The sequence below is a fragment of the Pseudoalteromonas sp. APAL1 genome (assembly GCF_021532475.1).
GTDB classification, from domain to species: domain Bacteria; phylum Pseudomonadota; class Gammaproteobacteria; order Enterobacterales; family Alteromonadaceae; genus Pseudoalteromonas; species Pseudoalteromonas lipolytica_C.
This window is the reverse complement of sequence record NZ_JAKGAW010000031.1, coordinates 1-55,641: the sequence shown is the minus strand read 5'-3', so window position 1 is coordinate 55,641 and position 55,641 is coordinate 1. Positions and strand designations below refer to the sequence as shown.

Sequence of the window (55,641 nt, the reverse complement as noted above, 5' to 3'; positions counted from 1 at the left end):
GTCTGACTTAAGTGAACAAATGCTGATGTTGTTGTCAGCAAAAAAACGAGTAACTTTGCTTAATGTACCCGGAGTGTCGATACCCGTATATTCAAGGGTGTAACCGGCACAAAATTCACATGCAATATGACTTGCTGTGCGTTTCATCATGGTTAATAAACCAAGTTCCATTCCTTTTGTAGGCAAGGTATGCTCGATTCGGCTAATTGCAGACATATCGCCTGCCAATAACATAATAAAAGTAAATTCATTACCCAAGATAGCAATGCGACTGTCAATAATATTGCAATGACAATCACTCACTAGCTGAGTTAATTCGCTAACGATACCGGGCCTGTCTTCGCCAATCGCTGTGAGCACTATCTGATGATTTGAAAAAGCAGTCATGGAATTTTAAGTACCTAGTAATTAAATAATACCAATGGGTATAAGCCAATAAGCCTTGATTTCACGTGAGTTTAATACTGCACGGCGGCGAAGTTTACCATAATTAACATCGTTAACGGTAGCTGCGATTAATTAAGCCGTTAATAAAGTGTGCTCTTTCTTGTTTTTAGGGGCATCAGAAAGTACCATAGTTAAAATTTTGCAAGGCGATAAGTAAACATATACATGACGCGTTAACCCAAATTGCTCGGGTTATTTGCATAAAAACAATAAATGTAAAGTTATAAATGATTTTACAGTGAACCAAATCGGCATTACCCACTCATATATTTGTTAAAAAATTAAGGGTTTGCTAAGGAGAAATATCTGTGCAGTATTGGATCTCAAAGGCGCTTGCTGTAAGCGTAATGGTAAGTTTAACAGGATGCAGTGTGTTCACTGATGAAGCACACCATAAGCGTAATTATCGTGCAAATGAACCGGTCAAAGCGCCAGCAGGCCTTGCGCAACCGACTCAAGATCCGACTTACAAAATGGATGTTGCACAATACGACAACAACCCTGAAGCAAAAAATTATCGTCCGCCAGCACAGGTTATTACCATCGCGCAAGGAACTTGGGTGGAAGAAGGTGATAAATTAGCTCGGGTTTATTTTGATAAAAATGATGGTATTGAAGATCTAGATACATTCATTTGGGACTCTATAAAAGCGGTATTAGCAGAGAAAAACACTTCTGTAGAAAAAGCTGACAAAGCAACAAATAGCATCGAAACAGGCTGGTATACAATTATTAAACCTGAAGATGGTTGGTTTTGGGAAAGTGAAAAAGAAGTATCTCAACAACGCTTTTTATTTACAATTGAAGAGAAGTCGCATCAACGTACAGCTTCTTTAACCTCAAAACTTGTTGATTATAAAAGCGGTTCACAACAATTGACGCCACTTTTACAGCAACAACTAGAAGTGCGTGCTCTTAACCAGATTATTGCTGAGTTTGATTACCGCTACCGTCAGTTAGAAGTGGAAATGCGTAAGCAACAAGGCATTATTTCTCTTGAAATGGGCTTTGATAACAAAGGCAACGCTGCGCTTGTAACTGAGCAAGAATACAGCATGGTATTCGATCGTTTTTCTGGTTTCTTAGAGCGTTTATCTTTCACAATTGTTGAGATTGACCAAGAGCGTGGTTTGATCACTGCTGATTATAAAAAGCCAGAGTCAAGTGTTTGGGATTCAATTTGGGGCGAAGAAGTTGCTGAGTTACCAATTGAAGATGGCCAGTACCAAATTCTCGTTAGCCGCACTAATGATGGTGGTACAAGTTTAACTTGGATGGACTCGCAAGGTGCTACGCTAGAGCCTGGTACAATGAATGACCTACAACAAGCATTAGAAAACGCGCTGCGTCAGCGTGGAATTAATATTTAATAATTAAAAAAATTAAACCACCACAAAAAGAGCCTAGCCGCTCTTTTTGTGGTTTCTACAGGTTGAAAATATGTCTAACTTAAACGCAACAAATCGCATCGACATGCGAACCTTGTTCACCTTTTTCGTTCCTTCACTTATAGGTGTCTTCTTATTCATGACGCCGGTACCCATAGGTGAAGCAATGACCATCCCAATTGCTGTTATGGCAAAAGCAGTGCAACAATGGATTGCACCTTTTGCACTGGGTTTGATTACCAGTATTGTTTGTATCACCGGTATTTTATCTTTAGTGATAAAGCTGTTTAAACCACAGCCATTACTTAAGTACTTTATAATTAAACATTTATTTGATGTTAGTTGGCTTTGGCTGAGTGTTCGATTACTGGGGATGGTATTTATTATTCTGACCTATACAAAACAAGGGCCAGAAATGATTATTTCCGGTAATACCGGTGCATTGGTGTTAAACGACTTATTGCCCGTGTTGTTTTCTGTGTTTGTTTTAGCGGGATTATTATTACCGTTATTATTAAACTTCGGTCTACTTGAGCTAGTGGGTACCTTATTAACTAAAGTGATGCGCCCACTTTTTGGTGTGCCAGGTCGAAGTGCAGTCAACTGTGTGGCATCTTGGTTAGGTGACGGTAGTGTGGGTATTTTGATGACCGCTCGTCAGTATGAAGATAAACACTATACACAACGCGAAGCTGCCATTATTGGTACCACTTTCTCAGCTGTATCAATTACCTTTTGTTTAGTTGTTATTGGTCAAGTAAAGCTTGAGCACTTATTTGCACCGTTTTATTTAACTGTGTGTTTAGCCGGTTTAGTGGCAGCACTGATTGTGCCTCGTTTACCACCATTACGCTTTAAGAAAGATTTATATTTTGATGGTAGCGAGCCCGATAAAGATGCTGAGTTGGTACCTGAAGGTAAAACCTTAATTTCGCATTCGTTAGATGTCGCATTTGCTAAAGCGCGCACTGCACCTGGCTTTGTTGGTACAGTTAAAGAAGGTCTGCACAACGCATTTGATATGGTGTTTGCAGTATTACCTGTGGTTATGGCGGTGGGCACATTTGCTCTGATCATTGCTGAATACACGCCGATATTTGAGTATATGGGTAAACCATTTGTACCATTTTTAGAGCTTCTTCAAGTACCTGAAGCCGAAGCTGCAGCACAAACTATTATGGTTGGTTTTGCAGATATGTTTATTCCATCAATTCTTGCTGCAGGTAGTATCGAAAGTGACGTTACACGTTTTATTATTGCAGCAATGAGTGTAACCCAATTGATTTATATGTCTGAAGTCGGTGCTTTGCTTTTAGGAAGTAAAATTCCGGTAAATATTATTGAGCTATTCTTCATCTTTATTTTGAGAACCTTAGTGACATTACCGGTTATTGTCTTAATGGCGCATTGGCTAGTATAAATAAGCTAAGCCTTTTTAAAAAAGCCCTGATTATTCATCAGGGCTTTTTTTATCTTTACCAGTGTCATCTTTAGGTACCTTGAAGTCCATTTTCGCAGCATGTTTTAGCAACATAAGGTTACCAATTACTACACCAAATACTGCAACAAAAATGCCTATAATTTGCCATGTTTCCATCTTGAAATCCTGTAAATATATGCAGCACAATAGTAGCACTTAAAATCGTTTGGCATAAGACAGTGAAATAAAATCAAGTCCAGGGTTAGGGCTTTTAAATCCGGCGTTGGAATAGTGTAAATACCTGAGTGCTAAGCTTGTGTTGTTTCCTAGGTCTGCTACTAATCCTAATCTGTCCTCAAACTGGTAGTGAGTACTAACATTTTTGCCTGCAAAATGGGTGTCATCCAACAGTGAAACCCCAATACCAAACTCCACATGAACAGGTATGTTTTTCACATTAAACGCCGGGTATTGGATCACTGGAGAAACAGCTAACACGATATTCGTTTGATGTCTGTTGTCTTTGCCATACTGCCAAACATTAAAGCTTGATTCGAAGTATACCCGAGCATGTTCAAAAGGCAGTTTTTCGTTTGGTAAATGGTATTGATAGGCAAGTTTTAACCCTTTCACATCACCTTCACCTTGAATGTAATCAATGGCATAGCCATGATTTTGGGCGGCATCAATCGATGGTGCTATTAGTAATGCTGTGCTTAGTGCAAGTGCTTTTAGTGGGTGTTTTAATTTCATATCGGTAATTCTTACTATGACTTTGAGCAAGTAGATAGGGGTGGTGACATTGCTTTTTCAATGTGCGTAAACACACAGAACTTGTGCATATTCTCGCTTTTTTAAGCAATCCATTGAAAAACTTGGTAAAAACCGATTGATGCCAATTTGGCATTAAAACGTTGACGTATTGTTTCTTTTTTTGTGGTTTCAATATCGGTATATTGGCGGAAATTTTCAATCACAAGCGAATACGATGATGACCAAATTAGTTAACTCACTTTTGCTAATTGCAACGTTACTTACTACAAGCGTGTTTGCTAGCGAAGACCGTTCGCCAAAGCAATTGTTAGAGTCAGTCACAGCAGACTTATTTGTTGATATTGCTAATGTAAACTCCAAAGGTGACGCTAGCACTGAGGCAATGGCTAGTATTGTTGAAAAACGTTTGCTGCCCCATATGGATACCAAGTTCGTATCATATAAGTTGTTGGGTAAACACATAAAAGGGTTACGCCGTGAGCAAGCAATCGATTTTATCGCAGCTGTAGAGCATTACTTAACAGTAACTTATGCGGGTGCATTGATGAAATACACTGGGCAAAAAGTAGTGTTCGATCCATCACAGTTGATAGATGACGGATATGCAACGGTAAAAACTCAGATCATTGATGATAATGCGCCGACTATTGATTTACACTTTAAACTTCGCCAAGGTAAAGACAAGCAATGGAAGGTATACGATATTGTTGCTGAAGGTATTTCTTTATTAAGTGCTAAGCAAAAAGAAGTACTTCAACGTATCAGCCAAGTGGGCATTGATAAAGTGACTCAAGAGTTAGCAAGTAAGTAGCAGTCTCCAACCAAGCAGTGAGTATTACCAATGTACCACTGCTTTTCTATTTTCTTTAAAAATCACCTACTTTGCGCTAGCACCAATTGCCCTCTGTGGTAGAATCAAGCTAGTTTTTTCATCTTGAAGTATCGAATTAGATACTCGTTGTTTTGTTTCATTATTAAGCTCAGTGTCAGTTAGTTTTTGCTATAACGTAGAGCTTAATAAGTCACCTAATAATGCGTGAGCGGAGTTGTGTTGTTTTAATGGAAAATGTACTAATTTGGCCAAAGGAGTACCCGTTACTGATCAAAGGATTAGCTGAGCAAAACGGGGCTTATATTTTAGACGCTTTAGAAGCTTGGCCTGCATGTCGTTCAACCAATGAAGATGATGGTGTCTGTGCGACAGTCCTTCCGCCTATTTATTATCTTTCTTGGTTAACTCCACTAGATCCATTCGAAGAGTGCTATTTTCAACATATTTCTGAGTTTGACGAAGCTGCATTGAACTATATCAATGCGATGAAACAGCACTTTTTAGAAAATGAATATACTCCTGAGAGCTTAGTGCTGATGTTGTGCCAGCGTTTAGAAAAATACGCAAGTGCATTTGCCCAATCAGCGGTAAAAACGCCCATTACATTGATTCAACAGTTATTTAATCGCCGATACTTTACGGTGATTGAGCATGTCTTGGAGCAAGGGGCTAAAATGTCTGCAGAAGATGTGCTGACTCTTTGGACCGAAGTAGACTTTAGAGAACGTTTTAGCGGATTTATCCCTGACTCTGTGGCTGATTTAGAGCAGTTAACTGCGTTAGCCGCTGAAAAAGTTGCGCACGGTGAGGATTATTTCACGTTACTTAAGTTGATCTCTCCGGATGTTGATTCGGTGTCTCTTTTAGAACAAGCATTGCTTGCTCACTTAAGCCATGAAAGCGCCAAACAAACCATGGCTAAGCGCTTTATTGAACAAGGGGCTACTGGCACCCTAGCTGATGAGAATGGTAAAACAGCTTTTATGTGGGCAACAGAGAAAGGGTATGTCAATGTTGTTGAAACCCTGCTTGAGCACCAAGATAAAACCATTCAAGACAATAAAGGCAACACAGCTCTTCATTACGCAGTGTTCGCTGAAAATGCGCCTTTACTCGTTTTGTTACTCAAAAATGGTTTTGACTTCAGAGTACGCAATAAAGATGGTTTAAGTTGTTATCGGTTAGCTGTGAGTATTAAAGCTGATAATTTAGTCAAGGTTCTTGAACATGACTTCGGAATTAAAGAGCTTTCGCCAGAAGGGCAATTTGACCGCGTTAAAAAAGTGCACCTATTGCACGCCATAGTTACCTTGCTATTTCCTGTGCAATTGTTTTTCTTCTTTGATGACAGTATTGCCATTAAAAGTGAGTTAACACTTAGCTTTACGCTGGTTTCTATTCTGTGCTTTTTCTTTGCTACCAGTTTGAAGCGATGCGCACTTTACCCGCATATACGCCATCCATGGGGACTTTTCTTATTAAGAATGTTCTCGTTACTTAGCTTAATCGGGCAAGTTGGTCTGGCAAGTATCGTCGCTTTAGCCACCTTAGCTGAGTTAGTGTGATTAGTTAACGATTAGCAAATATGACATAAAAAAACGGCAACCTTAGTTGCCGCTTTTTGTTTCATCTTTAGATAAAAGAATCGGTATTATTTATCGTGCTCGTGAGCGGCTTTTTCTTCAGCCAGCTCTTCTTTTAATTTACGTATCTTAAGACCAAGCTCTTGTCCACGGTGGCGTGCATAGTAGGTACAGCCTATAAACATCAAACTAGCAAAGATTAACTCAAGTAACACCCAAATCAGCTGCTCTTGTGCCACCCACAGTAATGTAAAACCATGGATAAAATAGAACATTACGATAAAGTTGGCCCATGCATAGGTATAAGGTTTATCTTGAATAATGCCTTTAAGTGGTAGCAGCAGGGGAAGTATATAAACTACAAAGATAAAGGCATTGCTATGTCCTTCTCTTGGGGCAATTAAAAACAACCAAATCGGCATCAAAACTAATAAGCCAACATAACCTATTAACGCAAAACGTTGAAATCGTTTAGTGATAGGCTTTTTGGCTACGGGCTGTTTTAATTCAGTTTCCACGCTCATTGTAATTTACTCGCAATTTGCGCCAAACGTTTTCCAACACTTTGGCATATTTTAATTTCGTCTTTACTTAATACATTGCTGTTGTTGCTACCAGCAACATGACTGGCCCCGTAAGGCGTTCCACCAGTTTCAGTTGCGAGTAATTCAGGCACCTCATAAGGCACACCGAGCAACATCATGCCGTGGTGTAATAATGGCAGCGATAGATTTAATAAGGTGGCTTCATTACCACCATGCATACTACTGGATGACGAAAACACACAAGCTGGTTTGTCGATTAATTGACCTTTTAACCATAAGTCGCTGGTGGTTTCCCAGAAGCTCTTTGCTTGTGAGGCCATCATGCCAAATCGTGTCGGGGTGCCAAATGCCAAACCATCGCAATTAATTAGATCATCTTTGCTGATCACAATATCGTGCGGCTGACGCTGCACAAATGTGCGTAGTAGGGCAGTAGCACCTTGCTGCTCAATTGACTCGGCTATCTCATGTGCCATAGCTTCCAAAGAGCCATGGCTTGAGTGGTATAGCACAACAATGTTTATAGCCATTAAAGTACGCTTAATACGTTTTCTGGTGGACGACCTAGAGCAGCTTTGCCATTGTTTTCAACAATAGGACGCTCGATTAGTTTTGGATTGGCCGCCATCGCAGCAATTAACTTGTTCTCGTCTTGCTCGTTTTTCAGTTCAAGCTCTTTGTAGATATCTTCCTTTGTGCGCATTAACTCACGCGCTGAGGTAAAGCCTAGCTGTGTCACAAGCGTTGCAATTTGTTGTTCATTAAGTGGTGTTTTTAGGTATTCAACAACACTTGGCTGCACATTATTGCTTTCTAATAGGGCAAGGGTTTCACGTGATTTAGAACAACGAGGGTTGTGGTAAATAGTTACAGACATAGCGTGGTCTCTGATTTTAATAATTTGGCTTATTTTAGGGCAAGCAGTGCAAGACTTAAAGTCTCGCAAGCTCTTTTTGTAACTGTCGGTATTGCGTGAGTAGGGCTTTTAAGCGCTGCTGTTTTACTAACTCTTCGGGTTCAACAAAATTGAGCGCTTTTTGAATTTCATCGGCCGCTTTTAGATAAGCGCCATATTGGGCCAGTACATCTGCATGGGCTTCATGGTAGGAGGCCATGTTTTCTTGTTTTTTGTACACATCAGCAATGAGCTCTTTAGCAAGGTTGTGATCAGGCTTTGCGAGTAAGTAAGACTTTAAAATACGCTCAGCAACATCAAATTGTTTTGCTTCAATGGCGGCATTAGCGTAGTTAAGGGCGATAACCTGATTGTTAGGTCTGTCGATATCTAACTTAGCTAAAAACTCAACCGCTTCATCGGCTTTACCTTGGGCAATTAATAAGTCGGTGTGGGTATCGATATAAAATAAATTCTTTGGATCTTGCTCAAGCAGAGGATTAAGAATGCTGGCTGCTTCATCTAGCTTTTTTTGATCCAATAAACTAATACCCAATCCATATTTCAAGGCGGTGTCGTTATGTACGCTATTATCACGCATCAGCTTACGGAAAAGATCTTCTGCCGCTTTAGGTTTTTGGTGATACCTTGCTATAACTCTGCTTTTGGCTAAGTTGAAGTCGAGACTGTCTGAGTAATGTCTCTTTGGGTATTGCTCTGCACGTAACCGCACATCTGATACCCGGCTTTCGGGTAGTGGGTGGGTAAGCAAAAATGCAGGTGGCTTATATTTATAGCGAATTTGCGCAGCGAGCTTGGTTAAAAACTCGCTTGATTGGCGCGGATCAAACCCTGCGTTGTTGAGAGTTTGCATGCCGATGCGGTCAGCTTCTTGTTCAGCTGCACGGCTATGAGTAAGTTGACTAAATGCGGCTTGAGTCTGGTTTGCTGAAATAATCGCTATCCCAGCATCTGGAGCAACAACGGTTGCTAATATCCCCGCAATCATACCTGCAATAGTAAGTGCGCTGTTATCTTGCTGCTGCTGAATACGACGCGCTAAATGGCGCTGTGTTACGTGGGCAATTTCATGGCCGAGCACTGAGGCAAACTGACTTTCGTTGTCTGCTTGAGCGATGAGGCCTGTGTGAACACCCACATGACCCCCGTAAAATGCAAAAGCATTTATTTCTGGGTTGTTTATCCAAAAAAATGAAAAGGGAAAACGCACATCGTTTGCGTTAGCAACTAATCGACGACCTAATGTCGTTAGGTATTCATCAAGCACAGGATCATTGACGACGGGTGATGAGCCACGAATTTGCATCATCATTACTTCGCCTATTGCTTGCTCTTTTTCAATAGGCAAGGCTTGTAAAGCCGAGGTCCCTAAATCGGGCAGCTTAAAATTAGTTTGCGCCTTCAACGGCTCACTATGCAGTATCGAAAATGTTAGTAAAGCACTGCATAATGTTATAAAGGCTGATTTTAGTCGCATCTTATTCCTTGTTGATTTGCTCACCTAACATGACTTTTGCTATGTCTATTTCGTCGCTGCATGCTCGGCTATCTTTTTCACACAATTGATAGAAATCTTTTATTGTGACTCCGTCTAGCTTAACAACGTTCAACTCCCGTTGTAAAAAAGTTATGATTTTATGTACGACTTTGTGTGCGTGTAAGATTAAGGCTTTATCAGCTTTATCGCCACGTTCAAAATAAAAAGCTATAAATTTGTGTAGTTGATTAAAGCGTATCAGGTTCCTCATTGAATGCGGATCCCAGACTCTAAACTCCATAAATCGATTGTCTTTGATGTATTGGTCAACAGTGACATCTTTAGCAAAGGGGTAGGCCCATAATTCGAAACCTCGATCGGTAAAGCTCTGGTGCAATGCGATGCGTGGCTTTTGCTCACAGACAATTTCACCCATCTCGGTTTCGTAGCCTCCTAGTAGCTCAAGGTTCCAATTTCTGGGATCTATTAATCTTTTTACCGCATTGTCAAAGCCATGATCTAAAATACCTTCAGATTCACTCACTGACGATGCTACCAAATGGTAAAATGGCGGCAACTCCCCCCAGTTTATTTGTTTTTTATACCAATTAATCTCTTTAAGAGTTGGATTCGCAGGCAATTGCGCTTTATTATGCGAGCCAGGCATCGTGTTTCCTTTACTACCAGTTATTGATTAAGGATAAACTATTGTTTTGCGTGTTTTAAGAAAAAAATGAGTTCTTCTCACTATAAAGGATTATTTTTCCAAGATGCTGACATCTTATACTTATTATTCATATTAATAACGCAGTTGATTCGCTATGTTAATGGTTGATTTAAGGGACTATAAGTGTCCACAACAATTTATTCAGTTTAAATTAGGGTTAAATAAGGCACAATCTGTTAATCAACCCGTCACTTTTACATTTAATGCTGCACATTCTAGTGATGATATGCAGCGCTTTTTAGAAAAACATCATTACCATTTTGAAATTGACCTAGAATTAGGTGTGTTAACCGTGGAGCCCGTTTGTGTTTGAATATGTAAAAGCTTGGTACGAAAATAAATTTTCTGATCCCCACTCAGTAACCTTATTGTTGCTGTTAATTGCAACCTTTGCATTTTTCTATTTTTTTGGCTCCTTACTGGTACCTGTTTTAGTCGCGCTGGTAATTGCTTATTTACTTGATTGGCCTGTAGCGCATTTAGAAAGGCTAGGTTTAAAACGCTTCACTGCCACAATTATTGTCATGTTAGTGTTTAGTGGCTTAATGATCACCATTATCGTCGGCATGGGCCCTGTGCTTTGGCAGCAAACCAGTAACCTCGTGCAAGAAACCCCTTATATGATTGAAAAAGGTAAAGCGCTGCTTTTACATCTTCCTGAGGATTACCCAAGTTTGATCACTGAAGATCAGGTTAAATCAATTGTTACCAGTGTTGAAACCAAAGCTATTGAGTTTGGTCAGTTAGTACTATCAGTGTCATTAACGTCTATAAAAGATGTGGCAGCTTGGTTGATTTATTTGATTTTAGTACCGCTACTTGTGTTCTTTATGCTTAAAGATAAGTTAGAACTTACACAAAGTGCTGAACGTTTATTACCTAAGCAGCGCCGCTTAATCATTCAAGTTTGGCAAGAAATGAATCAGCAAATAATGAATTATATTCGTGGCAAGGTATTTGAAATTTTAATTGTTGGTACAGCTTCTTTTATCGCCTTTGCCGTTTTAGATCTACGTTACGCGGCCTTGTTAGGTGTTTTGGTTGGTCTATCTGTATTGATACCCTTTGTAGGGGCGGCACTGGTGACTATTCCAGTGGCTGCGGTGGCGTTGTTCCAATTTGGTTTAGAAACGCAGTTTTGGACCATTCTAATCATCTATGGTGTAATTCAAGCACTTGATGGCAATGTGTTAGTGCCTTTACTGTTCTCTGAAGCTGTTGACTTAAATCCGGTGTTTATAATTGTTGCAGTGTTGTTTTTTGGTGGTTTATGGGGATTTTGGGGGGTGTTCTTCGCAATCCCGCTAGCTTCATTAGTAAAAGCACTTATAAATGCATGGTCATCTAAAAAAGAAGAGTTGATTGAGCGCTAGCTTAGTCTTAAAAAGTATAGAAAACGCACTTTACTGACTAATTGATTATTATAATTTAGCCGTGAAAACTGTAAAATAGGTTATAAGATATATCTTTTAGTAATATGGTGCGTTTTACATGGCAAGTTTTTTCCTTTCTGACGATGCTAATCAACAAATTTATTTAGATGCGAATGCAACGACTCCTGTACTTTCTGACATTGCCGATGTTGTTTCGCACACGATGCAAGTTTGCTTTGGTAATCCATCGAGCTCTCACATTACAGGTATTCAAGCTAAACACCTATTAGAACAAACTCGCACCAAAGCACGCGAAGTGATAGGTGCTACCGATGGCGATATTTTATTTACCTCAGGTGCGACCGAAGGTATTCAAACGGCGGTTGTTTCAACGCTTATTGCTGCTAAAAATCACCAAATCGAGAACCCTGTATTACTTTATGGGGCTACAGAACATAAAGCGGTGCCAAATACCTTAAAGCATTGGAATAATGTGCTTAATATCAACGCACGCGTTTTAGCTATTCCAGTTGATAAAAACGGTATTTTAGATCTTGAGTTTATTCGTGAACATGCTGCTAATGCATTGATGATCTGTACTATGGCAGTAAATAACGAGACCGGTGTGTTCCAAGATTTAACCGCCATTGAGCGAGTAATTCGCAGTGAGAACAATAATGTAGCCTGGATGGTAGATTGTGTTCAAGCATTAGGAAAAACCAATTTAGCACTTAGCGAAACAACGATAGATTATGCGCCATTCTCTGGTCATAAATTATATGCACCGAAAGGTATCGGTGTGCTGTATATTCGTAAAGGCAGTGCGTACACACCATTTATAGCGGGTGGCGGCCAAGAAAGCGGAATGCGCTCAGGCACCGAGAACTTACCAGGTATTGCTGGTTTAAATAAACTGTTCTCACTATTACTTGATAAACAAAACCAGACATTTAAGCCTCTTGAGCAGTTGCATGATTATCGTAAGCAGTTACATGCAGCTCTCTTAGATACGTTTGGTAGCATTACTTTTAACCATAGTTTTGAGCATTCAGTGCCTACTACATTAAACTTTGCAGTTAATGAACTAACCAGTAAAGAAGTGATGGACTTATTTGATGCTGCGGGCATCCGAGTAAGCGGTGGCTCTGCATGTAGCTCTGGTGCTAATCGTAGCTTTGTTCTTGATGCAATGGGCGCTAGTAATTGGCAAAGTGAAAATGCGATTCGTATGTCGTTTGGCCCAGCTGCAAGCCAACAAGAAATTGACTTTGCCTGTGAAAAAATCCGTTCTTTAAAACCGATTCTAGAAGCTAACTGCCTAGTTGTCTCTGATAGCACATCGCCTCAGCAAGAAGTCTGTGCGATTGGCTTAACACAACTTCGTCATCAGGCGGCATGTTGTTGGCTGTATGTTGATTGCGATAAAAACGCAGTGGTGATTGATCCTATCATTGAGCTTATCCCGCGCATGGCAAAAATTGTCGCTACACAAGGCTTAACTGTTCAAGCGATTATTGATACGCATAATCACCAAGAGCGTTTATCAGCTCGTTGTTTACTAACCAAAGAGCTAGCAGAGCGTTATGTTACCAATGAGATAGATGAACTTGGTTGGCCGAAAGGGTCAGCAACTATCGAATTAAGCGGTGTACGCTTAACCAAAATAGCGACACCGGGTCACAGTGAAGACAGTGTTAGCTATTTATTAGCAGATACGCGAAGTGGTGAGGTAAGCTATTGTTTCTGTGGTGATTTAATCTTACCAGGTGGCTTAGGTAACACGGCAATTAGCGGTGGCGATGCAGCAAAAATGGCACAATCACTAAAACAGCTTGCAATGGCAATCACAGATTCAACAGTGATTTGTTCAGGTCATGATTATCAACAATGCTTTGCAATGGATTGGCACGCACAAAAAGCAACGACGCCATTATTAGCAAAACTATTAAATGAGCAAGTATCAGATGTTCAGTTTGTTGAGTTAAAGCAACAAGCGGATGAACAAAAGCATGCAGAGAGTCACTCTTTATGTGGATATGTTGAAACACTTGAAAGTGCGCCGATGAAACAGCTAGCAGCAACCGACGCTAAAGCAATGTTAGACGATAAGACAACTTACCTAATCGATACGCGCGAACCTTATGAACATGGTGCGAATAATTTAGCTGAGTTATTCACAGTTGCAGATAGCAAAGTGATCAACATTCCATTAAGCCGTATGGCTAATGCTATAGTCCAAGGGCAGCTTAATAAAGCACATAACTACATTTTGGTGTGTCGTAGTGGTAACCGTTCAAAACAAGCCGCAAACAATTTGTCGCAGTTAGGTTTTGAAAATGTGTATAACTTAAATGGCGGTTTAGCATTGTTTTGATTGGTATCAGAACAATTCAGTCATCAAACAAAAAAGCCGCTAAATAGCGGCTTTTTTGTAACTTGAATAAATTAAGCTGAGGTTGGGCCTGAGCTTTCCCGTACCACTAATGAAGGGGTAAAGGTCGTGATGATGTCTTTATCTTGATTACGTGCACCACGGGTTTTTCTAAACAATAACCGAGCGGCATGCTGTGAAATCACATCATTCGCTTGATGGGCTGTTGTTAGTTTCGGCCAAGTTTGACGCGAGAATGGCGAGTCTTCGAAACCAGTGATAGAGAGTTGCTGTGGAATTTCAATGCCCATTAATCGTGAAGCAAATAACGCACCCGCAGCCATCTCATCGTTTCCGCCAAGTAAGGCTGTAATGTTTTTCGGGTTATTCTCACCAAGCAATGCTTTTGCACCTTCAACACCAGATTCAAAAGAATATTGGCCTTCGTAGATCAGATCATCATTCAATGGGATGTTGTGATCCCTTAGCGCAGCCTGATAACCCTCTAAGCGTTCAGTTGTTGACTTATGTTCTTTGTCGCCGCATAAAAAGCCGATATTTTTATGACCAAGCGAGAGTAGGTGAGCAGTAATTTCGTACGCTGCCGCGTAGTCATTTACATAAATACAGGTGTCTTGATCTTCCTCTGTAGGACGACCAGAAAGCACACGCACATAATGAATGCCCATTTCGTCAAGCATTTCTATGATACTGTTTTGCTCTGAAAGAGGTGGCGTTAATACAAGGCCTGCCAAACGCGAGCGCTTGATCATGGTTTTAAAGTCTTCTTGCATATTCGCATCAAGATAGCTGCATGGATGAATAACCAACTCATAGCCTTCTTCTTTGCAGCGTGATAGCACCCCATTTTGCATGTCGATAACATAGTATGCATTGGGGTTGTCATATACCAGACCAACAGTAAAAGACGATGTGCCTGCAAGGTTACGAGCTGCAAGGTTTGGCTGATAGTTCAACGTGTTTACAGCGTCCATCACTATGTCGTACGTTTTTTTTCTGACAGATGGCTCTTTATTGATCACTCGCGAAACAGTTTTCATTGAAACACCAGCGAGTTTGGCTACATCATTTATGGTTACTTTCATACAGTTACTTTATAGTTAGTTATATTTGTATTATAATAATATCGAAAAGTGTTCACCAGAGCGCTTTTTCTTAATAGGTACATTAATATTTAATATAAGTTAGTTAGTGTATCTAATGTTCTACCAAATTAGCAGTAAAATAATTGAGATAATTTTTATGATACCGGTGTCAAAAGAGAAAAATTGCGCTATTATCTCGACTATAAAATGTAAAAGTAGAGCATTGACAGCGTTGTCATTTTAACTTAGTGTTAATTTTCATCGTGTTTTTAATTGCTGTCTTTATTCAACATTAATAAAAAGATAGTTAAAAATCAGTTTGTTGCAAGTTTTGAGGGGATTATATATATGAGCAGCCGTTCGCAATTAGCTAGTTGGCAAGCACTATCTGAAAGTGCCAAGAAGATGAAACAAATTCATCTTAAAGATTTATTTGCCAAAGATAGCACGCGTTTCGAGCAATTCTCAGCTCAGATCCCAGGCGTATTATTCGATTACTCGAAGCAACAAATTGATAAAACAGTTTTTGAACAATTAATCTCTTTAGCGAAAGAGTGTGACATTAGCGCATGGCGCGAAAAAATGTTCAGTGGTGAAAAAATTAACATTACTGAAGACCGTGCTGTACTTCATACTGCACTTCGTAACCGTGCTAATACAGCTATAATGGTTGATGGTGAAAACGTAACAGACGCAGTAAACGCTGAGCTTGCTAAAATGAAAGCGTTCGTTAGCAAGGTTCGCAGTGGCGAGTGGTTAGGCTACACAGGTAAAGCGGTGAAAGATGTCGTTGCAATTGGTGTAGGCGGTTCAAATTTAGGCCCGCAAATGGCAACTGAGGCGCTTGCAGCCTACGCTGATGACACATTAAATGTTCATTACGTATCAAATGTTGATGGTGTTCAGATTGCATCAGTTTTACAAGGTTTAGACGCTGAAACGACGTTATTTGTTATTTCATCTAAAACGTTTACAACATCAGAAACCATGACTAATGCTAAATCAGCGGTTGAATGGTTTTTGCAAACAGCACAGGCTCAAGAGCACATTGCTAAGCACTTTGTTGCTGTTAGTACAAATTTAGAGAAAACAGCAGCTTTTGGCATCGCTGATGAAAACGTATTCACAATGTGGGATTGGGTAGGTGGTCGCTTTTCATTATGGAGTGCGATAGGCTTACCAATTGCCTTGTATTTAGGCTTTGAAGCATTTGAAGAAATCTTAGAGGGTGCGTTTGAAATTGATGAGCATTTTAAAAATGCTGAATTTGAAAACAACGTACCATTATTAATGGCGCTTTTAAGTGTTTGGAATACGAGTTTCTTAGGTTATACGGCGCAAGCTATTTTACCTTACGACCAAGCATTACACATGTTACCTGCATATTTACAGCAAGGTGAGATGGAAAGTAACGGTAAGCACGTTACTTTTGATGGTGAAACAGTGTCTTACACAACAGTACCTATTATTTGGGGTATGACTGGTATTAACGGCCAACACGCATTTTACCAATGTCTGCACCAAGGTAATGTAATTGTACCAGCGGACTTTATTGCCTCAATTGAGCCGCAAGTTAATGTTGGTAAGCACCATGATATCTTATTATCAAACTTCTTTGCACAAACCGAAGCAATGATGGCCGGTGTTGATGCAGAGCAAGTAACTGCTGATTTAACCGCAAAAGGTAAATCTGAAGCAGAAATTGCAGAATTATTGAATCACAAGATTCATCAGGGTAATCGCCCAACAACCTCAATGTTATTAGACAAGGTTGATGCAAAAACAGTTGGTCGCTTAATTGCACTTTATGAGCACAAGATTTTCTGCCAAGGCATCATCTTAGAAATCTGTTCTTTTGATCAGTGGGGTGTAGAGCTAGGTAAAGGACTTGCTTCTAAAATTGAAGCTGAATTATTTGATGACACAGTAAGTCATCCGCATGACAGTTCAACGAATGGACTGATCGCTTACTATAAAACGCATCGTAAGCAGTAACAGATTCGCAGCAATAGCTGCAAAACGGATACCTTTGAACGGGTAGCGCTGGAGTTCTTAGGGCCTGTATTTTTGTGAGAGGATTTACAGAGCCCCTAAGACTCATTTACTTCAGCCAATACAAGAATAATGAGTAAGCTACTCACAAAACAAATTCAACAGGTTTTGTTAATGGAACTATCAAACAAAGCCAGATCAACCAGATAACAACGAGCATTGCCAAATTTCATGAGAGTCATGGAGTTAATTTATTCGGCATTGCCAATGTAGAGAGTGATATATGCTAAATCCATTTGATATCGTAATTTTTGGGGGCGGTGGTGATCTTGCGTTACGCAAATTGCTTCCTGCAATGTATCGCGCTTATCAAGAAGGTAATTTACCTCAAGGTTCGCGCATCCTTCCTACGGTACGTGACCAAAACAAATGCAAAGAATATATCGAGACGGCTCATAAAGCTTTGCAAGAATTTTTAGGTAAAGGCGAATACAACGCAAAAGACTGGAAAGCGTTTGCATCTTACTTAGTTCCTGTTGTTTCAAACGTTACTGAAGCCGATGATGACTGGGATAAGCTAAGAGATATTTTAAATGAACACGATGCTGACAAGTCTCGTGTTTTTTACCTTTCATTACCACCTGCAGTATACGGTAGCTGCTGTGAAATTTTATCTTCAAAAGGGTTAATCACAGAAACATCACGTGTAGTGGTTGAAAAGCCAATTGGTTACTGTGGTGAGTCAGCAGAAGCAATCAATGCGAAAATTGCTGAATACTTTAATGAAGAACAGATTTTCCGTATTGACCATTACTTAGGTAAAGAAACAGTACAAAACTTAATGGCACTGCGTTTTTCAAACTCACTGTTTGAAAATCTTTGGGATGCTAAGTCAATCGATAACATCCAAATCAGCTTATCAGAAACAGTGGGCCTAGAAAGTCGTGCTGGTTTTTACGACAAAGCTGGTGCATTACGTGATATGGTGCAAAACCACTTGCTGCAGTTACTTTGCTTAGTAGCAATGGAATCACCAAATAAATTAAACGCAAACAGCATCCGTACTGAAAAATTAAAAGTGCTTGAGTCGTTACGTCCGTTAGTGGCTGAAGATGTTGATGCGAACATCGTACGTGGTCAGTACGTGCCAGGTAACTTAGACGGTAAAATCGTCCCTGGTTACTTAGAAGAATTAAACGAAGGTGCTAGTAAAACTGAAACATTCGTTGCTATTCGTGCGCATATTGATAATTGGCGTTGGGCTGGTGTGCCTTTCTATCTTCGTACTGGTAAGCGTATGAAAAAGCGTTGTGCTGAAATTGTTGTTGAATACAAAAAGGTTTCACACAATGTTTATACAGACAACGTAGGCAATATTGAGCCAAACCGTCTCGTTATTCGTCTGCAACCTGAAGAAACAATTCAATTAACATTGATGTCTAAGCGTCTTGATAACCTTGAGATGCAGTTAGAGCCAGTAACAATGAACATTGAGTTATCTCAGGCTTATAGTAATGGTTTCCATTCAGATGCTTATAAGCGCTTAATGTTAGATGCTGCGGCAAATAATCCATCACTGTTTATTCACCGTGATGAAGTGCGCCAAGCTTGGAAATGGATTGATCCAATTATTGAGCGCTGGCAAGAAAAAGGCGCCCCTTCGTTATACCGAGCAGGTACTTGGGGACCGGACGATGCTGATGAATTGTTAGAAGAAAACAATCATGTATGGTTTAACACAGGCGATAAGGCGTAATTAAGATGGCAACAATTGTTGAAAAATTCTTTGCAAACAAAGACGAATTAACAGCTGAGCTTTCTTCAAGCCTTGAACAAAGCCTTGTTGCTGGTATTAAAGAAGATGGTCGCGCGGTACTGATGGTATCGGGTGGCTCATCGCCGGCACCAGCTTATAAGCATTTATCAAACCTTGAACTTGACTGGGCAAACATTGATGTAGCTATGGTTGATGAGCGTTGGGTTGATGCTGATCATGAAAAAAGTAATGAAGCATTTATCAAAAGCACGCTGTTACAAAACCATGGCGCTGCAGCTAATTTCGTAACGATGAAAAATGACGCATTAACGGCTCAAAATGGTGTAGCAGATTGTGAAGCTGCCTATAAAGCATTAAAGCGTCCTTTTGACGTGACTATTTTAGGTATGGGTCCTGATGGTCACACAGCATCACTTTTCCCACACGCCGAAGGCCTTGAACATGGCTTAGCCACAGATGATTTAGTGTGTGCAATTAACGCCATTGAAAGTGATGTAACTGGCAAGATCACTGAGCGTATGACGCTAACGTTATCTGCAATCGCAGATTCTAAAGTTGTTAAGCTATTAATTAGCGGTGAAGAAAAACTTGCAGTATATAAACAGGCTAAAGAGGGCGGTGCAGTTGCTGACATGCCTTTGCGTGCAGTATTAAACCACCCACACATCAATATTGAAGTTTATTGGGCACCTTAATCGCCTAATCAAACCAACTTATCTAAAGCGAGCTTAGGCTCGCTTTTTTGTTGTTAAATATTCACTTTAAACAAACCATTTCGTATCAACGCACTTTCTTAAAATAGCGCCATAAAGTGTTAGACAAGTACAAAATGGCCCTATATAATCAAAAATGACAACGCTGTCATTGTTATTGATTGTTATTCTCAAACCCCTTTAGCTTACTCTGCCCAGAAAAAGTTAAAAATAAATTGTACATGACAGAGTGCTTTTAGAAACAAGCTAGTTTCTTAAGCTAATCAACTGTTAGATAACAGTTTTTATATAACTTTTAGTTATGGTTAATAGTTGTACAGTGGCAACTTAAGCTTACAAAATTACACGTTATTTTTAGCTGTTTTCAAAAACTCATCCTTTTGGTCTTTTCATCTGTAATATCACTCATGCTATATTTGCGCCGTTTATTTGTAACAATTCTTAAAAACTCAATATTAAATATTAGTTATATCAATTACTTGATTATTTCGTTGTAAATTTTTTGCACAAATTAACCAAAAAGATGTAGCACAAATGTAATTTAGAGTGTATGGTTTGTTACTAGATGACAGCGTTGTCATCATCACTGGGCAGAAGTGATATAAAAAACCAACAAAATGATTCAAGGGGAATCCTGTGTTAGCTAAAAATTTTAAGAAAAGCTTATTAGCAGTTAATATCGGCCTCGTAATGAGTGCTGGGTTCACTGGCGCTGCATACGCAGCAGAAGAAACTAAAGTTCAAGAAGATGTTGAAGTAATTGAAGTTCGCGGTATTCGCCGTTCACTTGAAGCTTCAATGAATACTAAGCGCTTTGCTGACAGCGTTGTCGACGCTGTTTCTGCAGAAGACATTGGTAAATTTCCTGATGGCGATGTAGGTGAAGCACTTGGTCGTATTTCAGGTGTTGCAGTTAACCGTCAATTCGGTCAAGGTCAGCAAGTGTCTATTCGTGGTGCTTCAAGCCAATTAACTCGCACACTTTTAAACGGTCAAACTGTTGCATCAACAGGTTGGTATGACCAACAATCAATCGACCGTAGTTTCAACTACACACTTTTACCACCTGAATTAGTTGGTGAAATCCAAGTTTATAAATCTTCTCAAGCTGACGTTGTAGAAGGTGGTGTAGGTGGTACTGTTATTGTTAACACTCGTAAGCCTCTTGATCTTGACGCTGGTACGACTTTCTTAAGTGTAAAAGGCGATTACGGCACAATCTCTGAAGAAACAGACCCTCAAGTTTCTGGCTTATTTAGCTGGAAAAATGACGAGGAAACATTCGGTGTTTTAGGTTCGGTATCTTGGGCTGAAACAAACTACCAACGTAACGGTATCGAATCACTGATTGGTTGGGGTGATATTGTTCCTACTACGTTCCAACAGGAGCGTGAGCGAACAGCATTAAATGCAACTTTCCAGTATCGTCCTACAGAAAACCTAGAGCTAGGTTTAAACATTATGAGCCTTGAGTTAGATGCAAACAATGCAAATACCTCAAACTTTGTAATGTTCCCTGACGACAAAGAAGCAGCTTGTGAGCAAACAAATGCATCAGGTACATGTACTTTCTACCGTCGTACGGGCGAAGGCGCAAACCCAGGTTGGGTTCAAACTTGGGCTCGTATTGCAAGCATGACATCTGATACAGCTGATTTTAGCCTTAAATACGAAGGTGAAAACTTCACTCTAAAAGGTCGTTTTGGTACAACTGAATCAGAAGGTGGTACAGACCTAACTGCAAACTACGGTAACTTCATCGGTGTTCCATCTGATTACGCAGGTACTTATGATGCAACGGGCGATGTGATCAAAATTGATATCAATAACAAATACTTTGAAGCATCAGACTTTGCAGGTCCATTATCTCCAGCTGGTTGGGCACTTAAAAAGCAACCTAATACAGATGAAGAAACTTACGCACAGTTAGACCTTTCTTTCCCTGTAGATTTTGGTGCTATCACAGCAATCAAAACAGGTTTCCGTTGGGCTGACCATGAAGTAAAACAAGAGACTTACTCAACTACTTTAGTTGATACATTACCAAGTGGTGATGGTGAGACTTACTACTCAGGTACTATGTCATCAGGTGCTGGTTTTACTTTACCTGAGCCAGACTTTGACAAGATGGTAACTGATGCACGTGCTGCAATTGCAAGTTTCGATAACGATTCAGCTGTATACCGTTCAGGCTACGGTACAATCGAAGAAGAAAACTTCGCAGTTTACGCAATGGCTGAGTTCTCTGCAGAATCTATCCGCGGTAACTTCGGCTTACGTTATATCTCTACAGATGCAGAATCAGATTACTACGGTTTTGCAAATGGTGAGTACGAAAGCTCACTAAGCACAGATAAAGCGAGCTACAACGACGTATTACCTAGCATAAATATCGCTTTCGATTTAGCTGAAGATGTAATTTTACGTACCTCTGCAGCACAAGTTATTGCACGTCCCAACTACACAGATATGTTCTCTGCATCATCTTTTGCAGGTTACGCTGATGGTACAGCAAATAACGAAGTACTAACTAAAGGGAACGTAGGCCTTAACCCATTCAAAGCAACTCAAGCTGATTTAGGTATCGAGTGGTACTTTGATGGTGACGGTATGGTAAGTGCAACTTACTTCTTCAAAGACATCACATCATTTGTTACTTCAAGCCAAATCTTGAATCAACAAATCGGTGTTGTAGACCCAGATACTCAAGGTGATAACTGGACGCTATCTACTAAGCTTAATGCAAGTGGTGGCCAAATCGAAGGTATCGAGCTACAAATTCAAGATGGCTTTGATAGTGGCTTTGGTTACTCAGCAAACTACACATTCGTAGATGCACCATCAGAAGCTGAAAACTATCCAGATATGATCCCATTATTCTCAGATTCGTCTAAGCATACTGTGAACTTAGTGGGTTACTATGAAACAGATACTTACTCAGCACGTTTAGCTTATAACTGGCGTTCAGAGTACATGATCCGTGAGCTTCCAGGTTTCTATGGTAACCGTGAGCACCAATCATACGGTACACTTGATTTCAGTGCTAACTACAGCGTAACTGATAACATTGACGTAACGTTTGAAGCTGTTAACTTAACTGAAGAAGATAGCGTACAAATCGGTGTTGCTCCTGCTGATGCAGAAGTAGTTCCAGAGCTTCGTAACGGCTATCCAGCATGGAGCTTTGAAGGTGAAGCACGCTACAAGCTAGGTGTATCACTACGTTTCTAATTTGATTTAGATAACGAAATTAAGAAAGTCCAGCTTGTACTGGGCTTTTTTGTGAGTGATACCAATCCGCAATAATACTTAGTCATTTTGAGGGATTAAACCTGTCGCTACCTGCGTTAAAAATTTCTGATTTACGACTGCATGGATGCAGAAGGTAGAGCAATGCAGGAGCAATTGCCGAGCACAACTAAATAACGAAATTTTTGCCTTGTTATCAACGAGGTTTTATTGCCTCAAAATAGACCATTTAATTAAGCGGATTGGTATAAAAAGTGAGCGAGTAAAAATGATAAAAAAAATCGCAATTGTTGGTGGCGGAACAGCAGGTTGGTTAGCTGCTAACCATTTGGGGCATGCGCTTTTACATAGTGGCATTGAGATCACGTTAATCGAGTCACCAAATATTGCCAGCATAGGTGTCGGTGAAGGAACTGTTCCTTCGATGCGCAACTCATTGCAAAAGTTTGGTATCAGTGAAAGTGACTTTATCAATGAATGTGATGTAACTTTTAAGCAGTCAATCAAGTTTGTAAATTGGCTAGATAAACACAAACATGGTGCTAACTTTTACCATCATTTATTTGATCATCCACATATTTTTGGTGAGCAATTAACGCAGCAGTGGCTTGCTGACGGTAACGGCAATGACTACGCTGAATTTGTTTCTAAGCAGCATGTGTGCTGTGAAACTAATCTAGCGCCAAAAACAATCGCAACACCGCAATATGCCGGTATCAACGGTTATGCTTATCATTTTGACGCTAAAAAGTTTGCTTCATTCTTAGGAAGTCATGCCACGCAACATTTTTCCGTAAAACATCTTTTTGCTGAAATTAAAGATATAACCTGTGATCAGCAAGGCTTTATTACACATCTAATTGACTCAGAAGGTAACGCCTTAGAGTTTGACTTTATTATTGATTGTTCTGGTTTTTCGGCTGCCTTTATCGGGCAAAAACTAGGGATCGGTTTTGTCGATAAATCAGATAGCTTATTAACCGACACCGCAATCACCTTGCAAGTGCCTACACAAAGTGATGATGAAATACCGCCTTATACTATCGCCACAGCACACCAAGCTGGCTGGATCTGGGATATTGCGCTTACAGAGCGAAGAGGAGTGGGGTTTGTTTATTCATCTAAGTATATGAGCGATGAGCAAGCTCACGAAAAATTACATCGTTACTTAGGTAATAAATTTGAGCATTTAACGCCAAGAAAAATCCCGATGAAAGTAGGGCACAGAGAAAAAATGTGGCACAAAAACTGTGTTGCTATAGGGTTATCGCAAGGCTTTGTTGAGCCACTCGAAGCCACAGCTATTTTAATTGCGGACTTTTCTGCAGGGTTATTAGCTAAACGTTTTCCGCGCAGCCGCGATGACATTAAATTAGTTGCTGATGATTACAATCAGCACGTGAATTATGTATGGCAGCAAACCTTTGATTTTATAAAGATGCATTACTGTATTTCGGATAGAACAGATTCGGCCTTTTGGCGTGATAACAAGAAAACCGACCAGCTATCAGAAAAACTAAAAAATAACCTAGCACGTTGGCAGCGCTTTACACCGGTACGAGAAGACTTTGCCAGTAAGTTCGATTTATTCGACTTAGAAAACTACTTATATGTACTGTTTGGTATGCATTATGTACCAGTCAAGCAGCAATCTAAGCAGAACGACAATCAACACGTTGCTGAATTTAAACAGCAGCGCGTCAAGCAGTTATTAAATGAGCTACCTAAGCACAGAGAGCTGCTAGATAAAATAAAGAAATTTGGCTTACAGAAAAACTAGTTTTCATTAACTGAGCTGGCTAAAAACCATTAGCCAGTTCAGTTAATTCTAAAAAATGAGGAGATAGATAAACGGCTGTTGTTAATATCATTGTTGTACTTTTTGTTATTAAAAAGAGCTGCGCTATGCAGTAGGTTGCTCTTATAAATTACTAACCTATTTACCTTTGCTTCAATATTCACCACTTTTTCAAAGAGCTCTGTTGTTTCATTTAAATAGCCCTGATGAGTTGCGCTGTGCTTTTTAGTATCAGCAATCATTTTATGTACGCTATTTTGATTATCAGCTGTCACTTTAATGATGTTGTCAGGGCGGTATTTGTAAATGCCCGTACCACCCCATTCTTTAGCAGATAAATAATGCACTGCTGCAAATGTTTTATCGTCCGTCGAGTCAATATGTGGCATACGCTGTAAGGTATTTAGTTCGTCCGCATTTTGTGTAACTAATGAAAGCTTGCAGCGGTGAAGATATAAATTATTTTCACCGCTTGTAATTATCCCTTGCTCTAAAAGCTCATTAATTAACTGCTCAAAAGCACGATAGTAAGGCGCTGGCATTTCATCACGCTTGCCGGGGTAGAGCGTTCCATCACTACCGAAAGGCTGGAAATAAGCTGTTTCTGTAGCAAATTGATAAATAGGCTCAAGGCTGTGTAAAAAGTCATCAATAATAATGACAGTTTCATTAATTTCAGCAATGAAAACGCTGCTTATTTTATAGTCTTTATTTAAATGATAGCCTTCCATTGTTTGCCTCATTATTTCCATAATTGTTGAATATACTAACAAAAATAGTGGCTTATGCGTGATAATATTTACTTGTTTATAGTTTGTTTTTTCATCATTTGGGATTGATTGGTAAGGTGGGTAGTTTTGTTAATCTATAATGTACAAACTGCCACAAAATTTTCACTTCCTTTTTGTTGCCAAAACCTATAGGCTTTGGGCACTAACAGCAAAAACATATTATAAAATTAATGGAGCAGTATCATGGCGGAGCAACAAGTACAGCCTTTACATAACGAAAAACATGCCAACACTAAAATCCAAAATGGCATCAATATCGAGTTTATGAAAACTCAGCACTTAGTACCTGTGGTTGCACACGAATTTGCACGCATCGCAAATGAATTCCCAATGGCATTTGTTAAAAACAACGAATCAGGTCAATTCCAAGCAGTTGCGTTATTTGGTCTAGAGCCAGGCGAAAACCTTTTCATCCAAGATGGCAAATGGACTGCGGCATTTGCTCCAATGGCAATGACTCGTTATCCACTTGGTCTTGTTAAGCACCCAGAAGCTGATCAATTTGGTATCGTAATTGACGAAGCAAGCCCATTAGTAAGTGAAGAAGCGGGTAACGCACTTTTCGAAAACGGTGAAGAGACCGATTATCTTAAGCGTCGTAAAGAAGCACTTGTTTCTTACATTGAGTTTTCGCAAGTAACAGAAGCATTTACTAAATTCTTAGCAGACAAAGAATTATTAGTAGCGCAAACGCTAACAGTAGAAATTAAAGGTGAGAAAAAAGACATCAACGGTATCTACCTTGTTGATGAGAAAAAACTTAACTCACTAAGCGATGAAGAGTTCTTAGAACTTCGTAAACGTGGCTACCTAGCACCTATCTACTCTTTCTTAACGTCTACTCACCAAGTAGCTCGTTTAGCACGTTTAAAAGCAGCGCAAGCTTAATTTTAAACTGCTGAAAAAAGCGCCATTAGGCGCTTTTTTTGTTTCTTTCATCGGTTAAAGCTTGAAATACAGCGCTGAATTATTCACATTGGGCTTACAAACTAAAATAAATATAAGTGCCCTTATGCTAAAAACATTACTTACCTCAGCTATTGCGCTTAGCGCATTATCATTTAGTACCCTAAGCCACAGTAGTGATCAACCTTTTGCTATCGCTATTCATGGTGGTGCAGGCACCATAGAAAAGAGTCGCTTCACACCAGAACAAGAAAAAGCCTATCGTGAAAAACTAAAAGAAGCCGTTGAAACCGGCTATGCGGTACTCGAAAAGGGCGGCGAGAGCTTAGATGCCATCACTGCGGCAATTAATGTGCTTGAGAACTCACCGTATTTCAACGCAGGTCGCGGTGCTGTGTATACTTATGATGGTGCTCATGAGCTTGACGCATCAATTATGGATGGCCGTACACGTCAAGCAGGTGCTGTTGCAGGGGTTAAACATATTGAAAACCCTATTAATCTGGCACGCCTAGTGATGGAAAAATCAGTGCATGTCATGCTCAGCGGTCAAGGTGCCGAAGAGTTTGCAAAAACCCAAGGTATGCCGCTGGTTGAAAACAATCTATTCGATACAGATCATCGCTACAAGGCATTATTAAAAGCCAAAGAAAAACTCGATAAACAAAAAGTAACTAGCAAAGACTACCAAGCAGCACATAAAGCCCTGCCTGTTAATTACAAAATGGGCACCGTTGGTGCAGTTGCACTTGATAAAAACGGCAATATTGCTGCAGGTACTTCAACAGGTGGTATGACTGCAAAACGCTTTGGCCGTGTGGGCGATTCACCCGTGATTGGTGCAGGTACGTTTGCTGAAAATGAATCATGTGCAGTATCTGCGACAGGGCATGGTGAGTATTTTATTCGCTACAATGTGGCAGCTGATATTTGTGCTCGCGTAAAATACCAAGGTAAAACCATTGTTGAAGCGGGTAACGAAGTGATCCACGATGTATTAATGCCTATAGGTGGCACAGGCGGTGTGATCATCATTGATGCTAAAGGGAACATCAGCTTGCCGTTTAACACCGCTGGTATGTATCGTGCGAGTAAATCAAATACATCACCAACGTATGTGGGGATTTTTAAAGACGAGTAATGAATCTTCAGACAATAATAAACCGAGTTGAACTCGGTTTTTTATTGTCACCAACGTTATTGGCGATTAATTTTCACCTTGAAGGGAGTTTCATCTTGATTAGTTGAGCGATAAGGGTTGATATCTAAACCGCCACGGCGTGTGTAACGCGCATATACTTCTAACTCTTCGAGGTTTAACTGCTGCATTAAATCGCAGTAGATACGCTCTACACATTGCTCATGAAATTCGTTATGAGTACGAAACGAAATTAAATATTTTAATAAGGCTTCATGGCAAATAGCTTGGCCTTTATAACGAATAATCACACTCGCCCAATCAGGCTGTGAAGTGATCAAACAGTTCGATTTTAGTAAATGGCTGTGTAAGGTTTCTGAGACAACCTCATCACCATTATGGCGAAGTGAGCTGGCATCAATATCATAGCTGGTGATTTCGATATCAAGATCATCAATACACTCACCCGGTAACGCTGTAAAAGGTAAACAGTTGAAATCGTCTGCTTGGTATAATGTAACTAACACCTGTGCATTTACCGCATCTGATAAGTCTTTGCTAAGCGCTTGATGTACGTCTTCTAGCGTCTCAAAGCGTGTCTGATTAAAGCTATTCAGATACAACTTGAATGACTTAGACTCAATGATGTGACTGCTTTGGCAAGGAAATACAAAAGTAGCCACAGCGACCATTGGCTTACCCTTGCTATTTAGCCACGATAATTCATAGCCAGTCCAAATATCTTGGCCTTTAAACGGTAAGTTATTTTCGCTAACACCTAAAGCATCACGGTTTAGTTTGCGGGCAATAGGAAACAACAAACTTGGCGTATAGGTATCAACATATTCTGTGCTTTTACCAAGAACACTGTCTTTTAGTTCGGGTGAGTTGCTGTAATCTGTCATCTTTACACTTTTGTAGTTACAATGTTGGCATTATACCTAAAGCCAATGAGTTTCGCAGTATGTCTGTTTCTATAAAACTAGATAAGTTACATCAAGCATTTAGTGAAAAATGCCTAGAACGCACAGGAAAACTTCCTGTTATTGAACATGATACAGCATGGCCAAGTCCCTGTGAGCAGGGCGAAGTTGATGAGCAGGGGCTTATTCAGTGGCGTCCAGTCCCACAACAACCTGCCGGCAGTTTAGATGACCTAGCCAAGGCGCTCGAGTTATCTTTTCCTGAAGACTTAACCCCCTTATTTGGTCATCTTTATGCGGGTAACTTGTTAATGAATGTTGATGATCATCACATTGAATTGCTACAAGCATGGAATGAAGATGATTTTAGCCGCTTACAGCAAAATATTACGGGTCACGTACTGATGAAGCGTAAGTTAAAGCAGCCAGAAACCGTGTTTATAGGCCTAACAGAGCAAGATGATCTGCTTATTACTGTATTAGTCGAAAGCGGTGAGGTTTGCTTAGAGTACGTGGGTAAAAAACCGCATCATGTATTAGCAAATAGCATCAGTGAGTTTTTAGACAAAGTAACGGTATAAACTTAATAAGTAAAAAGGGGCGATTGCCCCTTTCGGGTATCTGGTTATTGCCCCTTTCGGGTATCTGGTTATTGCCTATATTTGGTTATTGAAAGTCCCACGAGATATTCGAAACAATCCCACAAGGCTCACAACGAAAATCAAATAAGCCAAACCATGGTTCAGGTAATTTCCACTCGCCATCGCAACTTGGGCAGCGACGTTTAAGCTCTGACTCTTTATCAACGCCACCAACACGGTATAAATAGTAATAAACCGGCTTCTTGGTTAGAAAGCTAATACGCTTAGTGATATCGCGACCACGGCGATATAAGTCACTATTGATGCTAGTTAGCTCTTCAAGCGCAGGAAATTCACAACGGGTTGCACCATTGATCTGAATTTGATCGCACGCTTGCCAGTCTTCTTGCCATTTTATTAGTGTTTTATAATCGCCATTGGCAATGGCCGGAATGCGAAATAACGGCACAGGTAAAAAGTCATCACCACAATAGAGCGGGCTACAGGTATGCACATACGTAGTGTATAAAATATAGCACGACGGATCATGACACATGTCAGCGCCATTTGAGTGAATATCTTGGCCGACCACTTTAACTTTTGGTGCAAGTAAGCCCGCGGTGTGTAATTGCTCAATACTGTGCTTTACAAACGGACTATGATTGAGCGGATGCATCGCATCTTCGGTCGGGCACATCACACGGGTAATGAAAAATCCATCTTTTAAAACCGTTGGAAATTCATCACCAATGATTTGGCCGTTAAAACGAAGTGCATTAACTAGGCGGTTTATTGCCTGCTCAGCAAGCTCTAGGGTAGTATCTTGGTAGCAATCAAAAGTCAGATCGACAACAAACATTATTTTTTCTCAAGCAGTGCTAATAACCTGTCTAATTTAGCTTCAATACGGTCCAATTGACTTTCTTTTGGTGTACTCAGTTGTTCATTTGACGGGTTATTGATGAAGTTATTAATTGAATCCGGATTGTTTTTATATTGGCTAACCGCGGCGATGATCACAGGCATCGGCATAGGTTGTGTTAGCTTACTTTTAGTTAAGGCAACTGTTGGGGTTTTACCTTCGTCAAGAAGGGTTTTAATTGCATCAAATACAACGGCATTCATTTTTGTATAAACTCTTTAATAAAGACTAATACCAACTCGTAAAATTACATAATGAAATAAACGAGCAAGCATAAAAAACATCACAGTGTATGGCTGCGATGCGCGTGTATGGTAGCAATAATAGAGGTGTTGTGAAATTACTTTCCTTATTTGTGGCCGAAAAGCAGATGCAATTTAGGCCACAAATAAGCATTCATGTTTTTATTGACGCAGTCGCGCGTCTAATTCATCAATCACCTCACTCCAAGCCCCATCTTCAGCTAGCGATTCAGCTAAAAAATGCTGCTGAGATTCATCCCAGAATGGAGCATCCTGTAAGAGGGTGGTATCTGACAGTTGATGCGATGCTATGAAAGCATCTATTTCACTTTCTTTGCTTGGTAAACCAAGTTGTGCAAATAAGGTCGAAATGTCATGTTTTGTCGTATCCATAGTTCTGCTCCTTGTGTATGGCGATATTTATTACTGCTTGAACTTAATGATGATGAACCGCAGTTTAACTTACGCTGAATTTGTCTTTAATCGCTGTTAGGTATATACCTTATAGTCTAGTACGAAAATAATAAAACAAATAAAAGGATGAGTATTTTGACAGTTGCTGAACCCGAAACCTTAAGTGTGCAATACCTTAGTGCTGAAGACATCAGCACTGCCGCAAGCCTTATTTATCAAGCCTATCATGACGACCCTGTTCTTCAGAATGTACTAGGGTTTCAACAAGATAACCCAAGTAAATATGAAACTAAATTACGTGCTTTGGTACGTGAAGAGCTAGCAAGTTTCTGGCAAGAAAAACAGCCATTAATAGGCCTTTACTCGCAAAGTAGATTAAAAGCGATTGCCTGTGTATTTGATTCTGCAAGTGAACTACAAGCTGAACGATATTGGCATTGGCGCTTAAAATTAATGCTCAGTGCGGGTTATTTGCAGACTAATCAGCTTATAGAAAAAGAGCGAACTATCCGTGAAGCGCTTTCGAGCAAGGGCCATTATTTGTTTTTAGCCTTCATTGCCGTTGATCCACATTTTCAGGGGCAAGGTTTCGGCAGATATCTGCTACGAGGTCTTGATGATTTAGTTGAGTCAAGCAGTCAAACAAGTGGTTTAGCAGTATTTGTTACTCGCCCTGAGCAGCGCGAATTCTTTAGTTCTGAAGGGTTTGAGGTATTCAAAGCCCTAAGCTTTAACCAAGTCGAAGGAGACTTAATGTTTAAAGCAGTAAATTGACGAAAGGACGTTTTGGAAATAGCAATGTGAGATAAGTCTCACATTGCTGTGCGCTTTGTCAGTTTAATGCCTTTAAATCTGTACCCAAAAAAGCTTATTCTAATGATTTTAAACGATTTATTATTTTTTGCATTTTTGTGACTAAGAAAAAATTCATTTTTATGCCTATCAAGATTTCCTCTTTTCTCTAAACTTAATCATGTCAAGAAGACACAGGTTCAATGATTGAACTGATGCCAAGGATTAGGATTATGGCAACAAAGCAAGATGCTTAGCAGGAAGCAAAGGGACAAGTGCTAGGGAAGCAAGGAAGAACAAGGACACTGCCAGGATGCAGTACGATCGCGGAGCGATTGAAAAGGACTGACCAAAGGATGATTTAGCAGGAAGCTAAAGGAGCGTTTGGAAAACGAAGTGGATAGCCATTGATGGCAAGAGGACGGCACTAGGATGTGTTAAATGTTACAAGATGTAGCATGGTGGGTGTATCGGATGTATACCCGTTCAGGGGATAGATAAAAAGGCAGCTTCGGCATAAGTACGGATACTTAATCATGGAAGTAGCAAGATTGGGGCGTGGCTAATAGCTACGCCTTAGTTCTTTCTGGGGGTTGTACTTCTCGCACCAACAATTACTTTGTAAAACTCGCAACTCGCAACTCGCAACTCGCAACTCGCAACTCGCAACTCGCAACTCGCAACTCGCAACTCGCAACTTAAATTTTGTGCGGCGGTATTACTACGCTTTTAAGTAATTCATTTTCCATGATCAAAACGCCTTGATACACGCTTTGCCCATCACTTGAAAACTCAAAAATAAACTCGCTTTTAATACCAGGTTTACCGCTTTTTAAAATACCCACTCTGCGTTTATTGCAAGCAACACTCATCAATTGCACATTCAATTGCTCAATTTGTCTTTGTGCATGAAGGTTAGCTGCTTCGGCTACTTTTCTGTTTAACCAAAAAAAGTAGATGATGCTGCCAATGATGATGAGTGTCCACAAGCCTGCCATTTACGAGAATAACCTTCCAATTGCGCGAGCGAGTGTTTCGCTTCGATTTTCTTTTCTTAATAAACCTAGTAGGTGAGGGCGAATACTAGGAATTGCAACTAAATCGGTGAAAATACTCACAAACAGTTGTTCAATCTCAGTATGGTGCGCACAGCAATCCATAAACACATGTAAGCGTTCTGGGTCTTCAAGGGTGCTAAAACAACGCCCTGCAATCGTTAATAGTACATCCGACTGGGTGTTCATATCAGAGCGCAATACAGCATCAACCAGTTGCGCAGTTAAACCTTGCGCTGGTGTTTTTGATAAGCTTCTAAGAGCTGCAACAAGGGCGATGTCGTCTTTTTGCTCTATCGCATTTAAACCATAGGCTAACAATTGCTCTGCAAATACGGGTTCGATTGCCACATGCTCAAGCATTGCACTCAGCGGCTGTAATACTTCGACTGGTAATTGCCCCCAAGCGGCTTGTAGATTTGCTAAATTGGTGTCGTTATCTAAACGCATCGCAAAGTCAGCAATACCTTGTACTGCAACACTTTGCCAATTATCAAAACCCAGTTTGCCTGAAAAATACAGCTGAGCATATTCGTAATACTGTGAAGCACTTTGCTTAAGTAAACATTTAACCTGCGCATTAAATGCTGCTAGCTTGTTAGCGTTTGGCGTAAATACATACGGGTTGTTATCAAGTTTGCCTTCGGCATTTTCGCCGGTAATTTCTGTACCAAGTGCTTCAATAACCATATTAGCGAAATGGTCGCGGCTTGCGCTAACAAGACGGCTTTGCTCATCAAGTGGGAATTTTAAAAACCATACATAAGGTTCTTTAGACGCTTTTACATCCCAAAATTGAATAGCAAGCCAAGCATGACCAGCAAGCGGGTATGGGTAAGGGATTTTTGTTTCTTCAATGGCAAGAAATTGTTTTTTGTCTAATTTCGTGATGTGTCTGCCAATATCGAAGGCACGCCAAGTGGTACCTGCTGCATCCAGAAGTTGCCCTAGTGTGGCGATCTGCTCAGTCATAAAATCTCAATTACCGTTATTAATCTATATCAGCCGCGAATTATACGCCATACCATGGCGCCTTGGAACAGGGTATACTAGGGTCTGTTTACCTTCCCTAAGTAAAAAGGTATTAAGAGTTTTACAATGCATCAACAGACTTTGGCGCTGCTGCGCGAATTAGAATCCACATTACAACGCCATTCACTATGGCAAACAACACCGATTGACCCAAGTGCACTCAATTCTAGTGTACCGTTTTGCCACGACACTATGGCTTTTGAGCAATGGCTGCAATTTGTTTTTCTTGAAAAAATGCACGCCCTCGTAGCACATGCTCAGCCTTTACCCCGTAATTTTGCAATTGCGCCTATGGCTGAAATGATGCTGGCACAACACAGTGGCGGAAATGATGTGATTACCGTTTTACAAAAACTCGATCAACTTTTAAGTGATAACTAACATGCAAGAGATTGTTAAGCCACAATTTGACGAGTTAACGATTCTGTACCGCGATGAAAATTACATCGCGATTGATAAACCGTCAGGTTTATTGGTTCACCGTTCGTTCTTAGATAAACACGAAACCCAATTTGCAATGCAAATGCTGCGTGACCAAATTGGTCAACACGTGTTTCCTGTACATCGTTTAGATAGACCAACCTCAGGCGTATTATTGTTTGCGTTAAGCTCAGAAGCAGCCCGTGACATGAACCAGATATTTATTGATGGGCAAATTGAAAAACGTTACTTGGCTTTAGTAAGAGGCTTTTTAAACGAATCAATCTTCTTAGATAAACCTTTAAAAGAAGAGCTTGATAAAATTGCCGATAAGTTTGCTGATCAAGATAAAGCGCCGCAAGAAGCACAAACGCAATTTCATTGCCTGCACCAAGCAAGCCTACCTATTCCAATTGGTAAGTACCCAACAGTTCGTTACTCGCTGGTGGAGTGTTTTCCAAAAACTGGCCGCAAACATCAAATTCGTCGTCATTTAAAACATTTATCATTGCCTATTATTGGTGATGTAAATCATGGTGATAATCAGCATAATCAATTTTTTAGAGAGCATTTTCAGCTTCGTCGTTTAATGTTATTTGCCTCTGAATTAAAGTTTGTGCACCCTTATAGCAAGCAACCAATAACAATTAGAGCGCCATTAGGCGATGCAATGTTAACTATTTGCCAGCAACTTGGCTGGCCAACAGAAGAAAAGGATTATTATGGCAACCATTAGTATTTTTGTCGGCAGTGTCTACGGCGGTGCTGAGCGTTTAAGCGAACAAGTTATTGAAGTTATTGAAAAGTCAGAGCATCAAGCGCAATTAGTTGAAAATGGCACGGTTGATGACATGCTGGCTGCGTCACATATTTTGGTGATCACATCAACAACGGGTCAGGGTGATATTCCTGATAACTTAGTTGCTTTATATAGCCAATTAAACGATCAATTCCCTATGTTAACAGGTAAGCAATACGGCATTATTGCTATGGGCGACCGCAGTTATGGCGATACGTTTTGTGGTGCAGGTCGCAGCTTTGATGAGCTATTTCGCGATTTACAGGCAAAACCTGTCGGTCATCGTTTAGAAATTGATGCCTGCGAAGATTTTGAGCCTTGGCCTGTTACTGAGCCATGGTTAAATGAATGGCTGACGAAAATTAGTTAATGACTCTTATTAGCTAGTGTCTCTTAAAAAGTGCTGATTGAATAAGCAATTGGCACTTTCCCCTTGGTTTTTCGAGTACAGAATCATTATACCCAAGCCACCTCAAGATGCAGAATTCAGCGTTTCACAGGCACTTAATATCAAGGCGTTACTTTGCAAGAATGGCATTCCCTTTTAAGAAGTAACAACGATGAGAGTAAGTGCCTGTGAAACGCCCAAAGGGTTGGTTTAAAAGCGATTTATACTGCGTTATTGATTTTAACAATAGAACCACTATTACTTGCAATCAATGCCTTGCCTAAATCGCTTTTAATTCCAACTGAAACTCGCATCTTGAGGTGGCTTGGGTATATAATGCTTTTCTCTCACTTAAGGAGCACACATGTTAAAAAGAAGACGCAAGACACATAAGTTCAAGCGTAATGTTATTTACTCAACAGCGACACGCCGTCGTATCATGCTGCGTAATACACACAAAAAAGTTATTTGGCGTCGCCGCTTATTTGCGATGCAGTTAATGGAAGCTCAAGTTCCTGCAACGCCGGTTGTATAACTAGGCGTTGCGAGCTGCCAGCTTAGCCGCCTTTTTCTCTTCTCTACGACGCTTAAAAAACTTAGATATCACCGCCCCACACTGCTCACTCATAACTTCACCGGTTACTTCAACTTGATGATTAAGCCTTGGTTCTTGTAATAGATTCATAATAGAACCCGCAGAGCCCGTCTTGGCATCTTTAGCACCGTATACGAGTCGCTTGATGCGGCTATGAACCAATAGTCCTGCACACATCGAACACGGCTCGAGGGTTACATACAAGGTGCAATCTATTAGGCGATAGTTATTAAGTACTTTGCCTGCTTCGCGGATTGCCATCATTTCTGCGTGAGCGGATGGGTCGTTATCGGTAATTGAGCGGTTATAGCCAAAAGCTATTAGTTGATTGTCTTTTACGAGCACAGCACCCACCGGAATTTCATTAATCGCTGCCGCTTCATTGGCAAAGCTCAATGCTTTTTCCATCCAATACTGGTCGCTAAATTGTTCGCTCATATATCACACAAATCTTGTAAAACTGTGAGTAATTATACCTAGTTAGTGAAAAATGTCGGCAATAAATACTGCTACACTTAAAAATTAACGCAAAATTTAGTGGCTTTTTCATGGCTCAACAGCCTCATATTGCGCTATAATCTCGCGCTTTTTTTATTTAGCTTACAACACGGGTAGCAAATGAAATTTCCTGGACGCCGCAGGCATAAACATTATTTTCCGGTGGAAGCCAAAGATCCACTGACGAATCAACTTAACTCAACCGAACGACTACAACGTAGTTATATTACGGGTATCGACCAAATTGTGGTGGATATTGAAGCGAAAGTTGATCAAGCTTTCCTAGATGAATTTCAATTGCGCCGTGGCATGTCGCAAGTAATCGATAGCGATATTACCAATGCGTTATACGACAGACTGAAACTCGACAACATGATCGACTATGAGTTTGCCGGCGGTACAGTAGGTAACACCATGCACAACTACTCAACACTAGCTGACGACCGTTCAGTGTTATTAGGGGTCATGAGTGAAAACATAAAAATTGGTAGCTATGCATACCGCTTTTTATGTAATACCTCTAGCCGTGTTGATCTTGATTATCTTCAGCCTGTAGACGGCCCAATTGGTCGCTGCTTTACCTTGATTGACGAAACAGGTGAACGTACCTTTGCGATCAGCGCTGGACTTATGAATCATCTTCGCCCTGAATCTATCGATCAAGAACTTATTGAGAACTCTTCAGCACTGGTGATCAGCGCATACCTAATGCGTACGCAAGGTGATGAAACCATGACAGAAGCCACCATGCAGGCAGTAAAATATGCCAATGATGCAGGCGTACCTGTGGTTTTAACCCTTGGAACTAAGTTCTTAATTGAACAAGACCCTACCTGGTGGGCTGATTTCGTTAAAGAACATGTTGATATTCTTGCGATGAACGAAGAAGAAGGGCTTGCTATTACTGGCTTTGAAGACCCACTTCTGGCTGCCGACAAAGCGCTAGACTGGACAGACTTAGTTATTTGCACTGCCGGCGAAAAAGGCTTATTTATGGCAGGTTATGTAGACGATTCATTCAAGCGTGAAACTGAATATCCACTATTACCGGGTGCGATTGCTGACTTTAACCGCTATGAATTTTCGCGCGCAATGCGTAAAGACGATTGCCAAAACCCTATTCGTGCTTATAGCCACACAGCACCATTTATGGGTGGCCCAGACAGCATTAAAAACACCAATGGTGCAGGCGATTGCGCTCTTGCTGCGGTATTACATGACTTATCAGCAAACGTTTACCACAAACTTAATGTGGCAAACTCAGCGAAGCATCAGCAACCTGCAATGACTTACTCATCACTTGCACAAATTAGTAAATACGCTAACCGTGCAAGTTATGAAGTACTTGTTCAGCACTCTCCACGTTTATCGCGTGGTTTACCTGAACGTGAAGATTGTTTAGAGCAAGTTTACTGGGATCAGTAACCGCTTTTAGAAAATCGAAATATCCAGTTTCTGGGATAAACGCTCAAGAGCGGCTATCCCAGCTACTGAGTTACCATACGAATTAAGCCTTGGCGCCCAAACAGCCACAGTAAATTGATTCGGTAACACAGCTAATATAGTACCCGATACCCCTGATTTACCCGGCATACCAACACGGTAGCCAAAATCTCCCGCAGCATCGTACAAACCACTGGTAAACAGTAACGAGTTTAACTGCTTATTTTGTCTGGCGCTGAGCACTTTATTGCCGCTGGCATCTTTACCTTGATTCGCTAAGTAATTGTAAGCTTTTGCTAATTCTACGCAGTTAAGTTCAATGGCACAGAAGTTAAAGTAGGCCCATAACACATCATCAACCTCATTATTAAAGTTGCCAAATGATTTCATTAAATGCGCCATGGCGGCATTACGGTGACGAAATTCATATTCAGAATTTGCCACTTTCTTATCTATAACAACCTGAGGATTCCCTGATAACTGACGAAATGACTCAAGCATTGAATGCATCGGTGCTGATAAACGACTATATAAAGCATCACAGGTGACAATAGCACCGGCGTTAATAAATGGGTTGCGTGGTATACCCTGTTCAAATTCAAGCTGTGTTAGTGAGTTAAAGGCAGTACCTGAAGGCTCTTTTCCGACTCGTTGCCACAGCTCATCACCATAACGCTGAAGTGCTAAGGTTAAGGTCATTACTTTAGAAACAGATTGAATAGTAAAACGTGCACCACAATCACCCGCACAGTAGGTTTTCCCATCCACGGTATGAATCGCAATAGCGAACTGGTTTGGCTCAACCTCTGCAAGTGCAGGGATATAATCAGCAACCTTACCTTGACTCAGTAATGGCTGAACTTCTTTTGTGATTTCATCTAATACATGTTGATAATCAATCTGTGACATACCGCGTCCTTAAAACAAAAAGCCCCGCATTTGCGAGGCTTTGTAGTCTACTAAAGATGGTTTGCTATAGCGATTGCTATTAGCTCATTGCTGATTGCAGTTTTTTCATCGCTGTTTTTTCTAGCTGGCGAACACGCTCTGCTGAAACGTTATATTTCTCAGCAAGTTCTTGCAGTGTTGCTTTGTCATCAGCTAACCAACGTGCACTTACGATGTCTTGTGAGCGTTCATCAAGGGTTTTTAACGCACTGAATAAACGAGCATGAGATTGCTCTTGCCATTGCTGCTCTTCGATATCGTCAGCAAGGTCAGCACTGCCATCTGTTAAATATTGTACTGGCGAGTATGTGCTTGTCGGTGCGTCGTCATTGTCGTCGCCCGTTAAGTCAAAGCCCATATCTTGGCCACTCATACGTGATTCCATCTCACGTACTTCTTTTTCGCTTACACCTAGCTCATTAGCAACAGTGCTAACCTCAGCTTGGTTAAACCAACCTAAACGCTTTTTGTTTTTACGTAGGTTGAAGAATAATTTACGTTGCGCTTTTGTTGTTGCAACTTTCACGATACGCCAGTTTTTCAGTACGTACTCATGAATTTCAGCTTTAATCCAATGTACTGCGAATGAGACTAAGCGAACACCTACACTTGGGTCGAAACGTTTTACCGCTTTCATCAGACCGATGTTACCTTCCTGAATTAAATCAGCTTGCGGTAAGCCATAACCTGAATAGCTTTTCGCAATATGAGCAACAAAGCGTAGATGCGACATAATGAGTTGCTTCGCAGCTTCAAGATCACCTTCTTCCTGAAGACGTGTCGCCAACTGCTTTTCTTTCTCTGCATCAAGCATAGGAATAGTGCTAACCGCTTGAAGGTAGCCGTCCATACTTGCGCTCTGTTGACCTGCAGTAAGTGCCATTGCGTATAAATCTTTACTCATTTTTCACCTCAGTGATAAACATTTGAAACCATCTTAGCACTCTTTAAGCGAGAGTGCTAACTTGAATTAAAAACTTTTTTAAAGTTCAAATCAAGTGGTTTTTTTAAGATAATTTTATTTTACTTTAAGGCGCTGAATAAGCGATGAATTCTAGCTTTTTAGGCGATTTGAAAGGTAAATAGAGTATCCCTTCAAAACCTAAATAAACAGCATAACGGCTAAATATGACAAATTAACGACAGTAAAAAGCGCTAAAATTATAGCGCTCAATACGACTAGCTAAACTTTATCAGGTTCTATTTCTTTTATATAACGGTTTACAGATAAGTAAGAACCAACAAATCCTAATCCAGTTGCAAGAGCAACTAAAATAGCAAACTCAGCCAAAGTTAATCCGATTAAATCAAAGCTTGTTTCATATACGCCAGCCACTTCACTCACCGCAGCTCCCAGCCACCACATCATTAAAGCAACACAAATAAAAGAGAACAAACCACCAATAATGCCGTACCAAATCCCTGTCCATAAAAATGGCGCATGAATAAAGGTGTTTGTTGCGCCAACTAATTTCATCACTTGAATTTCATCTTTCTTATCCATAATTGATAAACGGATAGTGTTACCGATGATCAAAGTGACGGAAGTTAATAGTAGTAGAGCAATGGTAATAACGCTTTCTTTTAATAAACTTAAAAGTGCATTTAAGCGTTCAAGCCAAGCAATATCGAGCTTACCAAAATCAACTTCTCTTTCGGCTTCCAGCTTTTGCAGTAATTGCTTGGCTGTATTCGGCTGACGGTATCGTGCTGTAGGCGTAACAATCACAACATCTGGCAACGGATTAGCGTCTAAATACTCAAGAGCTTGACCAAACCCTGATACTTGTTTGAATTCAGTGAGGGCATCACCTTTTGAGATAAACTCCACTTTATCAACTTCTGGGTAGAGTGCTAAACGCTTAACTAAAGTTTGCGTTTGTTGCTCTGTCATAGTTTCTTTAACAAACAATGAGATCTCTGCTGCATCTTCAAAGCCACTGCTTACTTGTGAGACATTTTTGACTACTAAATAAAGTGTCGCAGGGAGCGTTAAACTTAACCCCAATACCGCAATGGTCATTAACGAGGCAAGAGGCGTTCGCCACATTTCACCCAAACTGTGAATACCTTGACGAATAAGGTTAAGAATAAAGAAGTACGGCGCTGCTAAAAGTGATTTTTTTTGGCGCTCATTTTGGCTAGGCCGGCTTTTAAATAATAAACTCATAGTGCCCCCTCAGCTAACGGGTCTTCAATCATACGACCATCTTTGAGCGTTAAACTGCGATAGCGCATGCGTGCAATAAGACCTATATCGTGAGTCGCAATAAGCACTGTAGTACCGTGGTTATTAAAATCTTCAAACAAACGCAGAATATCCATAGAAAGCTCAGGATCTAAGTTACCCGTTGGCTCATCGGCAAGTAGAATCGGGGGGGAGTTGACGATTGCTCTGGCTATACCAACACGTTGTTGCTCACCACCCGATAGTGTCGCAGGATTACATTTGGCTTTATCAAGTAAGCCCACTTTATCAAGCGCACCATTTACTCGTTTTGCAATTTGTTTATGATGCGTCCCTTCGATTATTAAAGGCAAAGCAACATTATCAAACACAGAGTAACGTTCTAATAAGCGGTGATTCTGAAAGATGATCCCTATATCGCGGCGCACATAAGGTATTTGCCGCGATTTAACAGCGTTTAAGTCTACACCATTAATAAGTACCTGCCCTGCCGATGGTCGCTCCATCAAACTTATGAGCTTTAGCAAAGTACTTTTACCTGCGCCACTGTGACCCGTTAAAAAGGCTAACTCGCCAGGCTTTATATGAAAACTAACTTTCTCAAGGGCACGGTGGCCACCTGGATATGTTTTACTGACTTGCTGAAAATTTATCATTTTAATTATCAATCATCTTGCAGCGAAAAAGGGAGCACGCTCCCTTTTAATTAATTATGCATCGTCCTCATCTTGGCTGAATAGTGCATCAATGAAGTCATTACTATTAAATGTACGTAAATCATCAATACTCTCACCAACACCAATGTAACGAATTGGAATATTAAATTTATCTGCAACAGCGAAGATCACACCACCTTTAGCTGTACCATCAAGCTTAGATAAGGTGATCCCAGTTAAACCAACACATTCATTAAATAGTTTAACTTGGCTAATTGCATTTTGCCCTGTGCCAGCATCAATAGTTAACATGACTTCATGTGGCGCATCTGGGTCGATTTTTTTCATTACACGAGCAATTTTTTCAAGCTCTTGCATTAAGTTGTCTTTATTTTGCAAGCGCCCTGCTGTATCGGCGATTAACACATCAATGTTACGTGCTTTTGCAGCTTGAAATGCATCAAATACCACTGACGCACTGTCTGCACCTGTGTGCTGGGCAATAACCGGAATGCTATTACGCTCGCCCCACACTTGTAGCTGCTCAACCGCTGCAGCTCGGAAAGTATCACCAGCTGCAAGCATCACTGACTTACCTTCGTTTTGGAACTGCTTAGCTAATTTACCAATTGTGGTGGTTTTACCAACACCATTTACACCTACCATTAAGATAACAAATGGTTTTTTGTCACTAGGAATAACCAGCGGCTGCTCAGCCGTTTTGAGCATGCTTGCCATTTCTTGCTTCATCAGCTCGTAAAGCGCATCACCGTCTTTTAATTGCTTTCGGTCTGCTGCATCAGTTAGGTTATCAATCAACTTCATTGTTGTATCAACACCTAAATCAGCAGTCAGTAATTGTGTTTCTAGTTCTTCAAATAACTCATCATCTATTTTCTTACCACTAAAAATAGACGCAAAGCCTGAACCTATATTAACGCGAGTTTTTAATAGGCCTTTTTTAAGGCGTGCGAAGAAACCTTCTTTCTTTGGTTTTTCAGCCGCAGCTTGAGCAGCTTTTTCTTTCTCTAAACGTTCCGCCTCTGCTTGTTCTTCAGCGATTCGTTGTTGTTCTAAACGTTCCGCCTCTGCTTGTTCTGCAGCAATTCGTTGTTGTTCTAAACGTTCCGCCTCTGCTTGTTCTGCAGCAATTCGTTGTTGTTCTAAACGTTCCGCCTCTGCCTTTTCGGCAGCGATACGCTCTTGTTCTAAACGCTCTGCTTGTGCTTTTTCGGCAGCTATACGTTCTTGTTCTAGGCGCTCCGCCTCTGCCTTTTCGGCAGCAACACGCTCTTGTTCTAAGCGTTCTGCCTCAGCCTTTTCGGCAGCAATACGCTCTTGCTCTAAAAGTTCAGCCTCTGCCTTTTCAGCAGCGATGCGCTGTTGTTCTAAGCGCTCCGCCTCTGCCTTTTCGGCAGCAACACGCTCTTGTTCTAAACGTTCAGCCTCAGCCTTTTCGGCAGCAGAACGCTCTTGTTCTAAGCGTTCTGCCTCAGCCTTTTCGGCAGCTATACGTTCTTGTTCTAGGCGCTCCGCCTCTGCCTTTTCGGCAGCGATACGCTGTTGTTCTAAGCGCTCCGCCTCTGCCTTTTCGGCAGCAATACGCTCTTGCTCTAAACGCTCTGCTTGTGCTTTTTCAGCAGCGATGCGCTCTTGCTCTAAACGTTCAGCTTGTGCTTTTTCGGCAGCAATACGCTCTTGCTCTAAACGCTCTGCTTGTACTTTTTCAGCAGCAATGCGCTCTTGCTCTAAACGTTCAGCATCGCGTTTTTCTGCTGCGAGTTGCTCAGCTTCACGCTGCGCCTGTTCTGCTGCAGCACGTTCTTGCTCTAATTTCATTGCTGCTTCTTGCTCAGCAAGACGAGCTTGTTGTTCTTGGCGTTGTTGTTCTGCCGCTTGCTGCTCTTGAGCTAAACGTTCCGCCTCTGCTTTTTCAGCAGCGATGCGCTCTTGCTCTAAACGTTCAGCCTCTGCTTTTTCAGCAGCGATGCGCTCTTGTTCTAAGCGTTCCGCCTCGGCCTTTTCGGCAGCAATACGCTCTTGCTCTAAACGTTCAGCCTCAGCCTTTTCGGCAGCAATACGCTCTTGCTCTAAACGTTCAGCCTCAGCCTTTTCAGCAGCGATGCGCTCTTGTTCTAAGCGTTCAGCTTCTGCTTTTTCAGCAGCGATGCGCTGTTGTTCTTCTAATTGCTTCTGGTTATCAGCCTCAGTCGCTGTTTGCTCTGCTTTTTGTTTTTCTGATTTGCCAAAACCAAACCAAGACAAGAATTTACTTTTTTTTGCCATACTTGCTAATAACCACTTATAAAAATCTGATAAACTTACATGAATAATAGTTTGGTGGTAGTCCAGCTAATTTAGCCAAACTAAAACGGATACCATCTATCGCTAGGGTCGCAATACTAACACTTTTAGCGCTTTAGAAAAATGACACGCTAGCCATTGCTTACAATATTATCTGAGCAAGTGGTCAGTTACCAATGATTAGTGAGTTAAATGAGAAAAAAATCAACAGCTAAACGCCCAGTTAAAGCCGCTAACAATAAAACAGCCAATGGCTTTATTCGTATCATTAGTGGTCAATTCCGTGGCAGAAAACTTCCCGTAAAAGATGTGCAGGGCTTACGTCCGACCACAGATCGTATTAAAGAGACTGTATTTAACTGGCTAATGCAAGATACACGTGACGCAGCCGTACTCGATTGCTTTGCCGGCTCTGGAGGGCTTGGTTTTGAGGCACTTTCTCGTTTTGCAGCCAGCGCGGTATTTTTCGAACTCGACAAAAGCGCAACGGCGCAGTTGAATAGCAATATCGCTACTTTGCAACTTAAAAATGCCACAGTAAAGCATGGGGACAGCCTAACACTCTTAAATAATAATGCTGAGAACGATAAATTTGATTTGGTTTTTGTTGACCCACCATTCCGTCAGAATTTAGCCGAAAAAAGTTGTTTTTTGCTCGAATCAAATCACTGGTTAACTGAGCAAGCTCTTATCTATGTAGAGGTTGAAAGTGAGCTTAGTAATTTAGACACTCCTGATAACTGGCTGCTTTTAAAAGAAAAAACTGCAGGCCAAGTCATTTGTAGATTGTATCAACGCGAAACAAATTAGCACTGTTTTGCCGACTCAGATTCTGTTAATATTATCCTTTACATGTGGTGTTGCTTCGGATTACAATACCGCACCATTTTTGAACCACTTGATCGTTATTCGATCAACTTGAGCAACGCTCATTATTTAGGTAGGTGAATTTTTAATGCCAGTAATTAAAGTAAGAGAGAACGAACCGTTTGACGTAGCACTTCGTCGCTTCAAGCGTTCATGTGAAAAAGCAGGTATCCTTTCAGAAGTTCGTCGTCGCGAGCACTATGAAAAACCAACAGCTGAGCGTAAGCGTAAAAAAGCTGCTGCAGTAAAGCGTCACATGAAGAAGCTTTCTCGCGATAACGCACGTCGCGTTAAATTATACTAATCAGTATTTGGTCTTGTATAAATGAGCCTTTTATTAACGCTAAAAGATGCGCAAAAAGATGCGATGAAGGCAAAAGACAAAGAACGTCTTAAGCCAATCCGCATGGTACTTGCAGCAATCAAGCAACGTGAAATTGACGAGCAAATTACACTTGATGACGACGGTATCACCGCTGTCTTAGTAAAGCTTGTAAAACAACGTCGCGATTCTTACACCCAGTACATTGATGCGGGTCGTGAAGATTTAGCTGAAATTGAAGCCAATGAGATTAAAGCACTTGAAGAATTCTTGCCTCAACAATTGAGTGAAGAAGAAATCATTGCTCTTATTGACTCGGCTATTGCTGATACAAATGCAGCGGGTATGCAAGACATGGGTAAGGTAATGGGAGTTATCAAAAGCAAAGCTGAAGGTCGTGCCGATTTAGGTAAGATTTCTGGCTTAATCAAGCAACGATTAACTGCCTAACCCCCACATACAGATGTATGATTCAAGCAAACCGAGCCTAGTGCTCGGTTTCTTGCTTTTAGTCTTTCATAAACACCGTATTTGTGTTCAAATCTTATTTTAAAACGCATAGATAGCGCAGGAAAAAACAACAGCTATGGCCGGAAAAATCCCTAGACAATTTATTGATGATTTACTCGCTCGTACAGATATTGTGGAGCTAATTGATTCAAAAGTTGGCTTAAAAAAAGCGGGAAAAGACTACCAAGCATGTTGTCCTTTTCATAACGAGAAGACCCCTTCTTTTACTGTCTCCCAGGATAAACAGTTTTATCACTGCTTTGGTTGTGGCGCTAATGGTAATGCTATTTCGTTTGTTATGGAATACGACAAACTAGAATTTGTTGATGCCATTGAAGAGCTAGCGAGTATGCTCAACTTAGACGTGCCTCGTGAACAAGGTGGCAGCTCAGGTCCTCAACGCACTGCAGAACAAAAGCGCTCTGATTACGATTTAATGTTACACGCTGCTCGCTTTTATCAACATCAATTAAAGCATCATGCTAATTCTAAAATGGTCATCGACTATATCAAAGGGCGTGGTTTAAGCGGTGAAACAGCGAAAAAATTCATGATTGGTTATGCGCCTAGTGAATGGGAGGCGTTATGCCAGCAACTAGGCCGTAACAAAGAACAAAAAGAGCAGTTAGTAGAGCTGAAGCTTGCTTCTGAAAAGTCGCCTGGTCGCCAATTTGACTTTTTCCGTGATCGACTCATGTTTCCTATTCGCGATAAACGCGGTCGGGTTATCGCCTTTGGTGGCCGAGTCATGCAAGCCGATCAAGGGCCTAAATACCTCAACTCACCAGAAACACGTATCTTCCATAAAGGCTTTGAACTTTATGGTTTATACGAAGCAAAACAAGCACATAAAAAACTTGACCATATTTTGATTGTTGAAGGTTATATGGATGTGGTTGCTTTGGCTGAGCAAGGTATCGAATATGCCGTTGCAGCCCTTGGTACAGCAACAACCGCAGAACATATGCACACTTTATTTAGAACCACAGATAAAGTGATTTGTTGTTACGATGGTGACCGTGCTGGTCGTGATGCAGCATGGCGTGCACTTGAGAATGCACTACCTTATCTTGGCGATGGTAAATCATTAAAATTTGTATTTTTACCTGACGGTGAAGACCCAGATTCACTGGTACAAAAAGAAGGTAAAGATGCCTTTGAAGCAAGATTGAGCGATGCCGACGACTTTAGTAAAGTATTATTTAATAAGCTCAGCCAAGAAGTTGACCTAACTCAAGATGCAGGTAAAGCAAAGCTACTTAGTGATGCTTTACCATTAATTGAAAAAATCCCAAGTGATTTTTATCAAGAAAATATTTTGGAACATTTAGGCCGTTTAATTGGTCGAACAAGAGAACAATTAAACAACCGTGTTAAGACTCCAAAGCAACAGCATGCTATTGAGCGTAAATTTAAAATAACGCCAATGCGCCAAGCTATCGGAATTTTATTGCAGCATCCAAATCTCGCGACAAGCATTGCTTATATGCCAGAACTTGCTGAAATGAAAATTGCCGGTATTGAGTTATTTTTACGCATTCAGCACTTAGCGCTTGAACGACAAGGTATCACCACGGCACAAATTTTAGAATCGTTCCGAGGTAGCCAAGAGTACGATGCGTTGATTAAATTAGCGACTTGGCAGCACCAAATAAATGACGATCGTTTAGAGACAGTTTTTAAAAATACTTTTAAATTTATTGAAGACCAGTGTTTAAATTATCGACTAGAGACCCTATTAATAAAAGACAAGACCCAAGGCTTAAGCAGCGAAGAAAGGCTAGAATGTCTGTTACTAACACAAGCGTTAAAAGGTAGCAACAGCTAGTCAGAACTGAATAATTCTGTTATACTGTGCTATTCACTGCGTCTAGTTAGTTTTCGTGTCGCTTATTTAGTAAGCGAGCTGGCGCCTGTTGTATCAACTTTCAGAGTGGAAGAATAAATCTCTATGGATCCAACTCCTCAGTCACAATTAAAGCTTCTGATTCAAAAAGGTAAAGAGCAAGGTTATTTAACTTTTGCAGAAGTTAATGATCACCTTCCACAAGACATTATCGACTCAGATCAGGTAGAAGATATCATTAGCATGATTAATGACATGGGTATCAAGGTTAGCGAAAATGCGCCTGATGCTGATGAATTAATGATGCAAGAAACAACGACAGACGAAGACGCAGCAGAAGCCGCGGCCGCTGCACTTGCGACTGTAGAAAAAGAGATCGGTCGAACAACCGACCCTGTACGCATGTACATGCGTGAAATGGGTACTGTTGAACTCCTTACACGTGAAGGCGAAATTGTTATCGCTAAGCGTATTGAAGAAGGTATCAACCAAGTTCAGATTTCTGTTGCTGAATACCCAGAAGCAATTACTTATCTACTAGAGCAATGGGATAAGTTTGAAGCCGAAGAAATGCGTTTAAGCGACATTATCTCTGGTTTCTTTGATCCTAATAATGAAGACGAATCACAAATTTCTGCTACACACATCGGTTCAGAGCTAAACGAAGAGCAGCTTGACGACGAAGACGACGAAGCTGACGATGAAGACGACGATGACGATAGCGATGATGATAGCGATGGTGATACAGGTCCAGATCCTGAAGAAGCACGTATTCACTTCGAAAACTTACGTGAGCTTTACAACAAAGCACGTGATACGTTTGAAGCAAAAGGCCGTGCTCACCCAGATTCACAAGCAGCTATTGCAGAAATTGGCGAACTATTTAAAACCTTTAAGTTAGTTCCTAAACAGTTTGACCGCATGGTAAACAACATGCGTGAAATGATGGACCGCGTTCGTGTACAAGAACGTATCATCATGAAACAAGCTGTACAAATTGCGAAGTTACCGAAAAAGAACTTCATTAAGCATTTTGCTAACAACGAAACAGATACTAGCTGGATTGACCTTGAAATCGCTGCAAACGAGAAATACTCGGTTGCACTTGAAGAAGTTAAACCAGAAATCATCCGTTGCATTAGCAAGTTACGTGCAATTGAAGAAAGCACGGGTTTAAGTATCGAGCGAATTAAAGACATCAACCGTCGTATGAGTATTGGTGAAGCGAAAGCTCGCCGAGCGAAAAAAGAAATGGTTGAAGCGAACTTACGTCTTGTAATCTCGATTGCGAAAAAATACACCAACCGTGGTTTACAATTCTTAGACCTTATCCAAGAGGGTAACATTGGTCTAATGAAAGCGGTTGATAAGTTCGAATACCGCCGTGGTTATAAGTTCTCAACTTATGCAACATGGTGGATCCGTCAAGCAATTACACGTTCGATTGCTGACCAAGCACGTACCATCCGTATCCCTGTGCACATGATTGAGACGATCAACAAACTAAATCGTATCTCTCGTCAAATGCTGCAAGAGATGGGTCGTGAGCCGAGCCCAGAAGAATTAGCTGAGCGTATGTTAATGCCTGAAGATAAGATCCGTAAGGTACTTAAAATCGCGAAAGAGCCAATTTCGATGGAAACACCAATCGGTGATGATGAAGATTCGCACTTAGGTGACTTCATTGAAGATACCACAATCGATTCGCCTATTGATTCTGCAACAATGGAATCATTACGTGGCGCAACAAACGATGTACTAGCGGGCTTAACAGCACGTGAAGCTAAAGTACTACGTATGCGTTTTGGTATCGATATGAACACTGACCATACATTAGAAGAAGTAGGTAAACAGTTTGACGTAACACGTGAGCGTATTCGTCAAATCGAAGCGAAAGCGTTACGTAAATTACGTCACCCTTCTCGCTCAGACTTACTGAAAAGCTTCTTAGATGCTAAGTAACTTAGTATCGCATTATTAACTAAAAGGCCGCTGTTGCGGCCTTTTTTCTATTCGAGAGATATTCATGGCTTGGATCCAAATTCGCATCAATGCAAACGCTGACAACGCAGAATTAATCAGCGACTTATTAATGGACACTGGCAGCGCGTCAGTAACTTATGTTGACGCCAAAGATACCCCTATTTATGAACCTAAGCTTGGCACTGTTCAACTATGGGCCGATACGACTGTAATTGGTCTTTATGACGCTAACCATGACATGGACAGCGTGGTAGAAACTCTAAAAGCTGAAGCAACCCTTGCCGATAAGCTCGTTTATAAAATAGAACAGCTTGAAGATAAAGATTGGGAACGTGAATGGATGGATAATTTCCACCCAATCCAATTTGGTGAGCGCTTATGGATCTGTCCAAGCTGGCGTGATATTCCCGATCCTAATGCTGTTAATGTATTACTCGACCCAGGCCTTGCCTTTGGTACAGGCACCCACGCAACCACAGCGCTTTGCCTAAAATGGCTTGAAAGCCAAGATTTAACAGGTAAAACTGTGGTCGATTTTGGTTGTGGATCGGGTATTTTAGGAATAGCCGCGATCAAACTTGGCGCTGAGCGTATGATCGGCATCGATATTGATCCTCAAGCACTTGAAGCAAGCCGTGATAATGCACAGCGTAACGGTGTCGCAGATAAACTTGAAGTCTATTTACCAGAGGATCAACCAGAGTTTACTGCCGATATAGTCGTTGCAAATATTTTAGCTCAGCCTCTTCGCGAACTACATGAAGTGATCTTAGGTCTTTTAAAACCGAATGGTAAAATTGCTATGTCAGGTATTTTAGAAGAGCAAGCTCAGTCTGTAGCGGACGTTTATGCCCCGTTTTTAGCACTTGATGAGATTGCTATTGAAGGTGAATGGACCCGAGTTAGTGGCACGAAGAAGGCTTAACCCTCTCTAGAGCATTAACTCTAAGCTAATAGGTAAAGCCAGTATTTAACAGGCTTTACCTTATTTTTACAGTCTGCAGTTTCTCGCCTTTGTACAAGCAAAATTATTTTTGTTCAAATAACAAACAAATCAACCTACTCGTCAAACTGTTATCAAAAGTCAATACGAAAAGGGCAAAAAAAAGTCACTTTTGTTCAATTTATAGCCTTTGATTTTTGCAAAAAAAACCGTAAACTTAGCGCCCCTTGAAAAGAGGCCAATTGAATAACGTGCGTATCGGTTCATACCAACTTGAGAACAACGTAATTGTCGCGCCAATGGCAGGCATTACAGACAGACCATTTAGACAACTTTGCCGTCGCTTAGGTGCTGGCCTTGCTGTTTCTGAAATGCTCTCGTCAAACCCGAAAGTATGGAAAACCGAAAAATCGATGAACCGTATGGATCACAGCGGTGAGTCGGGAATTCGCTCGGTGCAAATCGCCGGAGCCGATCCTGAGCTTATGGCGCAGGCAGCACAATTCAATGTCAGCAATGGCGCACAGATCATAGATATCAATATGGGGTGCCCAGCTAAAAAAGTGAATAAGAAACTTGCAGGCTCTGCCTTATTACAGTTTCCTGAATTAGTGGAAGAGATACTTGATGCGGTAGTCAATGCCGTAGATGTTCCTGTCACATTAAAAATCCGTACCGGATGGGATCAGGAAAACCGTAATGGTGTCGAGATTGCGAGAATCGCTGAACGTTATGGCATAGCATCATTGGCTGTACATGGGCGTACACGCGCATGTATGTATAAAGGTGAAGCTGAGTACGCCACAATTAAGGATATTAAACGTTCAGTGTCTATCCCTGTGGTTGCCAATGGTGATATTACTTCACCAGAAAAAGCAAAGCAGGTTTTGGATTATACGGGTGCAGATGCCATTATGATTGGTCGAGCCGCCCAAGGTCGCCCTTGGATATTCAGGGAGATAGACCACTATTTGCGAACTGGAGAACATTTGCCAGCACCTGAAATTGCAGAGGTGCGTAGCATTTTGATGGAGCATCTAGACAATCTTCATCAGTTTTACGGGGAGCCAATGGGAGCGCGTATCGCTCGAAAGCATGTATCTTGGTATTTGCAAACCCATGACAGTGACGGTCAGTTTAGGCGAGTATTTAATGCGTTAGATAACCCACAGGCACAAGTCGACGCATTAGAAGAATACTTTAAAACACTAGCAGCTAACTAAGAAAGAAAGAGACATATAACGATGTTCGAACAAAACGTGACTTCTCCATTTATCACAAACCCTCATGTACAGTCACACGAGAAACCACAGCCGTTGCGTGATGCAGTGAAAAAAGCTGTTCATCACTACTTAAAGCAACTTAATGGTCAAGACGTTCAAGACGTGTACGACCTTGTTCTTTCTGAGCTAGAAGCACCATTACTTGAAGAAGTAATGACGTACACGCGTGGTAACCAAACTCGTGCAGCAATCTTACTAGGTATCAACCGTGGTACTTTACGTAAAAAGCTTAAAAAATACGGCATGAACTGATACCCGTCTTAATGGACTGATAGTAAGCCTGCATATTCATTGTGCTAATAAACGCTTACTCCCCCATTACAACTGGTATAAAAGTTTTGAATAAAAAGCACCTTAGGGTGCTTTTTTTATTGCTGTTAAAAACTATGCAAAATCCTCACGCTTTAAACATCGTTTTCTCAGCAATATTCAGTTAAAATACCGCCTTTCTAAGCTAGCTCAAACATTGAGGTAATCAAAACTACAATGGATACACATCGTCCAATTCGTCGCGCACTATTAAGTGTGTCAGATAAAACCGGTATCGTTGAATTTGCTCGCGCTCTTGAAGCTCAAGGCGTAGATATTTTATCAACTGGCGGTACTTGCAAATTACTTGCTGATAACGGCATTAAAGTCACTGAAGTATCTGACCATACTGGTCACCCTGAGATCATGGATGGTCGCGTAAAAACACTTCATCCAAAAATTCACGGCGGCATCCTAGCGCGTCGCGGTCAAGATGAAGACGTAATGGAGGATCACAACATCTCTGCTATCGATATCGTTGTAGTTAACTTATACCCCTTCGCAAACACTGTTGCGAAAGAAGACTGCAGCCTAGAAGATGCAATTGAAAACATTGATATTGGTGGTCCTACTATGGTTCGCGCTGCGGCGAAAAACCATAAAGATGTGACTATCGTTGTAAATGCAAAAGATTACGACCGTGTAATCAGCGAAATGCAAAACAACAACGGTTCTACAACGTATAAAACACGTTTTGATCTAGCTATTGCTGCTTACGAGCACACAGCTCAGTACGATGGCATGATTGCAAACTACTTCGGCAAAATGGTTCCTGACTACACAGAGGAAGCTGCTGAAGAGACTAAGTTCCCACGCACTATCAACATGCAGTTCACTAAGAAGCAAGATATGCGCTACGGTGAGAACTCACACCAAGACGCTGCTTTTTATGTTGAAAACGACTTAACTGAAGCATCTGTTGCGACTGCAGTTCAACTGCAAGGTAAAGCACTTTCTTACAACAACATTGCTGATACTGACGCAGCATTAGAGTGTGTAAAAGAATTCGACGTACCAGCGTGTGTTATCGTAAAACATGCGAACCCTTGTGGTGTGTCAATTGGTGACAACATTCTTGAAGCCTATGATCGTGCATTCAAAACTGACCCTACATCAGCATTTGGTGGCATCATCGCATTCAACAAAGAGCTTGATGCAGACACAGCTGAAGCAATTGTTGCTCGTCAATTCGTTGAAGTTATCATTGCACCTAAAGTATCTGAAGCAGCTGCACAGATCGTTTCTGCAAAACAAAACGTACGTTTATTAGAATGTGGTGAATGGTCTGGTAATGCAACAGGTCACGACATTAAACGTGTTAATGGCGGTATCTTGGTTCAAGACCGCGACTTAGGTATGGTAACGCAGAGCGATCTTAAAGTTGTATCTAAGCGTCAACCAACTGAGCAAGAATTAAAAGATTTATTATTCTGCTGGAAAGTCGCTAAATTCGTTAAGTCTAACGCGATTGTGTATGCACGTGACGGTATGACTATCGGTGTTGGTGCAGGCCAAATGAGCCGTGTTTACTCGGCGAAAATTGCAGGTATCAAAGCCGCTGACGAAAACCTTGAAGTGAAAGGTTCTGTTATGGCATCTGATGCATTCTTCCCATTCCGTGACGGCATTGATGCAGCAGCAGAGGCTGGCATCACAGCAGTTATTCAACCAGGTGGTTCAATGCGCGATGAGGAAGTTATCGCTGCAGCTGATGAAGCTGGTATGGCAATGGTATTTACAGGTATGCGCCATTTCCGTCACTAATAACACAAAGGGTTAAGCGAAAAGTTTAGCCCTTTTTGTTTGCCACAAATTCACGTATTCTGATTACTAATAATAATGACCCATATAATGAAGGAATAGATGATGAAATTTGCCGTAAAAACACTGCTAGTTGCAGGCCTTGCACTAACATCAGCACAGGCTTTAAGCCACAGCCATGAATCAGCGCTTACAAGTGCTGTACAATCAAGCGAACGTGATGCTAAAAATAGCGCACGCGATCAATACCGCCACCCAGTTGAAACACTTGATTTCTTTGGCTTTAAGCCAAATATGACAGTCGTTGAAATTGCACCAGGCGGTGGTTGGTACAGCGAAATCCTTGCGCCAGCTGTAAAAGGCCATGGGGTTTACTACGCGGCACATTTCCCAGCAGATTCTGAAGTAGGTTATTACCAACGTTCATTAGCTGGCTTTAAGAAAAAGATGAGCGAAGACGCGCGCTTCAGTGAAGTTAAACTGACTGAATTTGCGCCAGTAACACATCTTGATATTGCACCAGCGGGTAGCGCAGATCTTGTTTTAACCTTTAGAAATGTTCATAACTGGTACATGGGTAAAGATAAAGAAGGCGCGTTGAGTGCATTTAAAGCATTTTACAAAGCCCTTAAGCCGGGCGGCACATTAGGCGTAGTTGAACACCGCCTTCCTGAGTCGCGCAGCGATGAAGATCAGAAATCATCAGGTTATATGAAGCAAAGCTATGTAATTGATATTGCAAAACAAGCTGGCTTTGAACTAGTGGCAAGCAGTGACATTAATGCAAACCCTCTTGATACAGCAGATCACCCTAAAGGGGTGTGGACACTACCACCAAGCCTTCGTTTAGGCGAGCAAGATGCCGCGAAGTATAAAGCGATTGGTGAAAGTGATCGTATGACGCTGAAGTTTAAAAAACCGCTTTAAATAGGATTATACGCCATGAATGTACTTGTCATCGGCAGTGGCGGCCGCGAACACGCTCTTGCGTTTAAGGCTGCACAAAATAGTAAAGTAAACACCGTTTTCGTCGCTCCAGGTAATGCTGGTACTGCACTTGAGCCAAAACTTGAAAACGTAGCTATCAATGTTGAAGACCTAGCTGGTTTAGTTACTTTTGCAAAAGAAAACAACGTTGAATTAACCATTGTTGGCCCTGAAGTACCGCTGGTTTTAGGTGTCGTTGATACATTCCGTGAAAACGGTCTGGCTATCTTCGGCCCAACGGCTGGTGCAGCACAGTTAGAAGGCTCTAAGTCGTTCACCAAAGACTTCTTAGCACGCCACGATATTCCAACAGCTGATTACCAAACGTTTGAACAAATCGAACCTGCGCTTGCTTACCTGAAAGAAAAAGGTGCGCCAATTGTTGTTAAAGCTGACGGCTTAGCAGCAGGTAAAGGCGTTATCGTTGCGATGACTGAGCTTGAAGCTGAAGAAGCTATTCGCGATATGCTAGCAGGCAACAGCTTCGGTGAAGCGGGTAGCCGTGTAGTTATCGAAGAGTTCTTAGAAGGTGAAGAAGCCTCTTTCATCGTCATGGTTGATGGCAAAAACGTACTGCCATTTGCAACCAGCCAAGACCACAAGCGCGCTTACAATGGTGACCAAGGTCCGAATACTGGCGGCATGGGCGCATACTCACCGGCACCAGTAGTAACTGATGAAATTCACCAACGTATTATGAACGAAGTGATCAACCCAACGGTTGAAGGTATGGCAAAAGAAGGCCACCCATACACTGGTTTCTTATATGCAGGTTTAATGATCACCGCTGATGGCACGCCAAAAGTGATTGAATACAACTGTCGTTTTGGTGACCCAGAAACACAGCCTATGATGCTTCGTCTTAAGTCTGACCTTGTTGAGCTAATCGAAGCAGCTAACCGTGAAGAGCTAGATAAAACAGATATCGAGTTCGACCCGCGCGCAGCAGTAGGTGTTGTATTAGCAGCTAAAGGCTACCCTGATAGCTACCCGAAAGGTGACACTATCAACGGCTTGCAAGTTAATTACCCTGAAGGTGAGAAAGTATTCCACGCAGGTACTAAGCAAGACGGTGATAACGTAGTAACGGCTGGTGGTCGTGTGCTTTGTGCAACGGCACTTGGTAACACTGTAACTGAAGCGCAACAACGTGCCTATAAACTCGTTGATCAAATCAGCTGGGAAGGCATGGAATATCGAACTGATATCGCTTACCGCGCTATTGCTCGCGAACAAAAGTAAGTAAGTTAAAACTTATTTCTCTTAAAAGCGCAGTTTATCTGCGCTTTTTTAATGCTACACTATTA

General features: G+C 41.1%; 53 protein-coding genes. 31 read left to right on the top strand and 22 right to left on the bottom strand.

Going from position 1 to position 55,641, the window contains the following annotated elements:
- Positions 1-387, bottom strand: a 387-nt coding sequence (locus L1264_RS14955; RefSeq protein WP_235404178.1) for a glycine cleavage system protein R, incomplete at its 3' end; no start/stop codon positions are given.
- Positions 388-755: 368 nt separating this feature from the next.
- Here L1264_RS14955 and bamC point away from each other — a divergent pair.
- Together bamC and L1264_RS14945 are read left to right on the top strand one after the other, a co-directional pair.
- Positions 756-1,817 carry an outer membrane protein assembly factor BamC gene (bamC, locus tag L1264_RS14950; RefSeq protein WP_135925523.1) on the top strand — a complete coding sequence of 354 codons (1,062 nt, stop codon included), beginning with the start codon at positions 756-758 and terminating at the stop codon, positions 1,815-1,817.
- Positions 1,818-1,887: 70 nt separating this feature from the next.
- A complete protein-coding gene (locus tag L1264_RS14945; RefSeq protein ID WP_135925521.1) occupies positions 1,888-3,255 on the top strand; it encodes a YjiH family protein in 1,368 nt (455 codons plus the stop codon).
- 30 nt (positions 3,256-3,285) lie between these two features.
- Here L1264_RS14945 and L1264_RS14940 read toward each other — a convergent pair whose 3' ends face one another.
- Entirely contained in the window at positions 3,286-3,432 is a 147-nt protein-coding gene (locus tag L1264_RS14940; protein ID WP_138556844.1) for a DUF2897 family protein, read from the bottom strand.
- A 39-nt stretch (positions 3,433-3,471) separates the two neighbouring features.
- Complete coding sequence (locus L1264_RS14935; protein ID WP_199527390.1) at positions 3,472-4,008, bottom strand: acyloxyacyl hydrolase; 537 nt, start codon at positions 4,006-4,008, stop codon at positions 3,472-3,474.
- Positions 4,009-4,246: 238 nt separating this feature from the next.
- Here L1264_RS14935 and L1264_RS14930 point away from each other — a divergent pair, with 238 nt between their 5' ends.
- Together L1264_RS14930 and L1264_RS14925 are read left to right on the top strand one after the other, a co-directional pair.
- Positions 4,247-4,840, top strand: a complete 594-nt coding sequence (locus tag L1264_RS14930) for an MlaC/ttg2D family ABC transporter substrate-binding protein (RefSeq protein ID WP_135926296.1) — start codon at positions 4,247-4,249, stop codon at positions 4,838-4,840.
- A 248-nt stretch (positions 4,841-5,088) separates the two neighbouring features.
- Complete coding sequence (locus tag L1264_RS14925; RefSeq protein WP_135925513.1) at positions 5,089-6,426, top strand: ankyrin repeat domain-containing protein; 1,338 nt, start codon at positions 5,089-5,091, stop codon at positions 6,424-6,426.
- 86 nt (positions 6,427-6,512) lie between these two features.
- Here the strand turns inward: L1264_RS14925 and L1264_RS14920 are convergent, their stop codons facing one another.
- The 5 genes from L1264_RS14920 to L1264_RS14900 are packed head-to-tail and all read right to left on the bottom strand — an operon-like array spanning position 6,513 to position 10,049.
- Positions 6,513-6,968, bottom strand: coding sequence for a DUF2069 domain-containing protein (locus L1264_RS14920; protein WP_199527389.1), 456 nt, complete (start codon positions 6,966-6,968; stop codon positions 6,513-6,515).
- A complete protein-coding gene (gene wrbA / locus L1264_RS14915) occupies positions 6,965-7,519 on the bottom strand; it encodes an NAD(P)H:quinone oxidoreductase (RefSeq protein WP_135925508.1) in 555 nt (184 codons plus the stop codon). The genes L1264_RS14920 and wrbA overlap by 4 nt, the downstream gene beginning before the upstream one ends.
- Positions 7,519-7,866 carry an arsenate reductase (glutaredoxin) gene (gene arsC, locus L1264_RS14910; protein WP_135925505.1) on the bottom strand — a complete coding sequence of 116 codons (348 nt, stop codon included), beginning with the start codon at positions 7,864-7,866 and terminating at the stop codon, positions 7,519-7,521. The genes wrbA and arsC overlap by 1 nt, the downstream gene beginning before the upstream one ends.
- A gap of 55 nt (positions 7,867-7,921) precedes the next feature.
- Positions 7,922-9,382: a M48 family metalloprotease gene (locus L1264_RS14905; protein WP_135925502.1), complete on the bottom strand. Its 1,461-nt coding sequence runs from the start codon at positions 9,380-9,382 to the stop codon at positions 7,922-7,924.
- A gap of 1 nt (position 9,383) precedes the next feature.
- Positions 9,384-10,049, bottom strand: a complete 666-nt coding sequence (locus L1264_RS14900; RefSeq protein WP_199527388.1) for a hypothetical protein — start codon at positions 10,047-10,049, stop codon at positions 9,384-9,386.
- Positions 10,050-10,414: 365 nt separating this feature from the next.
- On the opposite strand from L1264_RS14900, the gene L1264_RS14895 reads away from it, so the two are divergent.
- Positions 10,415-11,482 (top strand): AI-2E family transporter, encoded by a 1,068-nt coding sequence (locus L1264_RS14895; RefSeq protein ID WP_135925495.1) that lies wholly within the window; start codon positions 10,415-10,417, stop codon positions 11,480-11,482.
- Positions 11,483-11,600: 118 nt separating this feature from the next.
- Complete coding sequence (locus tag L1264_RS14890; RefSeq protein ID WP_199527387.1) at positions 11,601-13,856, top strand: aminotransferase class V-fold PLP-dependent enzyme; 2,256 nt, start codon at positions 11,601-11,603, stop codon at positions 13,854-13,856.
- 71 nt (positions 13,857-13,927) lie between these two features.
- Here the strand turns inward: L1264_RS14890 and L1264_RS14885 are convergent, their stop codons facing one another.
- On the bottom strand, positions 13,928-14,959 hold the full coding sequence (locus tag L1264_RS14885) for a LacI family DNA-binding transcriptional regulator (RefSeq protein ID WP_135925490.1): 1,032 nt from the start codon (positions 14,957-14,959) through the stop codon (positions 13,928-13,930).
- Positions 14,960-15,307: 348 nt separating this feature from the next.
- Here L1264_RS14885 and pgi point away from each other — a divergent pair, with 348 nt between their 5' ends.
- The 5 genes from pgi to L1264_RS14860 all read left to right on the top strand — a co-directional run bounded on the left by pgi (position 15,308) and on the right by L1264_RS14860 (position 24,470).
- Positions 15,308-16,954 (top strand): glucose-6-phosphate isomerase, encoded by a 1,647-nt coding sequence (gene pgi / locus L1264_RS14880; RefSeq protein ID WP_135925487.1) that lies wholly within the window; start codon positions 15,308-15,310, stop codon positions 16,952-16,954.
- Between the two features lie 280 nt (positions 16,955-17,234).
- Positions 17,235-18,707 carry a glucose-6-phosphate dehydrogenase gene (zwf, locus tag L1264_RS14875; RefSeq protein ID WP_135925485.1) on the top strand — a complete coding sequence of 491 codons (1,473 nt, stop codon included), beginning with the start codon at positions 17,235-17,237 and terminating at the stop codon, positions 18,705-18,707.
- Positions 18,708-18,712: 5 nt separating this feature from the next.
- Positions 18,713-19,423: a 6-phosphogluconolactonase gene (gene pgl, locus L1264_RS14870; RefSeq protein WP_135925482.1), complete on the top strand. Its 711-nt coding sequence runs from the start codon at positions 18,713-18,715 to the stop codon at positions 19,421-19,423.
- A gap of 708 nt (positions 19,424-20,131) precedes the next feature.
- Positions 20,132-22,672 (top strand): TonB-dependent receptor, encoded by a 2,541-nt coding sequence (locus tag L1264_RS14865; protein ID WP_206769186.1) that lies wholly within the window; start codon positions 20,132-20,134, stop codon positions 22,670-22,672.
- 286 nt (positions 22,673-22,958) lie between these two features.
- On the top strand, positions 22,959-24,470 hold the full coding sequence (locus L1264_RS14860) for a tryptophan halogenase family protein (protein WP_235404176.1): 1,512 nt from the start codon (positions 22,959-22,961) through the stop codon (positions 24,468-24,470).
- 38 nt (positions 24,471-24,508) lie between these two features.
- On the opposite strand, the gene L1264_RS14855 is transcribed toward L1264_RS14860, so the two are convergent.
- Positions 24,509-25,219: a DUF6445 family protein gene (locus L1264_RS14855; protein ID WP_199527383.1), complete on the bottom strand. Its 711-nt coding sequence runs from the start codon at positions 25,217-25,219 to the stop codon at positions 24,509-24,511.
- A 243-nt stretch (positions 25,220-25,462) separates the two neighbouring features.
- Between L1264_RS14855 and L1264_RS14850 the strand changes: the two genes are divergently transcribed.
- Positions 25,463-26,167 carry a SapC family protein gene (locus L1264_RS14850; protein WP_135925472.1) on the top strand — a complete coding sequence of 235 codons (705 nt, stop codon included), beginning with the start codon at positions 25,463-25,465 and terminating at the stop codon, positions 26,165-26,167.
- A gap of 124 nt (positions 26,168-26,291) precedes the next feature.
- Positions 26,292-27,326, top strand: a complete 1,035-nt coding sequence (locus L1264_RS14845) for an isoaspartyl peptidase/L-asparaginase family protein (protein WP_135925470.1) — start codon at positions 26,292-26,294, stop codon at positions 27,324-27,326.
- 56 nt (positions 27,327-27,382) lie between these two features.
- Here the strand turns inward: L1264_RS14845 and queF are convergent, their stop codons facing one another.
- Positions 27,383-28,228: an NADPH-dependent 7-cyano-7-deazaguanine reductase QueF gene (gene queF / locus L1264_RS14840; protein ID WP_235404174.1), complete on the bottom strand. Its 846-nt coding sequence runs from the start codon at positions 28,226-28,228 to the stop codon at positions 27,383-27,385.
- 59 nt (positions 28,229-28,287) lie between these two features.
- On the opposite strand from queF, the gene syd reads away from it, so the two are divergent.
- The gene (gene syd / locus L1264_RS14835) at positions 28,288-28,827 is read left to right on the top strand and encodes a SecY-interacting protein (protein ID WP_235404172.1); all 540 of its coding nucleotides are present in this window, start codon (positions 28,288-28,290) and stop codon (positions 28,825-28,827) included.
- Between the two features lie 85 nt (positions 28,828-28,912).
- On the opposite strand, the gene L1264_RS14830 is transcribed toward syd, so the two are convergent.
- The 3 genes from L1264_RS14830 to L1264_RS14820 form a co-directional block, all read right to left on the bottom strand.
- Positions 28,913-29,686: a Zn-ribbon-containing protein gene (locus L1264_RS14830; protein WP_135925464.1), complete on the bottom strand. Its 774-nt coding sequence runs from the start codon at positions 29,684-29,686 to the stop codon at positions 28,913-28,915.
- The gene (locus L1264_RS14825) at positions 29,686-29,952 is read right to left on the bottom strand and encodes a hypothetical protein (protein ID WP_054553723.1); all 267 of its coding nucleotides are present in this window, start codon (positions 29,950-29,952) and stop codon (positions 29,686-29,688) included. Before L1264_RS14825 ends, L1264_RS14830 begins: the two co-directional genes overlap by 1 nt.
- Before the next feature lie 201 nt (positions 29,953-30,153).
- Positions 30,154-30,384, bottom strand: a complete 231-nt coding sequence (locus L1264_RS14820) for a DUF2789 domain-containing protein (protein ID WP_135925461.1) — start codon at positions 30,382-30,384, stop codon at positions 30,154-30,156.
- Between the two features lie 147 nt (positions 30,385-30,531).
- Here L1264_RS14820 and L1264_RS14815 point away from each other — a divergent pair, with 147 nt between their 5' ends.
- A complete protein-coding gene (locus L1264_RS14815) occupies positions 30,532-31,179 on the top strand; it encodes a GNAT family N-acetyltransferase (protein ID WP_135925458.1) in 648 nt (215 codons plus the stop codon).
- A gap of 716 nt (positions 31,180-31,895) precedes the next feature.
- Here L1264_RS14815 and L1264_RS14810 read toward each other — a convergent pair.
- Both L1264_RS14810 and L1264_RS14805 read right to left on the bottom strand, forming a co-directional pair.
- On the bottom strand, positions 31,896-32,195 hold the full coding sequence (locus L1264_RS14810) for a DUF3301 domain-containing protein (RefSeq protein WP_063706982.1): 300 nt from the start codon (positions 32,193-32,195) through the stop codon (positions 31,896-31,898).
- On the bottom strand, positions 32,196-33,224 hold the full coding sequence (locus tag L1264_RS14805) for a DUF3549 family protein (RefSeq protein WP_135925456.1): 1,029 nt from the start codon (positions 33,222-33,224) through the stop codon (positions 32,196-32,198). It lies immediately after the preceding gene.
- A 126-nt stretch (positions 33,225-33,350) separates the two neighbouring features.
- Here L1264_RS14805 and L1264_RS14800 point away from each other — a divergent pair, with 126 nt between their 5' ends.
- The 4 genes from L1264_RS14800 to L1264_RS14785 all read left to right on the top strand — a co-directional run bounded on the left by L1264_RS14800 (position 33,351) and on the right by L1264_RS14785 (position 35,426).
- On the top strand, positions 33,351-33,665 hold the full coding sequence (locus L1264_RS14800; RefSeq protein WP_199527381.1) for a YqcC family protein: 315 nt from the start codon (positions 33,351-33,353) through the stop codon (positions 33,663-33,665).
- Between the two features lies 1 nt (position 33,666).
- A complete protein-coding gene (gene truC / locus L1264_RS14795; protein ID WP_199527380.1) occupies positions 33,667-34,440 on the top strand; it encodes a tRNA pseudouridine(65) synthase TruC in 774 nt (257 codons plus the stop codon).
- On the top strand, positions 34,427-34,873 hold the full coding sequence (locus tag L1264_RS14790; protein ID WP_130051870.1) for a flavodoxin: 447 nt from the start codon (positions 34,427-34,429) through the stop codon (positions 34,871-34,873). The genes truC and L1264_RS14790 overlap by 14 nt, the downstream gene beginning before the upstream one ends.
- A 382-nt stretch (positions 34,874-35,255) precedes the next feature.
- Positions 35,256-35,426 (top strand): hypothetical protein, encoded by a 171-nt coding sequence (locus tag L1264_RS14785; protein ID WP_167658517.1) that lies wholly within the window; start codon positions 35,256-35,258, stop codon positions 35,424-35,426.
- Here L1264_RS14785 and tadA read toward each other — a convergent pair whose 3' ends face one another.
- Positions 35,427-35,924, bottom strand: coding sequence for a tRNA adenosine(34) deaminase TadA (gene tadA / locus L1264_RS14780; protein ID WP_135926095.1), 498 nt, complete (start codon positions 35,922-35,924; stop codon positions 35,427-35,429).
- Positions 35,925-36,104: 180 nt separating this feature from the next.
- Between tadA and L1264_RS14775 the strand changes: the two genes are divergently transcribed.
- Positions 36,105-37,409, top strand: coding sequence for an inosine/guanosine kinase (locus L1264_RS14775; protein WP_135926096.1), 1,305 nt, complete (start codon positions 36,105-36,107; stop codon positions 37,407-37,409).
- A 6-nt stretch (positions 37,410-37,415) separates the two neighbouring features.
- Here L1264_RS14775 and glsB read toward each other — a convergent pair whose 3' ends face one another.
- The 5 genes from glsB to ftsY all read right to left on the bottom strand — a co-directional run bounded on the left by glsB (position 37,416) and on the right by ftsY (position 43,505).
- On the bottom strand, positions 37,416-38,336 hold the full coding sequence (glsB, locus tag L1264_RS14770; protein WP_199527376.1) for a glutaminase B: 921 nt from the start codon (positions 38,334-38,336) through the stop codon (positions 37,416-37,418).
- A gap of 79 nt (positions 38,337-38,415) precedes the next feature.
- Positions 38,416-39,279: an RNA polymerase sigma factor RpoH gene (rpoH, locus tag L1264_RS14765; RefSeq protein ID WP_054551048.1), complete on the bottom strand. Its 864-nt coding sequence runs from the start codon at positions 39,277-39,279 to the stop codon at positions 38,416-38,418.
- 279 nt (positions 39,280-39,558) lie between these two features.
- A complete protein-coding gene (ftsX, locus tag L1264_RS14760; protein ID WP_135926098.1) occupies positions 39,559-40,545 on the bottom strand; it encodes a permease-like cell division protein FtsX in 987 nt (328 codons plus the stop codon).
- Positions 40,542-41,219 carry a cell division ATP-binding protein FtsE gene (gene ftsE, locus L1264_RS14755; protein ID WP_135926099.1) on the bottom strand — a complete coding sequence of 226 codons (678 nt, stop codon included), beginning with the start codon at positions 41,217-41,219 and terminating at the stop codon, positions 40,542-40,544. Before ftsE ends, ftsX begins: the two co-directional genes overlap by 4 nt.
- A 54-nt stretch (positions 41,220-41,273) precedes the next feature.
- Positions 41,274-43,505, bottom strand: a complete 2,232-nt coding sequence (gene ftsY / locus L1264_RS14750; protein ID WP_199527375.1) for a signal recognition particle-docking protein FtsY — start codon at positions 43,503-43,505, stop codon at positions 41,274-41,276.
- A gap of 210 nt (positions 43,506-43,715) precedes the next feature.
- Here ftsY and rsmD point away from each other — a divergent pair, with 210 nt between their 5' ends.
- From rsmD to purD, 11 genes are all read left to right on the top strand, one after another.
- Positions 43,716-44,333, top strand: a complete 618-nt coding sequence (rsmD, locus tag L1264_RS14745; protein WP_199527374.1) for a 16S rRNA (guanine(966)-N(2))-methyltransferase RsmD — start codon at positions 43,716-43,718, stop codon at positions 44,331-44,333.
- 145 nt (positions 44,334-44,478) lie between these two features.
- Positions 44,479-44,694 carry a 30S ribosomal protein S21 gene (rpsU, locus tag L1264_RS14740; protein ID WP_002957797.1) on the top strand — a complete coding sequence of 72 codons (216 nt, stop codon included), beginning with the start codon at positions 44,479-44,481 and terminating at the stop codon, positions 44,692-44,694.
- A gap of 21 nt (positions 44,695-44,715) precedes the next feature.
- Positions 44,716-45,162: a GatB/YqeY domain-containing protein gene (locus tag L1264_RS14735; protein WP_062568695.1), complete on the top strand. Its 447-nt coding sequence runs from the start codon at positions 44,716-44,718 to the stop codon at positions 45,160-45,162.
- Between the two features lie 136 nt (positions 45,163-45,298).
- A complete protein-coding gene (gene dnaG, locus L1264_RS14730) occupies positions 45,299-47,050 on the top strand; it encodes a DNA primase (protein ID WP_135926102.1) in 1,752 nt (583 codons plus the stop codon).
- A gap of 123 nt (positions 47,051-47,173) precedes the next feature.
- Positions 47,174-49,030 (top strand): RNA polymerase sigma factor RpoD, encoded by a 1,857-nt coding sequence (gene rpoD / locus L1264_RS14725; protein ID WP_135926103.1) that lies wholly within the window; start codon positions 47,174-47,176, stop codon positions 49,028-49,030.
- 64 nt (positions 49,031-49,094) lie between these two features.
- Positions 49,095-49,976 (top strand): 50S ribosomal protein L11 methyltransferase, encoded by an 882-nt coding sequence (gene prmA / locus L1264_RS14720; RefSeq protein ID WP_135926104.1) that lies wholly within the window; start codon positions 49,095-49,097, stop codon positions 49,974-49,976.
- Between the two features lie 269 nt (positions 49,977-50,245).
- Complete coding sequence (gene dusB / locus L1264_RS14715; RefSeq protein WP_171040393.1) at positions 50,246-51,217, top strand: tRNA dihydrouridine synthase DusB; 972 nt, start codon at positions 50,246-50,248, stop codon at positions 51,215-51,217.
- A 21-nt stretch (positions 51,218-51,238) separates the two neighbouring features.
- Positions 51,239-51,529 carry a DNA-binding transcriptional regulator Fis gene (gene fis / locus L1264_RS14710; protein ID WP_002957804.1) on the top strand — a complete coding sequence of 97 codons (291 nt, stop codon included), beginning with the start codon at positions 51,239-51,241 and terminating at the stop codon, positions 51,527-51,529.
- Between the two features lie 234 nt (positions 51,530-51,763).
- Positions 51,764-53,350, top strand: a complete 1,587-nt coding sequence (purH, locus tag L1264_RS14705) for a bifunctional phosphoribosylaminoimidazolecarboxamide formyltransferase/IMP cyclohydrolase (RefSeq protein WP_199527372.1) — start codon at positions 51,764-51,766, stop codon at positions 53,348-53,350.
- Positions 53,351-53,452: 102 nt separating this feature from the next.
- A complete protein-coding gene (locus L1264_RS14700; RefSeq protein WP_135926107.1) occupies positions 53,453-54,274 on the top strand; it encodes a class I SAM-dependent methyltransferase in 822 nt (273 codons plus the stop codon).
- Positions 54,275-54,289: 15 nt separating this feature from the next.
- Positions 54,290-55,576, top strand: a complete 1,287-nt coding sequence (gene purD / locus L1264_RS14695; RefSeq protein WP_235404170.1) for a phosphoribosylamine--glycine ligase — start codon at positions 54,290-54,292, stop codon at positions 55,574-55,576.
- Positions 55,577-55,641 lie beyond the last annotated feature (65 nt).

Excerpts from the sequence above, each read along its gene's own strand:
- L1264_RS14800 (WP_199527381.1), top strand. The coding sequence starts at position 33,351 with ATGCATCAACAGACTTTGGCGCTGCTGCGCGAATTAGAATCCACATTA.
- L1264_RS14775 (WP_135926096.1), top strand. The coding sequence starts at position 36,105 with ATGAAATTTCCTGGACGCCGCAGGCATAAACATTATTTTCCGGTGGAA.
- ftsX (WP_135926098.1), bottom strand. The coding sequence starts at position 40,545 with ATGAGTTTATTATTTAAAAGCCGGCCTAGCCAAAATGAGCGCCAAAAA.
- purD (WP_235404170.1), top strand. The coding sequence starts at position 54,290 with ATGAATGTACTTGTCATCGGCAGTGGCGGCCGCGAACACGCTCTTGCG.
- L1264_RS14860 (WP_235404176.1), top strand. The coding sequence starts at position 22,959 with ATGATAAAAAAAATCGCAATTGTTGGTGGCGGAACAGCAGGTTGGTTA.
- L1264_RS14790 (WP_130051870.1), top strand. The coding sequence starts at position 34,427 with ATGGCAACCATTAGTATTTTTGTCGGCAGTGTCTACGGCGGTGCTGAG.
- rpsU (WP_002957797.1), top strand. The coding sequence starts at position 44,479 with ATGCCAGTAATTAAAGTAAGAGAGAACGAACCGTTTGACGTAGCACTT.
- L1264_RS14700 (WP_135926107.1), top strand. The coding sequence starts at position 53,453 with ATGAAATTTGCCGTAAAAACACTGCTAGTTGCAGGCCTTGCACTAACA.
- zwf (WP_135925485.1), top strand. The coding sequence starts at position 17,235 with ATGCTAAATCCATTTGATATCGTAATTTTTGGGGGCGGTGGTGATCTT.
- L1264_RS14845 (WP_135925470.1), top strand. The coding sequence starts at position 26,292 with ATGCTAAAAACATTACTTACCTCAGCTATTGCGCTTAGCGCATTATCA.
- rpoD (WP_135926103.1), top strand. The coding sequence starts at position 47,174 with ATGGATCCAACTCCTCAGTCACAATTAAAGCTTCTGATTCAAAAAGGT.
- L1264_RS14890 (WP_199527387.1), top strand. The coding sequence starts at position 11,601 with ATGGCAAGTTTTTTCCTTTCTGACGATGCTAATCAACAAATTTATTTA.
- rsmD (WP_199527374.1), top strand. The coding sequence starts at position 43,716 with ATGAGAAAAAAATCAACAGCTAAACGCCCAGTTAAAGCCGCTAACAAT.
- L1264_RS14885 (WP_135925490.1), bottom strand. The coding sequence starts at position 14,959 with ATGAAAGTAACCATAAATGATGTAGCCAAACTCGCTGGTGTTTCAATG.
- L1264_RS14810 (WP_063706982.1), bottom strand. The coding sequence starts at position 32,195 with ATGGCAGGCTTGTGGACACTCATCATCATTGGCAGCATCATCTACTTT.
- prmA (WP_135926104.1), top strand. The coding sequence starts at position 49,095 with ATGGCTTGGATCCAAATTCGCATCAATGCAAACGCTGACAACGCAGAA.
- glsB (WP_199527376.1), bottom strand. The coding sequence starts at position 38,336 with ATGTCACAGATTGATTATCAACATGTATTAGATGAAATCACAAAAGAA.
- arsC (WP_135925505.1), bottom strand. The coding sequence starts at position 7,866 with ATGTCTGTAACTATTTACCACAACCCTCGTTGTTCTAAATCACGTGAA.
- dnaG (WP_135926102.1), top strand. The coding sequence starts at position 45,299 with ATGGCCGGAAAAATCCCTAGACAATTTATTGATGATTTACTCGCTCGT.
- fis (WP_002957804.1), top strand. The coding sequence starts at position 51,239 with ATGTTCGAACAAAACGTGACTTCTCCATTTATCACAAACCCTCATGTA.
- purH (WP_199527372.1), top strand. The coding sequence starts at position 51,764 with ATGGATACACATCGTCCAATTCGTCGCGCACTATTAAGTGTGTCAGAT.
- syd (WP_235404172.1), top strand. The coding sequence starts at position 28,288 with ATGTCTGTTTCTATAAAACTAGATAAGTTACATCAAGCATTTAGTGAA.
- L1264_RS14865 (WP_206769186.1), top strand. The coding sequence starts at position 20,132 with ATGAGTGCTGGGTTCACTGGCGCTGCATACGCAGCAGAAGAAACTAAA.
- pgi (WP_135925487.1), top strand. The coding sequence starts at position 15,308 with ATGAGCAGCCGTTCGCAATTAGCTAGTTGGCAAGCACTATCTGAAAGT.
- L1264_RS14940 (WP_138556844.1), bottom strand. The coding sequence starts at position 3,432 with ATGGAAACATGGCAAATTATAGGCATTTTTGTTGCAGTATTTGGTGTA.
- ftsE (WP_135926099.1), bottom strand. The coding sequence starts at position 41,219 with ATGATAAATTTTCAGCAAGTCAGTAAAACATATCCAGGTGGCCACCGT.
- L1264_RS14920 (WP_199527389.1), bottom strand. The coding sequence starts at position 6,968 with ATGAGCGTGGAAACTGAATTAAAACAGCCCGTAGCCAAAAAGCCTATC.
- pgl (WP_135925482.1), top strand. The coding sequence starts at position 18,713 with ATGGCAACAATTGTTGAAAAATTCTTTGCAAACAAAGACGAATTAACA.
- L1264_RS14825 (WP_054553723.1), bottom strand. The coding sequence starts at position 29,952 with ATGAATGCCGTTGTATTTGATGCAATTAAAACCCTTCTTGACGAAGGT.
- L1264_RS14945 (WP_135925521.1), top strand. The coding sequence starts at position 1,888 with ATGTCTAACTTAAACGCAACAAATCGCATCGACATGCGAACCTTGTTC.
- L1264_RS14930 (WP_135926296.1), top strand. The coding sequence starts at position 4,247 with ATGACCAAATTAGTTAACTCACTTTTGCTAATTGCAACGTTACTTACT.
- L1264_RS14850 (WP_135925472.1), top strand. The coding sequence starts at position 25,463 with ATGGCGGAGCAACAAGTACAGCCTTTACATAACGAAAAACATGCCAAC.
- queF (WP_235404174.1), bottom strand. The coding sequence starts at position 28,228 with ATGACAGATTACAGCAACTCACCCGAACTAAAAGACAGTGTTCTTGGT.
- L1264_RS14905 (WP_135925502.1), bottom strand. The coding sequence starts at position 9,382 with ATGCGACTAAAATCAGCCTTTATAACATTATGCAGTGCTTTACTAACA.
- L1264_RS14820 (WP_135925461.1), bottom strand. The coding sequence starts at position 30,384 with ATGGATACGACAAAACATGACATTTCGACCTTATTTGCACAACTTGGT.
- wrbA (WP_135925508.1), bottom strand. The coding sequence starts at position 7,519 with ATGGCTATAAACATTGTTGTGCTATACCACTCAAGCCATGGCTCTTTG.
- L1264_RS14735 (WP_062568695.1), top strand. The coding sequence starts at position 44,716 with ATGAGCCTTTTATTAACGCTAAAAGATGCGCAAAAAGATGCGATGAAG.
- tadA (WP_135926095.1), bottom strand. The coding sequence starts at position 35,924 with ATGAGCGAACAATTTAGCGACCAGTATTGGATGGAAAAAGCATTGAGC.
- ftsY (WP_199527375.1), bottom strand. The coding sequence starts at position 43,505 with ATGGCAAAAAAAAGTAAATTCTTGTCTTGGTTTGGTTTTGGCAAATCA.
- L1264_RS14935 (WP_199527390.1), bottom strand. The coding sequence starts at position 4,008 with ATGAAATTAAAACACCCACTAAAAGCACTTGCACTAAGCACAGCATTA.
- L1264_RS14855 (WP_199527383.1), bottom strand. The coding sequence starts at position 25,219 with ATGGAAGGCTATCATTTAAATAAAGACTATAAAATAAGCAGCGTTTTC.
- L1264_RS14815 (WP_135925458.1), top strand. The coding sequence starts at position 30,532 with ATGAGTATTTTGACAGTTGCTGAACCCGAAACCTTAAGTGTGCAATAC.
- L1264_RS14830 (WP_135925464.1), bottom strand. The coding sequence starts at position 29,686 with ATGTTTGTTGTCGATCTGACTTTTGATTGCTACCAAGATACTACCCTA.
- L1264_RS14925 (WP_135925513.1), top strand. The coding sequence starts at position 5,089 with ATGGAAAATGTACTAATTTGGCCAAAGGAGTACCCGTTACTGATCAAA.
- truC (WP_199527380.1), top strand. The coding sequence starts at position 33,667 with ATGCAAGAGATTGTTAAGCCACAATTTGACGAGTTAACGATTCTGTAC.
- rpoH (WP_054551048.1), bottom strand. The coding sequence starts at position 39,279 with ATGAGTAAAGATTTATACGCAATGGCACTTACTGCAGGTCAACAGAGC.
- L1264_RS14805 (WP_135925456.1), bottom strand. The coding sequence starts at position 33,224 with ATGACTGAGCAGATCGCCACACTAGGGCAACTTCTGGATGCAGCAGGT.
- L1264_RS14785 (WP_167658517.1), top strand. The coding sequence starts at position 35,256 with ATGTTAAAAAGAAGACGCAAGACACATAAGTTCAAGCGTAATGTTATT.
- L1264_RS14900 (WP_199527388.1), bottom strand. The coding sequence starts at position 10,049 with ATGCCTGGCTCGCATAATAAAGCGCAATTGCCTGCGAATCCAACTCTT.